The sequence below is a fragment of the Streptomyces sp. NPDC029296 genome (assembly GCF_055569255.1).
The window spans coordinates 1-56,592 of the sequence record NZ_JBVHXT010000022.1; the positions used below are offsets into that span (position 1 = coordinate 1).

Annotated in this window: 50 protein-coding genes (1 of these 50 only partly in view); 30 read left to right on the forward strand and 20 right to left on the reverse strand. The window is 75.1% G+C overall.

What is annotated here, in order from left to right; genetic code table 11:
* Nucleotides 1-104: 104 nt before the first annotated feature.
* The 4 genes from ACZ4W9_RS20205 to ACZ4W9_RS20220 all read right to left on the reverse strand — a co-directional run bounded on the left by ACZ4W9_RS20205 (nt 105) and on the right by ACZ4W9_RS20220 (nt 2,454).
* Nucleotides 105-278, reverse strand: a complete 174-nt coding sequence (locus tag ACZ4W9_RS20205) for a CsbD family protein (protein WP_467937591.1) — start codon at nt 276-278, stop codon at nt 105-107.
* Between the two features lie 130 nt (nt 279-408).
* Nucleotides 409-690: a DedA family protein gene (locus ACZ4W9_RS20210; RefSeq protein WP_467937593.1), complete on the reverse strand. Its 282-nt coding sequence runs from the start codon at nt 688-690 to the stop codon at nt 409-411.
* Nucleotides 691-718: 28 nt separating this feature from the next.
* On the reverse strand, nt 719-1,963 hold the full coding sequence (locus tag ACZ4W9_RS20215) for a cation:proton antiporter (RefSeq protein ID WP_467937595.1): 1,245 nt from the start codon (nt 1,961-1,963) through the stop codon (nt 719-721).
* A gap of 5 nt (nt 1,964-1,968) precedes the next feature.
* Entirely contained in the window at nt 1,969-2,454 is a 486-nt protein-coding gene (locus ACZ4W9_RS20220) for a cation:proton antiporter regulatory subunit (protein WP_467937597.1), read from the reverse strand.
* A 496-nt stretch (nt 2,455-2,950) separates the two neighbouring features.
* On the opposite strand from ACZ4W9_RS20220, the gene ACZ4W9_RS20225 reads away from it, so the two are divergent.
* Together ACZ4W9_RS20225 and pgm are read left to right on the forward strand one after the other, a co-directional pair.
* Nucleotides 2,951-4,519, forward strand: coding sequence for an MFS transporter (locus ACZ4W9_RS20225; protein WP_467937599.1), 1,569 nt, complete (start codon nt 2,951-2,953; stop codon nt 4,517-4,519).
* A gap of 241 nt (nt 4,520-4,760) precedes the next feature.
* The gene (pgm, locus tag ACZ4W9_RS20230) at nt 4,761-6,401 is read left to right on the forward strand and encodes a phosphoglucomutase (alpha-D-glucose-1,6-bisphosphate-dependent) (RefSeq protein WP_467937601.1); all 1,641 of its coding nucleotides are present in this window, start codon (nt 4,761-4,763) and stop codon (nt 6,399-6,401) included.
* A 40-nt stretch (nt 6,402-6,441) separates the two neighbouring features.
* On the opposite strand, the gene ACZ4W9_RS20235 is transcribed toward pgm, so the two are convergent.
* Both ACZ4W9_RS20235 and ACZ4W9_RS20240 read right to left on the reverse strand, forming a co-directional pair.
* Nucleotides 6,442-7,344 (reverse strand): SGNH/GDSL hydrolase family protein, encoded by a 903-nt coding sequence (locus ACZ4W9_RS20235; RefSeq protein ID WP_467937603.1) that lies wholly within the window; start codon nt 7,342-7,344, stop codon nt 6,442-6,444.
* A gap of 109 nt (nt 7,345-7,453) precedes the next feature.
* Nucleotides 7,454-7,690 (reverse strand): DUF5133 domain-containing protein, encoded by a 237-nt coding sequence (locus tag ACZ4W9_RS20240; protein WP_467937604.1) that lies wholly within the window; start codon nt 7,688-7,690, stop codon nt 7,454-7,456.
* A 387-nt stretch (nt 7,691-8,077) separates the two neighbouring features.
* Between ACZ4W9_RS20240 and ACZ4W9_RS20245 the strand changes: the two genes are divergently transcribed.
* From ACZ4W9_RS20245 to ACZ4W9_RS20290, 10 genes are all read left to right on the forward strand, one after another.
* On the forward strand, nt 8,078-8,602 hold the full coding sequence (locus ACZ4W9_RS20245) for a hypothetical protein (RefSeq protein WP_467937605.1): 525 nt from the start codon (nt 8,078-8,080) through the stop codon (nt 8,600-8,602).
* 397 nt (nt 8,603-8,999) lie between these two features.
* Nucleotides 9,000-11,129 carry a hypothetical protein gene (locus tag ACZ4W9_RS20250; RefSeq protein WP_467937607.1) on the forward strand — a complete coding sequence of 710 codons (2,130 nt, stop codon included), beginning with the start codon at nt 9,000-9,002 and terminating at the stop codon, nt 11,127-11,129.
* A gap of 124 nt (nt 11,130-11,253) precedes the next feature.
* Nucleotides 11,254-12,762 carry a GT4 family glycosyltransferase PelF gene (gene pelF, locus ACZ4W9_RS20255; protein WP_467937609.1) on the forward strand — a complete coding sequence of 503 codons (1,509 nt, stop codon included), beginning with the start codon at nt 11,254-11,256 and terminating at the stop codon, nt 12,760-12,762.
* Nucleotides 12,759-14,156: a hypothetical protein gene (locus tag ACZ4W9_RS20260; protein WP_467937612.1), complete on the forward strand. Its 1,398-nt coding sequence runs from the start codon at nt 12,759-12,761 to the stop codon at nt 14,154-14,156. The genes pelF and ACZ4W9_RS20260 overlap by 4 nt, the downstream gene beginning before the upstream one ends.
* A gap of 41 nt (nt 14,157-14,197) precedes the next feature.
* Nucleotides 14,198-15,199: a GDP-mannose 4,6-dehydratase gene (locus ACZ4W9_RS20265; protein ID WP_467937614.1), complete on the forward strand. Its 1,002-nt coding sequence runs from the start codon at nt 14,198-14,200 to the stop codon at nt 15,197-15,199.
* Nucleotides 15,200-15,238: 39 nt separating this feature from the next.
* Nucleotides 15,239-15,952 carry a nucleotidyltransferase family protein gene (locus ACZ4W9_RS20270; RefSeq protein ID WP_467937617.1) on the forward strand — a complete coding sequence of 238 codons (714 nt, stop codon included), beginning with the start codon at nt 15,239-15,241 and terminating at the stop codon, nt 15,950-15,952.
* A 7-nt stretch (nt 15,953-15,959) separates the two neighbouring features.
* On the forward strand, nt 15,960-16,859 hold the full coding sequence (locus ACZ4W9_RS20275; protein ID WP_467937619.1) for an NAD-dependent epimerase/dehydratase family protein: 900 nt from the start codon (nt 15,960-15,962) through the stop codon (nt 16,857-16,859).
* Nucleotides 16,856-17,527: a spherulation-specific family 4 protein gene (locus ACZ4W9_RS20280; protein WP_467937621.1), complete on the forward strand. Its 672-nt coding sequence runs from the start codon at nt 16,856-16,858 to the stop codon at nt 17,525-17,527. The genes ACZ4W9_RS20275 and ACZ4W9_RS20280 overlap by 4 nt, the downstream gene beginning before the upstream one ends.
* Before the next feature lie 37 nt (nt 17,528-17,564).
* Nucleotides 17,565-18,218: a maltokinase N-terminal cap-like domain-containing protein gene (locus tag ACZ4W9_RS20285; protein ID WP_467937766.1), complete on the forward strand. Its 654-nt coding sequence runs from the start codon at nt 17,565-17,567 to the stop codon at nt 18,216-18,218.
* 113 nt (nt 18,219-18,331) lie between these two features.
* Nucleotides 18,332-19,171, forward strand: coding sequence for a lysozyme (locus ACZ4W9_RS20290; protein ID WP_467937624.1), 840 nt, complete (start codon nt 18,332-18,334; stop codon nt 19,169-19,171).
* Nucleotides 19,172-19,183: 12 nt separating this feature from the next.
* On the opposite strand, the gene ACZ4W9_RS20295 is transcribed toward ACZ4W9_RS20290, so the two are convergent.
* Nucleotides 19,184-19,666 carry a MarR family winged helix-turn-helix transcriptional regulator gene (locus ACZ4W9_RS20295; protein WP_467937626.1) on the reverse strand — a complete coding sequence of 161 codons (483 nt, stop codon included), beginning with the start codon at nt 19,664-19,666 and terminating at the stop codon, nt 19,184-19,186.
* A gap of 57 nt (nt 19,667-19,723) precedes the next feature.
* Here ACZ4W9_RS20295 and ACZ4W9_RS20300 point away from each other — a divergent pair, with 57 nt between their 5' ends.
* The 3 genes from ACZ4W9_RS20300 to ACZ4W9_RS20310 all read left to right on the forward strand — a co-directional run bounded on the left by ACZ4W9_RS20300 (nt 19,724) and on the right by ACZ4W9_RS20310 (nt 22,446).
* A complete protein-coding gene (locus ACZ4W9_RS20300) occupies nt 19,724-20,551 on the forward strand; it encodes an alpha/beta fold hydrolase (protein WP_467937628.1) in 828 nt (275 codons plus the stop codon).
* Nucleotides 20,552-20,721: 170 nt separating this feature from the next.
* Nucleotides 20,722-21,924, forward strand: coding sequence for a PP2C family protein-serine/threonine phosphatase (locus ACZ4W9_RS20305; protein WP_467937630.1), 1,203 nt, complete (start codon nt 20,722-20,724; stop codon nt 21,922-21,924).
* Between the two features lie 9 nt (nt 21,925-21,933).
* Nucleotides 21,934-22,446 carry a molybdenum cofactor biosysynthesis protein gene (locus ACZ4W9_RS20310; protein WP_467937632.1) on the forward strand — a complete coding sequence of 171 codons (513 nt, stop codon included), beginning with the start codon at nt 21,934-21,936 and terminating at the stop codon, nt 22,444-22,446.
* On the opposite strand, the gene ACZ4W9_RS20315 is transcribed toward ACZ4W9_RS20310, so the two are convergent.
* The 4 genes from ACZ4W9_RS20315 to ACZ4W9_RS20330 all read right to left on the reverse strand — a co-directional run bounded on the left by ACZ4W9_RS20315 (nt 22,443) and on the right by ACZ4W9_RS20330 (nt 26,430).
* The gene (locus tag ACZ4W9_RS20315) at nt 22,443-23,585 is read right to left on the reverse strand and encodes an FUSC family protein (protein WP_467937634.1); all 1,143 of its coding nucleotides are present in this window, start codon (nt 23,583-23,585) and stop codon (nt 22,443-22,445) included. The two genes, ACZ4W9_RS20310 and ACZ4W9_RS20315, sit on opposite strands and share 4 nt — an antisense overlap.
* Nucleotides 23,586-23,933: 348 nt before the next feature.
* Nucleotides 23,934-25,109, reverse strand: a complete 1,176-nt coding sequence (locus ACZ4W9_RS20320; RefSeq protein WP_467937636.1) for an AI-2E family transporter — start codon at nt 25,107-25,109, stop codon at nt 23,934-23,936.
* 180 nt (nt 25,110-25,289) lie between these two features.
* On the reverse strand, nt 25,290-25,835 hold the full coding sequence (locus tag ACZ4W9_RS20325) for an ANTAR domain-containing protein (protein WP_467937638.1): 546 nt from the start codon (nt 25,833-25,835) through the stop codon (nt 25,290-25,292).
* Between the two features lie 160 nt (nt 25,836-25,995).
* Entirely contained in the window at nt 25,996-26,430 is a 435-nt protein-coding gene (locus ACZ4W9_RS20330; protein WP_467937640.1) for a DUF2267 domain-containing protein, read from the reverse strand.
* 194 nt (nt 26,431-26,624) lie between these two features.
* On the opposite strand from ACZ4W9_RS20330, the gene ACZ4W9_RS20335 reads away from it, so the two are divergent.
* Entirely contained in the window at nt 26,625-27,362 is a 738-nt protein-coding gene (locus ACZ4W9_RS20335) for an MgtC/SapB family protein (RefSeq protein ID WP_467937642.1), read from the forward strand.
* Nucleotides 27,363-27,425: 63 nt separating this feature from the next.
* Here ACZ4W9_RS20335 and ACZ4W9_RS20340 read toward each other — a convergent pair whose 3' ends face one another.
* Nucleotides 27,426-27,917: a DUF1360 domain-containing protein gene (locus ACZ4W9_RS20340; protein ID WP_467937644.1), complete on the reverse strand. Its 492-nt coding sequence runs from the start codon at nt 27,915-27,917 to the stop codon at nt 27,426-27,428.
* A 156-nt stretch (nt 27,918-28,073) separates the two neighbouring features.
* Between ACZ4W9_RS20340 and ACZ4W9_RS20345 the strand changes: the two genes are divergently transcribed.
* From ACZ4W9_RS20345 to ACZ4W9_RS20360, 4 genes are all read left to right on the forward strand, one after another.
* A complete protein-coding gene (locus tag ACZ4W9_RS20345) occupies nt 28,074-29,339 on the forward strand; it encodes an FAD-dependent oxidoreductase (protein ID WP_467937646.1) in 1,266 nt (421 codons plus the stop codon).
* 231 nt (nt 29,340-29,570) lie between these two features.
* Nucleotides 29,571-31,733, forward strand: coding sequence for a hypothetical protein (locus ACZ4W9_RS20350; RefSeq protein ID WP_467937648.1), 2,163 nt, complete (start codon nt 29,571-29,573; stop codon nt 31,731-31,733).
* A 5-nt stretch (nt 31,734-31,738) separates the two neighbouring features.
* Nucleotides 31,739-33,361: an amino acid ABC transporter substrate-binding protein gene (locus ACZ4W9_RS20355; protein WP_467937650.1), complete on the forward strand. Its 1,623-nt coding sequence runs from the start codon at nt 31,739-31,741 to the stop codon at nt 33,359-33,361.
* A 129-nt stretch (nt 33,362-33,490) separates the two neighbouring features.
* Nucleotides 33,491-34,018, forward strand: a complete 528-nt coding sequence (locus tag ACZ4W9_RS20360) for a hypothetical protein (RefSeq protein ID WP_467937653.1) — start codon at nt 33,491-33,493, stop codon at nt 34,016-34,018.
* A 105-nt stretch (nt 34,019-34,123) separates the two neighbouring features.
* Here the strand turns inward: ACZ4W9_RS20360 and ACZ4W9_RS20365 are convergent, their stop codons facing one another.
* Nucleotides 34,124-34,537 carry an SRPBCC family protein gene (locus ACZ4W9_RS20365; protein WP_467937655.1) on the reverse strand — a complete coding sequence of 138 codons (414 nt, stop codon included), beginning with the start codon at nt 34,535-34,537 and terminating at the stop codon, nt 34,124-34,126.
* A gap of 84 nt (nt 34,538-34,621) precedes the next feature.
* Nucleotides 34,622-35,434 carry a serine hydrolase gene (locus tag ACZ4W9_RS20370; RefSeq protein WP_467937657.1) on the reverse strand — a complete coding sequence of 271 codons (813 nt, stop codon included), beginning with the start codon at nt 35,432-35,434 and terminating at the stop codon, nt 34,622-34,624.
* A 194-nt stretch (nt 35,435-35,628) separates the two neighbouring features.
* Between ACZ4W9_RS20370 and ACZ4W9_RS20375 the strand changes: the two genes are divergently transcribed.
* The 4 genes from ACZ4W9_RS20375 (at nt 35,629) to ACZ4W9_RS20390 (ending at nt 39,680) form a co-directional block, all read left to right on the forward strand.
* Nucleotides 35,629-36,663, forward strand: coding sequence for a permease (locus tag ACZ4W9_RS20375; protein ID WP_467937768.1), 1,035 nt, complete (start codon nt 35,629-35,631; stop codon nt 36,661-36,663).
* Nucleotides 36,660-37,397: a TIGR03943 family putative permease subunit gene (locus ACZ4W9_RS20380; protein WP_467937660.1), complete on the forward strand. Its 738-nt coding sequence runs from the start codon at nt 36,660-36,662 to the stop codon at nt 37,395-37,397. Before ACZ4W9_RS20375 ends, ACZ4W9_RS20380 begins: the two co-directional genes overlap by 4 nt.
* Before the next feature lie 141 nt (nt 37,398-37,538).
* Nucleotides 37,539-38,141: an Rv1733c family protein gene (locus tag ACZ4W9_RS20385; protein ID WP_467937662.1), complete on the forward strand. Its 603-nt coding sequence runs from the start codon at nt 37,539-37,541 to the stop codon at nt 38,139-38,141.
* Nucleotides 38,142-38,483: 342 nt separating this feature from the next.
* Nucleotides 38,484-39,680, forward strand: a complete 1,197-nt coding sequence (locus ACZ4W9_RS20390; RefSeq protein WP_467937664.1) for a YihY/virulence factor BrkB family protein — start codon at nt 38,484-38,486, stop codon at nt 39,678-39,680.
* Between the two features lie 28 nt (nt 39,681-39,708).
* On the opposite strand, the gene ACZ4W9_RS20395 is transcribed toward ACZ4W9_RS20390, so the two are convergent.
* Nucleotides 39,709-40,458 carry a 3-oxoacyl-ACP reductase family protein gene (locus tag ACZ4W9_RS20395; protein WP_467937666.1) on the reverse strand — a complete coding sequence of 250 codons (750 nt, stop codon included), beginning with the start codon at nt 40,456-40,458 and terminating at the stop codon, nt 39,709-39,711.
* A gap of 303 nt (nt 40,459-40,761) precedes the next feature.
* Complete coding sequence (gene cpt / locus ACZ4W9_RS20400; RefSeq protein WP_467937770.1) at nt 40,762-41,283, reverse strand: chloramphenicol phosphotransferase CPT; 522 nt, start codon at nt 41,281-41,283, stop codon at nt 40,762-40,764.
* Between the two features lie 186 nt (nt 41,284-41,469).
* Here cpt and ACZ4W9_RS20405 point away from each other — a divergent pair, with 186 nt between their 5' ends.
* Entirely contained in the window at nt 41,470-42,366 is an 897-nt protein-coding gene (locus ACZ4W9_RS20405) for an NAD(P)-dependent oxidoreductase (protein ID WP_467937668.1), read from the forward strand.
* Between the two features lie 29 nt (nt 42,367-42,395).
* Here the strand turns inward: ACZ4W9_RS20405 and ACZ4W9_RS20410 are convergent, their stop codons facing one another.
* A complete protein-coding gene (locus ACZ4W9_RS20410) occupies nt 42,396-43,109 on the reverse strand; it encodes a hypothetical protein (protein WP_467937670.1) in 714 nt (237 codons plus the stop codon).
* Nucleotides 43,110-43,385: 276 nt separating this feature from the next.
* Here ACZ4W9_RS20410 and ACZ4W9_RS20415 point away from each other — a divergent pair, with 276 nt between their 5' ends.
* Entirely contained in the window at nt 43,386-44,129 is a 744-nt protein-coding gene (locus tag ACZ4W9_RS20415) for an FG-GAP repeat domain-containing protein (RefSeq protein ID WP_467937672.1), read from the forward strand.
* 19 nt (nt 44,130-44,148) lie between these two features.
* On the opposite strand, the gene ACZ4W9_RS20420 is transcribed toward ACZ4W9_RS20415, so the two are convergent.
* Both ACZ4W9_RS20420 and ACZ4W9_RS20425 read right to left on the reverse strand, forming a co-directional pair.
* The gene (locus ACZ4W9_RS20420) at nt 44,149-44,808 is read right to left on the reverse strand and encodes a maleylpyruvate isomerase N-terminal domain-containing protein (protein WP_467937674.1); all 660 of its coding nucleotides are present in this window, start codon (nt 44,806-44,808) and stop codon (nt 44,149-44,151) included.
* Between the two features lie 200 nt (nt 44,809-45,008).
* Nucleotides 45,009-45,965, reverse strand: a complete 957-nt coding sequence (locus ACZ4W9_RS20425; RefSeq protein ID WP_467937676.1) for a DMT family transporter — start codon at nt 45,963-45,965, stop codon at nt 45,009-45,011.
* A gap of 71 nt (nt 45,966-46,036) precedes the next feature.
* Between ACZ4W9_RS20425 and ACZ4W9_RS20430 the strand changes: the two genes are divergently transcribed.
* Entirely contained in the window at nt 46,037-46,972 is a 936-nt protein-coding gene (locus tag ACZ4W9_RS20430; RefSeq protein WP_467937678.1) for a LysR family transcriptional regulator, read from the forward strand.
* 62 nt (nt 46,973-47,034) lie between these two features.
* Here the strand turns inward: ACZ4W9_RS20430 and murJ are convergent, their stop codons facing one another.
* Nucleotides 47,035-48,603 carry a murein biosynthesis integral membrane protein MurJ gene (gene murJ, locus ACZ4W9_RS20435; RefSeq protein WP_467937771.1) on the reverse strand — a complete coding sequence of 523 codons (1,569 nt, stop codon included), beginning with the start codon at nt 48,601-48,603 and terminating at the stop codon, nt 47,035-47,037.
* Between the two features lie 264 nt (nt 48,604-48,867).
* Here murJ and ACZ4W9_RS20440 point away from each other — a divergent pair, with 264 nt between their 5' ends.
* The 3 genes from ACZ4W9_RS20440 to ACZ4W9_RS20450 all read left to right on the forward strand — a co-directional run.
* Nucleotides 48,868-49,236: a 5-carboxymethyl-2-hydroxymuconate Delta-isomerase gene (locus ACZ4W9_RS20440; RefSeq protein WP_467937680.1), complete on the forward strand. Its 369-nt coding sequence runs from the start codon at nt 48,868-48,870 to the stop codon at nt 49,234-49,236.
* Nucleotides 49,237-49,435: 199 nt separating this feature from the next.
* Nucleotides 49,436-54,847 (forward strand): type I polyketide synthase, encoded by a 5,412-nt coding sequence (locus ACZ4W9_RS20445; RefSeq protein WP_467937682.1) that lies wholly within the window; start codon nt 49,436-49,438, stop codon nt 54,845-54,847.
* Nucleotides 54,847-56,592 carry the beginning of a type I polyketide synthase gene (locus ACZ4W9_RS20450; RefSeq protein WP_467937684.1) on the forward strand. It continues 3,003 nt past the right edge of the window, so 1,746 of the gene's 4,749 nt are visible here — the first part of the coding sequence; its start codon is at nt 54,847-54,849; its stop codon lies beyond the right edge, outside the window. Before ACZ4W9_RS20445 ends, ACZ4W9_RS20450 begins: the two co-directional genes overlap by 1 nt.

Sequence of the window (56,592 nt, forward strand, 5' to 3'; positions counted from 1 at the left end):
AAGAACCCCCCCCCCTATCCCCCCCCCCCCCCCCCCCCCCCCCCCCCCCCCCCCCCCCCCCCCCCCCCCCCCCCCCCCCGCGGCCGGACGGCGCGCACCTCGGTTCAGTGCTTGAAGACGTCCTTCGCCTTCTCCTTGGCCTGCCGGGCGTCGCCCTTGGCACCCTGCGCGCGGCCCTCGGCCTCCATGCGCTCGTTGCCGACGGCGCGACCCGCGGCCTCCTTCACCTTGCCCTTGACCTGCTCGGTCTTGGCCTTGGCCTTCTTGTCGTCGGCCATCGCGTGTCACTTCCCAACGTCGTGCGCGGTCTGTGGTCCCCCTTCGGATTGCCGCTGCGCCGCCGTGCAAACCCGCCGGCGGGTCAGCGGGCGCGCCGCCGCACGAGGTGGCGTACGGCGAACCCCGCGATCACGAGGGCCCCGGCGAGGACGACGTACGGCTCGGCTGGTAGCGCCTGATCTCGTCGTAGACCGCGCCCCCGGCGACGGCCGCGGCGAACGCGATGAGCGCCACGGCCACCGCGTTCAGCCGTCCCGCACCCGCGTACACCCCCGCCGCGAGGAGGATCGTCTCGCCGGGCGCGGGGACCTTGAAGTCCTCCACGAGGACCACGGCCCCCACGGCCCAGTAGCCGTAGGGGACGAGCAGCGGTTCCAGCGGGGCCGGCGGTCCCGGCAGGGGCGACGACATGCCGTACTTCGGCGCCGCCGGGCGCCGGTCAGGAGCGGCCGACCGGGGCGTCCTGTCCCGGGGCGACGGCGTCCGGGCCGGTCCCGGCCTCGGTCTCCGGTGCCGTGCGCCGGGTCCGGCGGCCGGTCAGCCGGAGGGCGAGCGGCTCGGTGTACCGGGCGGTGAGCGGTCCGATCACCACCAGGATCAGCACATAGGCGGTGGCCAGCGGGCCGAGGTCGGAGTCGATGCCGGAGGTGACGGCGAGTCCCGCGATGACGATGGAGAACTCGCCGCGCGCCACCAGGGTGCCGCCGGCCCGCCAGCGGCCCCGGCCCGAGATGCCCGCGCGGCCGGCCGCCCACCAGCCGGTGGCGATCTTCGTGAGGGTGGTGACGGCGGCCAGGGCGAGGGCGGGCAGCAGCACCGGCGGGATGCTCGCCGGATCGGTGTGCAGGCCGAAGAAGACGAAGAACACCGCCGCGAACAGGTCCCGCAGCGGCGCCAGCAGATTGTGGGCGCCCTCGGCGACCTCCCCGGACAGGGCGATCCCCACCAGGAACGCGCCGACCGCCGCCGAGACCTGGAGCTGCTGGGCGACCCCGGCCACCACCAGGGTCAGACCGAGCACCACCAGCAGCAGCTTCTCCGGGTCGTCGGTGGAGACGAAGCGCGAGATGTGCCGGCCGTAGCGCACCGCCACCCCCAGCACCAGGCCCGCCACGCCGAGCGCGATGGCCAGCGTGACGCTGCCCGCGGCGATGCCGGTGCCGGCCAGCAGGGCGGTGACGACGGGCAGGTAGACCGCCATGGACAGGTCCTCCAGCACCAGGATGCTGAGGATGACCGGTGTCTCCCGGTTGCCGATCCGGCCCAGGTCGCCGAGGACCTTGGCGATGACTCCCGAGGAGGAGATCCAGGTGATGCCGGCCAGGACGACGGCGGCGATGGGGCCCCAGCCCAGCAGCAGGGCCATGGCGGCGCCGGGCAGGGCGTTGAGGGTGGCGTCCACGATCCCGGCCGGGTACTGCGTCTTCAGGTTGGAGACCAGATCGCCGGCCGTGTATTCGAGGCCCAGCATCAGCAGCAGCAGGACGACGCCGATCTCGGCGCCGACGGCCACGAACTCCTCGCTGGTGCCGAGCGGCAGCAGGCCGCCCTCGCCGAAGGCCAGCCCGGCCAGCAGATACAGCGGGATGGGGGAGAACCGCAGGCGGGCGGCGAGCCTGCCGAGCAGTCCGAGACTCAGGATGATCGCACCGAACTCGATCAGGAAGACCGCGGAGGAATGCATCCCGATCACTCCCGCCCGAGTATCGCGGCGGCGGCGTCCACGCCCTCGCGGGTGCCGATGACGATCAGTGTGTCCCCGCCGGCCAGCCGGAATCCGGGGCCGGGGGAGGGGATCGCCTCGGCGCGGCGCAAAACGGCCACGATCGACACGCCGGTCTCCGTGCGCATCCGGGTGTCGCCGAGCAGCCGCCCGTTCCAGTGGGAGGTCCCGGACAGCTCGATGCGTTCGGCCACCAGCCCCAGTTCCGTGGTGGACAGCAGGGTGGGGCTGTGATGGGTCGGCTTCAGGGCGTCCACCAGCGCCTCCGCCTCCTGCCCGGTGAGCCGGACCGACAGCGCGCAGGCGTCGGGGTCGTCGTGCCGGTAGGCGCTCACGGTGCGCGAGCCGTCCCGGTGGGCGACCACCGACAGATGGCGGTGTTCGCGGGTCGTCAGGTCGTACCGGACGCCGATGCCCGGCAACGGTGTCCTGCTGGTGCGTGCGGTGCTCATGGCAGCCCCCCTGCTCGGCTTTGAATGTTTCTTGGTGAAACCATTACCCAAAGCGTATCCGGAACGTGATCGTCCCGGGCGGGGCCGAGGTCGGGGGATACGGGGCGGCGCTAGGGACGGGCGGCGCCGCCCTCCTCCGCGTCGGGGCCCGGCTGGCAGGCGTGGCACAGCTCGTGGTCCCCGTCGGGGGTGACGACGGTGCCCCAGCCGAGGCACTGGTCGCAGTCGCGGGCGAGGGCCGGGTCGGGGCGGGGCGGGGCGGCAGGAGGGGGCTGCGGCGGGGTCCGTGCGCCATGCGGGAAACGGCTCCTTGGGGATCGGGGTCGCGCCAGAGGCGGGCTGACAACGCTGTCCGACGCACTCCATTATGTCCTATTTTTTCCTTACGTCTGTGGTCTGTGTCACAGTTCCCCGACGGGGCGGATGCATGGGTTCCGTTTCCGGTCCGGCCAAAGGGGCAGGCGGTGATCGAAACGGCGAGCGGAAGGAGGCGCTGATGAGCGGCGAGAGGTCTGACGCGGAGTCCGCGTCCGGCGGGGAACGGGGGGCCCGGAGCGGGGTGCGGGTGCCGAAGGCCGTGGCCCGGCTGCCGCACCAGGTCCGCGAGGAGCTGAGCCGCAGGCTGCACCGCAACCGGCGGGCCTTCGGCGCCGACGACGTCCAGGTCGTCGAGCCCCCGCTGCTGCGGCGCGCCGTCGGCGCCTCCGCGCTCGGCAACTGCATGGAGTGGTTCGACTTCGGCGTCTACAGCTACCTCGCCGCCACCATCGGCAAGGTCTTCTTCCCCGGCGCCTCCCCGGCCGCCCAGGTCATCTCCTCGTTCGCGACCTTCGCCGCCGCCTTCGTCGTACGGCCCCTCGGCGGCCTGGTCTTCGGGCCGCTCGGCGACCGGATCGGCCGGCAGAAGGTGCTCGCCACCACCATGATCATGATGGCGGCGGGCACCTTCGCCATCGGTGTCATCCCCGGCTACGCCACCATCGGCCTCGCCGCGCCGGTGCTGCTCCTGCTGGCCCGCATGGTCCAGGGATTCTCCACCGGCGGCGAGTACGGCGGAGCCACCACCTTCGTCGCCGAGTACTCCCCGGACCGCCGGCGCGGCTTCCTCTCCAGCTGGCTCGACTTCGGCACCTTCACCGGCTACGCCCTCGGCTCGGCGCTGGTCACGGCGCTGAACCTGGCCCTGACGGACGAGCAGATGCTGTCCTGGGGCTGGCGCGTGCCGTTCCTCATCGCCGGACCGCTCGGTGTCATCGGCCTCTACATGCGGATGAAGCTGGAGGAGTCCCCGGCCTTCCAGCAGCAGCTGGACGAACACGAGAAGGCCCTGGCGCAGGAATCGGCGGGCAGCGAGTTCAAGGACATCGTGCGCAACCACTGGCGGGCGCTGCTCGTCTGCATGGGCCTGGTGCTGCTCTACAACGTCACCAACTACATGGTCACCGGCTATCTGCCGACCTACCAGACCGAGACCCTGCACCGCTCCAGCGGCTCCGCCGACCTCCTGGTGCTCGTCGGCATGGTGTGGATCGTCATCCTGATCACCTTCCTCGGCCGGCTCAGCGACCGGGTGGGCCGGCGGCCGCTCTACGCCGTCGCCGCCGCCGCGATGATCGTGCTCGCCGTGCCGGCCTTCCTGCTGATCAAGGCGGGCGGCACCTGGCCGCCGATCGCGGGGGTGCTGCTCCTGTCCACCGTCCTGGCCGGCTTCGCCGCGCCCAGCGCGGCCACCCTGCCCGCGCTGTTCCCGACCGCCGTGCGCTACGCGGCCATGGGCATCGGCTTCAACATCGCGGTCGCCGCGTTCGGCGGCACCACCCCGCTGGTCACCGCCGCGCTGGTCGAGCTGACCGGCGACGACCTGATGCCCGCCTACTACCTGATGCTGGCCGGCGTCATCGGTCTGGTCACCGTCCGGTTCCTGCCGGAGAGCGCCCAGGTGCCGCTCAAGGGCTCGCAGCCGATGGTCGGTTCACGGGAGGAGCGGCGCGAACTCATCGCCACCTCCAAGGAGCTGTACGCCTTCGCGCGGGAACAGGAGCGGGAGCGGGCGCGGCGGCACTGAGCCGCGCCCCCGGGGCGGGGCTGTCCCCCCGGCGAACGCCACGGCCGCCGCGCCCGGCCCGGACGACCCCGTGAAGAAGGAGGTCGTCCCGAAACCGGTGCCGGGCGCGGAGGACTCCCCGCCCGGCCGCCACCCACCGGCGGTGCGTCCCCGCCGGTGGGGCGCACTCGCACCGCGCGCCCCCCACGGGGAAAGATGTGCGGTGAGCGAACGATCCCACCGACGTGGAGGAATGCTACTCATGCCGCATGAACGAGCCGGCCGGCCGGCCGGTCCCGAGGACCTCGTCGACGTGGCCCGGCTGGTCACGTCGTACTACACGCTGCACCCCGATCCGGCCGATCCGGCGCAGCGGGTGGCGTTCGGCACCTCGGGGCACCGGGGCTCGTCCCTGGCGAGCGCCTTCAACGAGGACCACATCGCCGCCACCAGCCAGGCCATCTGCGAGTACCGCGCCGCCCAGGGCACGGACGGCCCGCTGTTCCTGGGTGCCGACACCCACGCCCTGTCCGAGCCGGCGAAGGCGACCGCGCTGGAGGTGTTCGCCGCCAACGAGGTGACCGTGCTCGTCGACGGCGCCGACGGCTACACGCCGACCCCCGCCGTCTCGCACGCGATCCTGACCCACAACCGGGGCCGCACCTCGGGCCTCGCCGACGGCGTGGTGGTCACCCCGTCGCACAACCCGCCCGCCGACGGCGGCTTCAAGTACAACCCGCCGAGCGGCGGACCGGCCGCCTCCGACGCCACCTCCTGGATCCAGGACCGCGCCAACCAGATCATCGCGGGCGGCCTGAAGGACGTGCGCCGGCTGCCGTACGCCCGCGCGCTCGCCGCGGACACCACCGGACGGTACGACTTCCTCGGCACCTACGTCGCCGATCTGCCCGGCGTGCTGGACCTGGACGCCGTCCGCGCGGCCGGGGTGCGCATCGGCGCCGACCCGCTCGGCGGCGCCTCCGTCGCCTACTGGGGCCGGATCGCCGAACAGCACGGCATCGACCTGACGGTGGTCAACCCGCACACCGACCCCACCTGGCGGTTCATGACCCTGGACTGGGACGGCCAGATCCGCATGGACTGCTCCTCGCCGTACGCGATGGCCTCCCTGATCGAACGGCGCGACCGCTTCCGCATCGCGACCGGCAACGACGCCGACGCCGACCGGCACGGGATCGTCACCCCGGACGCCGGCCTGATGAACCCCAACCACTACCTCGCGGTCGCCATCTCCTACCTCTACCGGCACCGCGAGCAGTGGCCGGACGCCGCGGGCATCGGCAAGACCCTGGTCTCCTCCACCATGATCGACCGGGTCGCCGCCGACCTCGGCCGCCGGCTGGTCGAGGTGCCGGTCGGCTTCAAGTGGTTCGTGGACGGACTCGTCGGCGGCGACCTCGGCTTCGGCGGCGAGGAGTCGGCCGGCGCCTCCTTCCTGCGCCGCGACGGCTCGGTGTGGACCACCGACAAGGACGGCATCATCCTGGCGCTGCTCGCCGCCGAGATCACGGCCGTCACCGACAAGACGCCCTCGGAGCACTACGCCGAGCTGACCGGCCGCTTCGGCGCCCCCGCCTACGCCCGCATCGACGCGCCCGCCACCCGCGAACAGAAGGCGCTGCTCGGCAAGCTGTCACCGGCCCAGGTCACCGCGGACACACTGGCCGGGGAGCCGGTCACGGCCGTGCTCACCGAGGCGCCCGGCAACGGCGCCGCGATCGGCGGCATCAAGGTCACCACCGAGAACGCCTGGTTCGCCGCGCGTCCCTCGGGCACCGAGGACGTCTACAAGGTGTACGCCGAGTCCTTCCTCGGCCCCGACCACCTCGCCCGGGTGCAGGAGGAGGCCCGGGCCGTGGTGGGGAGCGCGCTCGGCGGCTGACGCATCGCACGGGGCGGCTCTCCGCGAGGGCCGCCCCGGTTCAGCCGCGCCCGCGCTCCAGCCGGTCCAGCACGGCCCGTGCCATGGCCGCCTCGCCCCGGGCGTTGGGGTGGGCGGGTGCCGCGGGCGCGGCCGGCCGGAGCGGCTCGATCCAGCGGTCCCCGGGTGCCTGGCACATGTCGTGGCCGGCCGTGGGGCCGTAGGTGTCCACGTACTCGGCCCGGTTCACGGCGGCGACCAGCCGCAGCATCCGGTTCAGCCGCTTCTCGGTGTCCCGCAGGTACGGAAAGTCCCCGCTCGCGAACGGGACCTGGGGAAAGCAGCCGCCGCCGTCGTCGGGCAGCAGGGCGGGGTAGCCGACGACGAGCACCCGGGCGTGCGGGGCGCGGGCGCGCACGGCGCGCAGCACCCGGTCGACCTCGGGGGCGGTACGCAGCACGGCGAGCGCGAGTTGGTCGTGGCCCGAGGCCCGGTACGCGCGTTCGCAGGGGTTGCCCGCCGGGTCCCGGGCGGCGAGGCGGGCACAGGTCTCGATGATCGGGCCGAACCCGATGTCGTTGCCGCCGATCTGCACGCTCACCAGGTCGGTGTGCCGGTCCAGCGCGTCGAGCTGGGGCGGGTGGGAGCCCTGTGCCCGCCACATCTCGGCGGTGGTGGCCCCGCCGCAGCTGACGTCCGTGAACGTCCTCGGGTGCCGCTCGGCGGCCACCAGCGAGGGGTAGTTGTGGTCCGAGCGGGCGCAGTCGGCGTCGACCTGCGCCGGGATGCCGGGACCGGAGGTGTAGGAGTCGCCGAGTGCCGCGTAGGCGACCGCGCGGCCGTGGCCGCCGGGGTGCGCGCCGGCCGGCGGTGCCGTGGCGGCCCCGGCCACGAGGCAGCCGCCCAGCGCCGCCGCCAGCGCGGCGGCCCGCCGCCGTGCCGCCGCACGCCTCTCCCGCGCCATGCGCCCTCCCCCTGTGCTCGCCCTCGGCTGTTCGACTGGGTCTGTATACCGTCCGGCGTGTCCCGGCGACCAGAAGCGGGAGGCAACGAGTTCGGGGGAGGGGCGTGGTTCAGGCCCCGGATGTCTGGAGCAGGGAGTCGTCCTCCGGGCGGGCACCGGAGAGACGGTGCCGGGCCGCGATGACGGCCATGTCGACGTCCCGGGTGCCGGTGGCCACGCACAGCGTGTACGAGATGTCGGCGAGCCGCTGCCGGGCCTCGGGGGTGCTCTCCTCGGCCCCGAGCAGGGACAGGGTCTCGTACTGGGCGATGAGGTCCTTCAGCACCGCGGGGTGTGCCATGAGCATGCTCTTTGCCTCCAGAGTGGTCCGCCGAACGAACGAATTCGCAGGCCGGATACCCCCGCGCCGCGCGTACATGCCCGGTCCGGCCCGACCCGCGACGGCCGGAAACCGCCGAGTGGCCGGGAATGACCCCCCTCACAAGCGGCGGTCCCCGTTCCGTCGCCGGCACGACGGCGCGTCCGCGCCAACGGTTCTCCGTGCGTCACCGGCCCGGAACGCCCCGCCACCCGCTCCCGCCCACCACTCCCGGCGTGCGGGGATACGAGAAGCGGTGCGCCATCACGCCGCCATCGCGGCTTCTTCACACGGCGATCACTTTCGGCCGAACCGGCTCCGGACGCGTGCACGGGTACAGACGCCGCGCCGGGCCGGTGCCTAGCCTCCCGGGCCATGCGATCACCTCTGCCGAGACGCCTCGGTCTCACCGCCGTCCTCGCCTTCCTCCTCGCCGTCTTCGGTCTCGCCCCCAGCGCGAGCGCCGACCCCGCGCCCACCACCCTGGCCTTCGCCACCGACACCGCCACCACCACCCCCGGCGGCACGGTGAAGCTGTCGATGACGCTCACCAACAACAAGTCCTACGACGTCTGGTTCGTGTACCAGACCATCGACCCGACCTGGCTGACCACCCAGCGCCCGGACCTGAAGTACAGCTTCACCGGCTGCAGCCTGGCCACCGCGGCCGGCTCCACCCCCTGCTCCGGCACCGGCCCGAGCAACCTCGGCGGCAACTACGGCTCCACCATCCCGCCCGGCCAGAGCCGGACCGTCACGCTGACGCTCCAGGTCGCCGCCGACTCCGGCTGCAACGGCAACATCGGCTTCTACTCGTACTACTACGCCGAGTTCAGCGACAGCAGCAACACCAACGGCGGACCCGTCTACACCCCCGAGACCCGGGTGCTCTGCGCCTGACGGACACGAGGCGGCCCGGCCCCGGTGACTTGAAACGGCCCCGGCCGACGGCTCGTCGCGGGGCGCACCACGACCCATCGCCCGGCGGACCGGCATGGTCCGCCGGTGCGTCGTCCAGTGGCCGGACCAGCCCGCCGGGCCCGCCCCGCGTCCTGTACCACTCGCACGGCGACGACGGGAAAAAGGCCCGCCCGGTTGCCTCAGGCGATGGGCAACACGCGCCAATTTCCGTCATCTTTCGTATCTCGACCACAAAAGCTCCACAGAGACATCACCATGTGACGCGACGGATTTGCCGACGACCGGCTTCTGAGGGGGACGCCGGCGTCGCGCGAGGGGGTGCGTCCGCTCCACGGGAGCCGTGCTCACCCCTGTCCGGGGAGGGGACTTCACCGCAATGAAGCGGACCATACGCACCACCGCCCTGACGGTGGGCGCGCTCATCGCCGCGCTCGGCCTGCCGGCCGGCCCGGCGCAGGCCGACACCACCGCACCACGCATCGACCTCAGAGTCCTGGTGGTGAGCGACGGCGGCCCGGCCACCGACGCCATAGCCGCCGAACTCGACACCGCCGGCACGCCGTACACCAAGGTCGACCTGACCCGCGCCGACCGGCCCACCATCGACGCGGCCTTCCTCGCCGACACCGTCGACGGCCGCCCGCGCGCCAAGTACCAGGCCGTCGTCCTGCCCAACGACAACCCGTTCGCGGCCGGCAGCGCCGAGATGAGCGCGCTCGCCGCCTACGAACAGACGTACGCCATCCCGCAGGTCGACGCCTACACCTACGCCCGGCCCCAGGTCGGCCTCCAGGTGCCCACCTCCGGCGGCTACTCGGGCAGCGTCGACGGGGTCCGCGCCCAGGTCACCGCCGCCGGGCAGGCCGGCCCCTTCGGCTACCTCGACGGCGCGGTCCCGTTCGAGGACAACTCGCCGACCGTGGGCGAGAGTTACGCCTACCTGTCGGCGCCCGCCGCCGGCGCCGACTTCACCCCGTACGTGCAGGCACCCGTCCCGGGCACCACGAAACAGGGCTCCCTGGTCGGCGAGTACCGGCACGACGGCCGGCGCGAACTGGTCGTCACCTTCGTCTACAACCGGTACCAGCAGCAGTTCCGGCTGCTGGCCCGGGGCATCGTGGAGTGGATGACCGGCGGGGTGCACCTCGGCGCCTCCCGCAACTACTTCGCCGTCCACGTGGACGACGTGTTCGCCGCCGACGACCGCTGGGACACCGAGCTGAACTGCACGCCCGGCGACGTCGACTGCGCGAACGGCACGGGCACCCCGAACCCGATCCGGATGACCCCGGCGGACGTCGACTACGCCACCACCTGGCAGAACAGCCACCGCTTCACCCTCGACCTGGTCTACAACGGCGCCGGCAGCGTCGACCAGCGCGAGGACAACGACGGCGTCGACCGGCTCGCCGACAAGCTGATCGCCGACCGGAACAAGTTCCGCTGGGTCAACCACACCTACACGCACGCCTTCCTCGGCTGCGAGCAGAACGTCACCGTCGTGCCCTGGACCTGCGCCACCGACTTCGTCGGCAACACCAAGTGGGTCGGCCTCGCCACGATCGACTACGAGATCGCCACCAACCGCGCCTGGGGACAGGCCGCCGGACTCCCGCTGGAGACCGACGAGCTGGTCACCGGCGAGCACTCCGGCCTGAGGATCCTGCCGCAGCAGCCGCAGGACAACCCCAACCTGGGCCTCGCGCTCACCGCCGAGGGCGTCAAGTGGATCGCCTCCGACAACTCCCGCGACCCCGACCAGCGCAAGGTCGGCCCCGCCACCACCGTCTCCCGCTACCCGATGAACGTCTTCTACAACGCGGGTCGGGCGGCCGAGCAGGTCGACGAGTACAACTGGCTCTACACCAGCCGCGCCCAGGGCGGCAGCGGCATCTGCGAGGACAACCCGGCCACCACCACCTGCCTGCCGGCCCCGCTGGACACCGCCACCGGCTACAGCGGCCACATCGTGCCGCTGGAGACCCGGATCGCCCTCGGCCACGTGCTGTCCAACGACCCCAAGCCGCACTTCATCCACCAGGCCAACCTCGCCGAGGACCGCATCGCCTACCCGGTGCTCGACGGCGTACTCGACGGCTACGACGCCCTGTTCGCCGACAACACCCCGGTGGTCAACCTGCGGATGAAGGACATCGGCGCCGAACTCCAGCGCCGCGCCGCATGGAAGAGCGCCGTACAGGCCGGCCGGGTCACCGCCTACCGCGTCGGCACCACCGTCACCGTGCAGGGCCCGGGTGGCACCGCCGTCCCCGTCACCCTGCCCACCGGCACCACCCTCGCCGGCACCGCCTACGGCACCGCGTACGCGGGCGCCGTCTCCGGCTGGACCGCCTCCACGGGCACCCCGCTCACCTTCACCCTGCCGGCCACCGCCGCCGCGCCCGCCGCACACCCGGACGGCGCCCCCGCCGCCACCGCCCCGGCCCCGCGCACCAAGGTCCCGGCGGCCGTCACCGAGCGGGCCGCGCACACCGCGGACAGCTGAACCGCGCACCGACCCCAGGGCCCGTCCGCACGTTCCCCGCCAGGGGCGGACGGGCTCCGGTCCCGCCCGCCCGCCGGCGGGCGGGACCGCGACCACCCCACACCTCGGCCGTGGAGCCCCATCGATGCACGTTCAGCACGGCGCGCGCCGCACCGGCGCGGCGCACGTCACCCTGCTCACCGAAGGCACCTATCCGCACAGCCACGGCGGCGTCAGCGTCTGGTGCGACCAGCTCGTCCAGGGCATGCCCGACCTCGACTTCGACGTCATCGCCGTCACCGGCACCGGACGCGAAGGCGTCGTCTGGGACCTGCCCGGCCACGTCCACAGCGTGCTGTCCGTGCCCATGTGGGGAGCGCCGCCCGAGGGCCGCCCGCCCCGGGGCCGGGCCCTCGCCCGGCTCGCCGACGCCTACGAACACTTCCTGACCGCACTCCTCGACCCGCGGGCCGAGGAGCGGTTCCCGGCCGCGCTGTACGCCCTCGCCCGGGCCGCCGCCGAGGGCGCCCTCAGCCCGTTCCTGCGCGGCGACCGGGCCGTCTCCCTGCTCGCCGGGGTGTGGACCCGCCCCGGACTCCCCGTCCGGGAGGCCCGGCCCACCCTGCACGACGCGCTCACCGCCACCACCCTGCTGGAACACGCTCTGCGCCCGCTCGCCGCGCCCCCGCCCCGGCACGGCGTGGCCCACGCGGTCAGCGGCGGCGTGGCCGTCCTGCCCGGCCTCGCCGGCCTGGAGCGGTACCAGGTCCCGCTGCTGCTCACCGAGCACGGCGTCTACCTGCGGGAACGTTACCTCGGCTATCGCACCGCCCCCTACCGCTGGCCGGTGAAGGCCGTCGTCCTCGGCTTCTTCCGGCTGCTGGCCGAGGAGAGCTACCGGCGGGCCGCCCTGATCACCCCCGGCAACCGCTACAACCGGCTGTGGGAGGAACAGGGCGGCGCCGACCCCCGCTCCATCCGCACCGTCTACAACGGCGTGGACCCGGCCGCCTTCCCGCCCGCCGGTCCCGAACCGGAGACGCCCACCCTCAGCTGGGCCGGCCGGGTCGACCCCATCAAGGACCTGGAGACCCTCATCCGCGCCTTCGCCCTGGTCCGCAAGGAGATACCCGAGGCGCGGCTGCGCCTGTTCGGCGGCACCCCCCGCGGCGGCGAGGCGTACCGGGAACGCTGCGAGGCGCTCGCCGCCGACCTCGGCCACGCCGACGCCGTCACCTTCGAGGGCCGGGTCGACGACATCAAGGACGCCTACGCGGCCGGGAACGTGGTGATGCTCTCCAGCATCAGCGAGGGCTTCCCGTTCACCCTCATCGAGGCCATGTCCTGCGGCCGGGCCACCGTCTCCACCGATGTCGGCGGCGTTCGCGAGGCCGTCGGCGACACCGGCCTCGTCGTCCCGCCCCGCGACCCGGACCGCATGGCGGCGGCGGCGCTCGAACTGCTCGCCGACGCCGGACGCCGCCGCGCGATGGGCGAGGCCGCCCGGCTGCGGGTGATCGAACAGTTCACGCTGCGCCAGACCATCGACACCTTCCGCTCCATCTACCTCGAACTTCCGCACCACGCGCGGCCGTTCACCGAACCGGCGGCGCGCGGGCAGCACCTCAGAGCCGCGGAAAGCCTCGCCGGATGAGCGGGCCCATGGCGCTCGAACCGGGCGGCGCCGAACAGGACACCCTCGCCCTGCGGCTCGCCGCCCCGCCCGTCCGCGGCGACGACCGCACCCTGGCCCTCAGGCTGCCCGGCCACGGCGGCGACCCGGAGGCGGTGAGCCGGCTCGCCGCCGACCTCGCCGACCGCGTCGGCCCCGCCGTCCACCCCTACGAGGTCGCCGCCCTGCTGGAGGCCGAGGGCCTGACCGCCGAACAGATCAGACAGCGCTACGGCCACCCGAACCTCTTCTCCCTCGCCACCGCCCTGTACGAACAGGTGCCCCGCAGCTACCCCGAGCCCGCGCCCGCCGCCGACCCCTGGCGCCCGGACACCCTGCGCTGCCTGCTGCGCGGGGTGCTGTTCGCCCTGCCGGGCCTCGCCTACCTGCTCACCGCGCCGCTGTGGCACCCCGGCCGGCACACCGCCGCACCCGTCGTCGCCGGCCTGGTCTCCTGGGCCTGGGGCCAGGCCCTCGGCCACCGCACCCATCTGCGGCTGGCCACCGGCCGCCGGGAGGCCGCCCGCACCCTGCTGGGCGGCGCCCCGCTCGGCGCCGCCCTCGCCACCGCCGCCGCGCTCCCCCTGGCCGGCCCCGGCCCCGTCCTGCTCGCGGCGGCGGCCCAGTCGCTGTATCTCGCGGCGGCCGGCGTGCTGCTTGTGCTGGCCCGCGAGCGGCTGCTGCTCGCCGCGCTGACCCCGCTGATCGCGGGTGCCGCCGCCCTGCCCTGGTGGGACCCCGGCCCGGTGGTGCGCGCCGGGCTGCCGCTGCTGGCCCTGCTGGCCACCCTCGCCGCCACCGGCCACGTCCTGCGCGAGGCCCTCGCCCTTCCGGCCGCCGCCGTCGACGGCCCCCGGCCCCGGCTGCGCTGGTCCCTGCCGTACGGGCTGTTCGGGCTCGCCGCCGGGATACTGGTGCTGCTGGAGGGACGGCACGAGCCGTACGCGGTCATCGTGCTGACGGTCAGCATGGGCCCCGCCGAATGGCTGCTGTACCGCTACCGGGGCCTGTCCGTGGCCGCGCTGCGCGCCACCGCCACCCCGGCCGGCTTCCTGCTGCGCTCCGCCGCCGTCCTGGCCGGCTGTCTGGGCGCCTATCTGCTGCCGCTGCTGCCCGCCGCCCGGCTGGCCGGAGCCGCCCCGGTCACCCTGCTGCTCCTCGCGGCCACCCTGTGGACCGCACTGCTCCTCCAGGCGTTCGGGACCGCCTGGCCGCCGGCCGTGATCTGCCTGACCGCCGCGGCGGTGGCCGGCCTGCTCCCACGGCCCGGGGCGCCCCCCGGACCCGCCCTCCTGCCGCTGTGCTGCGCCGCCGCCGTCCTCGGCCTGGTGACGTACGCGCTGCTGCTGCTCGGCCGCCCCGCCCGGCACGTCTGACCCCGTCCCCGCCCCGCCGACCCACCGGAAGGACACCCCAGTTGACCTCCCTACCGCTCGCCGCCGTCACCGGAGCCGAGGGCTTCATCGGCTCCCACCTCACCGAGGCCCTGGTCGCCTCCGGACACCGGGTCAGAGCCATGGCCCAGTACAACTCCTTCTCCTCCTACGGCTGGCTGGAGACCCTCGCCCCCGACGTGCTGGACCAGGTGGAGATCGTCCTCGGCGACGTCCGCGACCCCGGCTCGGTCCGCGCCCTGCTCGACGGCGCCGACGTCGCCTACCACCTGGCCGCCCTCATCGCGATCCCGTACTCCTACCAGGCGCCGCACAGTTACGTGGAGACCAACGTCACCGGCACCCTCAACGTGCTGGAGGCGGTCCGCGCCCTCGGCACGCCCCGGCTGGTGCACACCTCCACCAGCGAGACCTACGGCACCGCGCGGACCGTGCCCATCACCGAGGACCACCCCATCAACACCCAGTCCCCGTACGCCGCCTCGAAGGCCGGCGGGGACCGGCTCGCCGACAGCTACCACGCCAGCTTCGCCACCCCCGTCGTCACCCTGCGGCCGTTCAACACCTTCGGGCCCCGGCAGTCCATGCGCGCCGTCATCCCCACCGTCATCGGCCAGGTCGCGGCGGGGGAGCGCACCCTCACCCTCGGCGATCTGCGGCCCACCCGGGACTTCACCTTCGTCAAGGACACCGCGCGGGCCTTCCTCGCCGTCGGCACCGCCCCCGCCGGGCAGGTCGTCGGCCGCACCTTCAACGCCGGCACCGGCGGCGAGATCTCCGTCGGCGACCTGGTCGCGCTGATCGGCAAGGTGATGGACGCCGACCTCGACGTCCGCGCGGACCCCGCCCGCATCCGGCCCGCGAACTCCGAGGTGATGCGGCTGGTCTGCGACGCCACCCGGCTCACCCGGGCCACCGGCTGGCAGCCCGCCCACACCCTGGAGCAGGGCCTCGCCCACACCGTGGAGTTCTTCCGCGACCCGGCCAACCTGGCCCGCTACAAGACCGGCATCTACAACATCTGACCCCGTCCGCACGGCATCGCCCCACGAAGGAGGAGCCCCATGCACGCAGTGATCCTGGCCGGAGGCAAGGGCGTCCGGCTGCGGCCCTACACCACCGCGCTGCCCAAGCCGCTCGTCCCGATCGGCGACCAGCACGCCATCCTGGAGATCGTGCTGCGCCAGCTGTCGGCCGCGGGGTTCACCCGCTGCACCCTCGCGATCGGCCACCTCGGCGAGATAATCCGCGCCTACGTCGGCGACGGCTCCCAGTGGGGCATGACCGTCGACTACGCCACCGAGGAGAGCCCGCTCGGCACCATGGGCCCGCTGCTCGGCCTCCGGGACCGGCTGCCCGAGGACTTCCTGGTGATGAACGGCGACATCCTCACCGACCTCGACTACGCCGATGTGCTGCGCCGCCACCGGGACTCCGGCGCGCCGCTCACCATCGCCACCTACGCCCGCAAGGTGAACATCGACTTCGGCGTGCTCACCACCGACGCCAGCAGGGTCGTCGCGTTCACCGAGAAACCCAGCATGGACTACCGCGTCTCCATGGGCGTCTACGGCCTCAGCCGCGCCACCCTGGACGGCTACACGCCCGGTCTGCCGCTCGGCTTCGACGAACTCGTCCTGGACCTGCTGCGCGCCCAGAACCCGCCGCACGCCTACGATTTCGACGGATACTGGCTGGACATCGGCCGCCCCGACGACTACGACCGGGCCAACGCCGAGTTCACCAGCCGCAAGTCCCTGCTGCTCAAGGGAGCCTGAGTACCGCATGCGCATTCTCGTCCTCGGCGGCACCGGATACCTGGGCCGCCATGTGGCAAAGCGGCTGCGCGCCCTGCCGGGCGCGCGGGTCCTCGCCGCCGGCCGCTCGGCCGGCGCCGCTTTCGCCGCCGACCTCGCCCGGGACCGGCCGGAACGGCTCGCCGAGACCCTGGCGGCGGCGGCCCCCGACGCCGTGGTCAACTGCGCGGGCGTCACGGGCGGCGATCCCGTGACGCTGGCCGAGGTCAACGCCCGCGGCCCCGCCGTGCTCTGCGCGGCGCTGTGCGCGGCGGCCCCCACGGCCCGGCTGGTGCACCTGGGCTCGGCCGCCGAGTACGGGCCGGGCACCCCGGGCGGGAAGGCCGCCGAGTCGTCCCCCGCCCGCCCGGTCACCCCGTACGGCGCGACCAAGCTGGCGGGCACCCTCGCGGTGACCTCCGCCGCCCTGGACGCGGTGGTGCTGCGGATCGGCAACCCGGTCGGCCCGGGAGCGCCTCCCGCGAGCCTGCCCGGCCGGCTGGCCGCCCTGCTCCGCCCGGCCGGGCAGGACCCGGAGGCCGTACTGCGCCTCGGGGACCTCTCGGCCCACCGCGACTTCGTCGACGTACGCGACGTGGCCCGGGCGGTCGAGCGCGCCGTCACGGCCCCCGCCCCGCTGCCCCGGGTGCTCAACATCGGCGGCGGCAGGGCCGTACCGGTACGGGAGCTGGCGCACGGCCTGGCCCGGCACGCGGGGTTCCGGGGCCGGCTGGAGGAGGGCGCGGGCGGCTCGGCGCGCTCGGCGCGGGTGTCCTGGCAGTGCTCGGACATCACCGCCGCCGCCCGGGCCCTCGGCTGGCGGCCGGAGCACAGCCTGGACGACGCCCTCGCCGCGCTGTGGGCGGCCGCCTGGGAGCCGGTGCCGTGAGCCTGCTGGTGCCGCTGTACGTGCACCCGGCCGACGACCCGGGCGCCTGGCACCGGCTGATCGCGGCGGCGGACCGCGCCTACGCGGTCGTCCTCAACCCGGCGAGCGGCCCCGGCTCGGCCCCCGACCCCGCGTTCACGGCGGCCGCCCGGGCGCTGCGCGCGGCCGGGGCCCGCGTGCTGGGCTACGTCGACACCGACTACGGCGTCCGGGACCGGGCCGACCTCACCGAGGAGGCGCGCCGGCACCGGGAGTGGTACGCGGCCGACGGCTGCTTCCTGGACCGGGTGACCGCCGGCCCCGACGGCGTGCCCGCCTGCCGCCGGCTGGTGCGGGACCTGCGGCGGTCGGGCACCGGGACCGTCGTGCTCAACCCGGGCGTGCATCCGGCCCCCGGCTATGTCCGCCTCGCCGACCTCACCGTCACCTTCGAGGGGCACTGGAGCACCTATGTCTCGTCGTTCACCCGGCCGGCCTGGACCGCCCGGCACCCGCCGGAGCGGCTGTGCCACCTGGTCTACGGCGTCCCCGAGGCCCTCGTCCCGCTCGCGGTCCGCACCGCGCACGAGCGGGGCGCGGCGGTGTGCGGCCCGGTGACCGGCGAACCGCCCAACCCCTGGGCCGGGTTGACCCCGGCGCTGACCGGCGGGAACGGTGTGCAAGGCTGAGAAGATCAGCATCCGCGCACGGGAGGCAGCGACCGGCATGGCCGTCATCCACCACACCACCCTCAAGCCGACCAAGACCGAACTGCTCGCCGGCTGGCTGCCCGGGCGCCCGTGGTACCGGGGCGGCCCCGGCCCGGTGCTGGAGAAGTCGGGCGGTTTCCGCCTGGACGACCCGGAGGGCGAGGTCGGCATCGAGTTCATCGTGGCCACCGACACCGCGAGCCCCGGGCGGACGGCGTACCTGGCGCCGCTCACCTACCGGGGGGCGCCGCTGGAGGGCGCCGGGCACGCCCTCGTCGGCACCTTGGAGCACGGGGTGCTGGGCACGCGCTGGGTCTACGACGGCTGCCACGACCCGGTGCTGGTCGGCCAGGTGCTGGAGCTGATCGGGGGCCGGGCCCAGGCGATGGCCCAGAGCGTCACCGACACCCCCGACCACGAGGTCGGCCGCTCCTGCGCCGCCGCCCCGCCGAGCCTGGACGGGGCCACGCCCGAGCCGGCCGACGACGCCGACGGCACGCACCTGCCCCTGCCGGGCGGCACGGTCCTCCACGTCCACCGCGTCCTCGAACCCGTCACCGGTGAGCAGCCGCTGCCGCGGCCGGACGCCCTCGGCCACGTCGCCTCCGGCTGGCCGGGCCCGGACGACACCCGGCTGCGCGCCCTGTTCATGACGCTCCGCCCGGCCTGACCCCCGCGCCGGGGCGACGGCGGCCACCCGCACGGACTACGCACCGGCCGCGGACGGCTTCGTTGGGCCCATCCCGGGGTGCGGCGCACGCCGGCCCCGGGTCAGATGGACTCGTGCGAAGCCCCATATCCCGTCCTCGCGGGCGGTCCCGCCGGTGCCTCACCGGCGTCCTGACCGCCCTTGTCCTGCTCCTTTCCGCCTCCCCGGCCGCGTCGGCGGCGCCCGACCCGACCGGGCAGCCGCTCACCCGCGGCAACGCCTATATGGGCATCGGCGTCCTCGCCCACGACGGCGCCTCCGGTACCCCGCCCCCGGCCTCCCGCGCCACCCAGACCGAAGGCGTGGACGTCTCCAGCCACCAGGGCGACGTCGACTGGCGGTCGCTGTGGGACAGCGGCGTCCGGTGGGCGTACACCAAGGCCACCGAGGGGACGTACTACACCAACCCCTACTTCACGCAGCAGTACGACGGCTCCTTCGACGTCGGCATGGTCCGCGGCGCCTACCACTTCGCCACCCCGGACACGGCCGGCGGCGCCGCCCAGGCCGACTACTTCCTCGCGCACGGCGGCGGCTGGTCGGCCGACGGCAAGACCCTCCCGGGCGTCCTCGACATCGAGTGGAACCCGTACGGCGACGCCTGCTACGGCAAGTCGGCGAGCGCCATGGTCACCTGGATCCGCGACTTCCTGGACCGCTACAAGTCCCGCACCGGCCGGGCGGCGGTCGTCTACACCGCCACCAGCTGGTGGTCGGAGTGCACCGGCGGCTACGCCGGTTTCGGACCGGTCAACCCGCTGTGGATCGCGCGCTACGCCGCGACGGTGGGGACACTGCCGGCCGGCTGGTCGTCGTACACCATGTGGCAGTACACCTCGTCGGGCCCGGCGGTCGGCGACCACGACCGCTTCAACGGCTCCGAGGACAGGCTGCGGGAGTTCGCCACCGGCTGACCGCCCGGGCGCTCAGTCCACGTCCACGTCGTCGAACAGGGCGTGCACCGCGCCGAGCACCCGCAGGCAAGCGTCGACGTCGGCCATGGTCAGGTCGCCGTCGACGCGGCGCAGCAGCTCGTGCTCGCGGGCCCGTACCGCGCCGATCGCGTCCCGGCCCCGCTCGGTGAGCCGGATCAGCGACGACCGGCGGTGCGCGGGGTTGGGCACGCTCTCCACCAGGTCCTGCCGGGCCGCGTCGTTCACCATGCGCTGCACGAACTGCCGGCTGAGCGCCTGGGCCCGGCCCATCTGCGGCACCGTCATCGGGCCCCGGGCGCGCAGCAGATCGAGCACGGCGCGGACGCCGACCGGGAGGCCCTCGACCGGTGCCGCCTGCTCCACCTTGCGGTGCACCCGCCGGTAGAGCGGGCCGACCAGGTCGAAGACCTCGGTGAGGCGTTCGGCCAGGGCGTCCGGGGAGGGGCGGACGGGAGCGGTGCGGTGGTCGTTCATGCCTCCAGGATGACACCTTGGTTGCCAACTCGCGCGAGAAATGACACCTTGGTTGTCATGACTGTCGACCTGGCATCCCTTCCCGTCCGCTTTCTGCCGACCTCCGACGGCCGCCTCGCCTACCGCGAGGCCGGTTCCGGAACGCCCCTCGTCCTGCTGCACGGCGGCTTCACCGACCACCGCATGTGGGAGGCGCAGATCCGGGCCTTCGCGCCGACCCACCGCGTCATCGCCTGGGACGCCCGCGGCCACGGCGCCTCCGACAACGCCACCCGCCCGTTCCGCCAGGCCGACGACCTCGCCGCGCTGCTCCGGGGACTCGACGCCGCCCCCGCCGTCCTCGTCGGGCTGTCGATGGGCGGGGGCATCGCCACCGACTGCGCGCTGGAGCGCCCCGAGCTGGTCCGCGCGGTCGCCGTCAGCGGGGTGGGCACCAGCGAGCCCGTCTTCGAGCACCCGTGGGTGCTCGAGGTCATCGCAGGCCAGGAGGCGAGCCTGGCCGCGGGCGACCTGGAGGGCTGGGCCGACGCGTTCGCGCTGTGGGCGGCGGGCCCGGACCGGGACCTGTCCGAGGTCGACCCCGGCGTGGTGCGCCTGGTACGGGAGATGGGGCTGGCCACGCTGCGCAAGCACACGCCCGGCGAGCCCGACCACAGGGTTCCCGTCACCCGCACCTGGGAGCGCGTCCCGGAGATCGAGATGCCGGTGATCACCTTCAACGGCGCCCTGGACTCCCCGGACCACCGCGCCATGACCGCCCGGCTCGCGAGCCTCGTCCGGGACGGCCGCAGTGTCACCGTCCCGGGTGCCGCCCACTACCCGAACATGGAGAACCCGGACGCCTTCAACGCCGAACTGGCCGCCTTCCTGGAACGCCTGCCGTAACCCGGGCCGGCGGGGGAGCGGGCCGGGGGTCCGGGCGGGTGTGCCCGGCCTGCTTGGGGGGTACCCGGGGGCCGGGCGGCCTGACCCGGGCGGGCGTACCGGCACTGCGGGGAGCGTGTCCCGAGGCGAGACTGCTGGGAAGACGACCGGTGCGGGGTGGTGATGCAGAGGTGACCGCAGAACCGGGCGGGACCCCGCTGGAGGACTTCCTCGCCGACCCCGCCACCTGCACCCTGGACATGGCGAGCGCCGTCGCCCGCTGCGCCAAGGCGCTGGGCCTCAGGCACGCCGTGATCTATCTCGCCGACATCCAGCAGCGGCACCTCGTGCCGCTCACCGACGTCACCGCGACCCTGCCCATCGACGCCTCGCTCGCCGGCTGGTGCTACCGCACCCAGTCACTGCGCGTCGAGGAGTCCGAACGGGACGGGATCACGGCCTGGTTCCCGCTCCTCGACGGCGCCGAACGGCTCGGCGTCCTCGCCGTCCACACCCGGACGCTCACCGCGGCCATCCTGCGCCAGGGCCGGGCGATGGCCGCGCTGCTCGCGATGATGACCTCCTCGAAACGGGCGTACAAGGAGACCTTCGTACGGCGCACGCGCACCCGGGAGATGCACCTGCCCGCCGAGATGCTGCGGGCCTTCCTGCCGCCGCGCACCATCGGCAACCCCCACGTCGTCTCCACGGCCGTCCTCGAACCCGCCTACGACCTCGGCGGCGACGCCTTCGACCACGCCCTGACCACCGAAACCCTGCACGCCGTCGTCCTGGACGCCATGGGGCACGACCTGCTCTCCGGGCTGACCAGCGCGGTCGCCCTGGCCGCCTGCCGCAACGCCCGGCGCAACGACGCCGACCTGCGCGCCCTGGTGGACAGCGTGGACGAGGCGCTCACCCAGTGGCTGCCGGACCAGTTCTGCACCGGGATCCTCGCCCGGCTCGACTTCTGCACCGGCAGGCTGGAGTGGTTCAACTGCGGCCATCCCGCGCCGCTGCTGATCCGCGGCCAGCGGCTGATCGCCGACGCGCTGTCCCGCGAGGCCGACCCGCCCATGGGCCTGCGGTCCCTGCTGTCGGCGCGGGCCCGCCAGGTGCACACGGCCCAGCTCCAGCCCGGGGACCGCGTGCTGCTGTACACCGACGGCGTCACCGAGGCGCGGACGGCCGACGGCCGGCTCCTCGGCCTGGAGCGGTTCGCGGACTACGTGATCCGGGCCAGCGCCACCGGCGAGATCGCGCCCGAGACGCTCAGGCGCCTGATCCACTCGCTGCTGGACTCCCAGGACAGCCGGCTCCGGGACGACGCCACGATCGTGATGATGGAGTGGGAGCCGGGCTCGCCGCCGCCGGGTTCCGACCTCACCGGTTAGGCTCAAGGCGTGCCGCACGTCGAGATCCTCCAGCTGCTGGTCTCCCCGGTGCACCGGCTCGCCGGCCGGCCGGGCGACGGCCTGCCCGAGCTGCCGCCCGGGGAACGGGTGACCCGGGCCGAGGTGCGCGCCGGCCTCGGCATCGTCGGCGACCGGTACTTCAACCGGCCCGCCCACCGCGATGCCTCCCTCACCCTGATGGCCGCCGAGCGGCTGCCGTCGCACTACCCGGCCGACCTGCTCCTGACCCGGCGCAACGTGCTGCTCGGCGGGGTGGACATCGACGCCCTCGTCGGCGCGACGGTCGTCCTGGACTGCGGGCTCGGCCCGGTGGAACTGGAGGTCCGCCGCGCCGCCCGGCCGTGCGCCTGGATGGACACCACCCTCGGCCCCGGCGCCCAGCGCGCCCTGCGCGGCGGCGGGGGAGTGCGCTGCCGGCCGCTGACCGACGGCGTCCTCGCCGTGGGCCCCGCCGAGTTCGCGGTACGCCACCCCGCGCGCGGCGCCCGACGACAGATCTAGGTGCCCGAGGCGAGCAGCTGATCGGTCAGGCGGTGGGCCTGGGCGAGCAGGGCGCCGTAGGTGGCGACCTCGTCGGGGTCGTCCGTCGTGGCGCGGGCCAGGTCCCGGCGCAGCACGGTGAGCGTGCCGCGCAGGTCCGCCACGGCCTCGCGCAGCTCGTCCTCCCGGGCGTCGCCGAACCGGCTGTGGCCGTAGAGCCGCAGCGCGCGGGCGGTCCGGCACAGGAACTGCGCGTACCGTCGGGCGAGCGCGGGGTGCGGCCGGGGTGCCGAGCGGTCCTCGGCGGCGGCCTCCTGTACCGTGCGGGTCACCTCCGCGGTGTACACGGCCGCGTAGTCCAGGACCATCAGCGCGTCCTCGCACCCTTCGCCGGGCGCCGCGGCGCCGGTGCGGCGGCGCGGGTTCGCGCGCAGGCTCTCCCGGCTCCACTCCACCGCCGAGCGGGCCTGCTCCACCAGCCGCGGCAGCCGCAGGGCGCGGTCGTGCCAGGCGCCCGCCTCCGCCGCGTCCCAGCGGTCCGCGGCCAGTCCGTCCGCGACGTCGCGCAGGATGCCGTCCGTCTCCGCCACCGCCTCCCTGAGCGCCGCCTCGGTGTCGCGCAGATACAGCGGCGGCCGGACGAGCGCGTTGACCGCGATCCCGACCACCGCTCCGAACGTGGCCTCGGCGAGCCGCGCCGCGGAGGTGGTGACGGCGACCGGCCCGCCCGTCAGGACGAACAGGGCGCCGGTGGCCGCGCAGACGCCCTGGCTGCCCAGCCGCCGCCAGTGGCCCAGCAGCATCGCCAGGGGCAGCACCACCGCCATCGCGGCGACCGGGCTGGGCAGCAGCAGCCCGAGGGCCGTGGCCGCCACCGTGCCGACGGCGATCGCCGCGAGCTGTTGCAGCCCGTGCGCGATCGACCGGTACACGGTCGACTCCACCAGCAGCACCGCGACCCACGGCGCGACGAACGCCACGGGCGCCTTCAGCCACCAGCCCGCCACCGCCCAGGCCACCCAGGCGGCCAGCGCGGCCTTCACCGCCTGCACCGCCAGGTCCCGTTCCCGGCCGGGCCCCGCCCAGGCCCGCCGTGCCGCGCCCGCGGCGGCCGACACATCGCGCCGCAGGGCCTGCCAGATCACTCGTATCCCACGCACACGGGCCCGGGTGCCACCTTCGGGGCGGCTTCATGCGCCGGCGCGCACGTACGACGGCGGCGCCGCCTCCCCGGGACAGGGGAGACGGCGCCGCCCTCCTCACACGCCTCGCGGCGTCAGATCAGCCGCCCGAGGAAGTGGGCGAGCCCGGCGAGGATGTCGGTGAGAACGTTCATGTCGTGCTGCTCCTTGCGGTGTCTCCGCGTGGGACATGTGTGAACTCCGGTCCGCAGCCCGCCCGTTCACACACCACGAGTGTCGTCCCGGCCCATCCGTCCCGATGGTCGCACGAGCGACGATCACCTGTTCCAGGGAACAACTGATCCCTTGTCCGGGCCGGGCCACGGGTCACGGCGGTACCGCCCGCAGCGCGTTCAGCACCGCCCACACCACCGACACCAGCGGCACCGCCACCACCGCGCCGATCACCCCCGCCACGATGCTGCCCGCGATGACCGACACGGCCACGACCAGCGGATGCAGCCGCACCGCCCAGCTCATCACCAGCGGATGCAGCACGTGCCCCTCCAACTGGCCGATCACCACGATCAGCACCAGCACCCCGGCCGCCGTCAGCGGCCCCCGCCCGGCCAGCGCGACCACCGTCGCCACCCCGAGCGCCACCGGTGAGCCCACCAGCGGCACGAACGCGGCGAAGAACTCCAGCAGCGTCAGCGGCAGCGCCAGCGGCACGCGCAGCAGCACCAGCGCCACGCCCACCAGCAGGGCGTTGGTGGCGGCCACGATGATGATGCCGCGCGTGTACCCGGCGAAGCTCCGCCAGGCGGCCCGGCCCGCCCGGTCCCACCCCTCACGCGCACCGCTCGGCAGCAGCCGGTCCCGCGCCCAGGCCCACAGACGCTCCCCGGAGTGCAGGAAGAACACCGACGCGAACAGCGCCAGCGCGGCCCCGGTGACCAGTTCCACCACCCGGCCCAGCTCGCCCAACGCGCTGCTGAGCAGAGCCGACCGGTGCGTGGCCACATAGCCCGTGACCTGTTGCTGGAGCCGGGACAGGGCGCCGGGACCGAGCCGGAACGGCGGCCGTCGCAGCCACTCCTCGATGCGGTTCACCCCGCCGCGGAACTCGCCCGCCAGCCGGCCCGACTCCTCCGCCACCGCGCTGCCCACCAGCGCCAGCAGACCCAGCAGCAGCACCAGACTCCCCACCAGCGCCACGGCCACGCACAGCGGCCGGGGCAGGAACCGGGCGAGCAGATCGGTCGGCGGGCGCAGCAGGGACGTCACGACCAGCGCGACGAAGAACGCGACGGCGATCAGCTGGAAGCTGCCGAGGACGCTGAACACGCCGTAGACGGCGATCCCGACGAGAATCAGCCGCCAGGCGTAGGACGCGGCCACCCGCAGCCAGGGCACCGTGCGCTCCGCCGCCCGGCCCCGACCCGCCCAGGGCTCCGGGCGGGTCGGGGCGGGCGGCCGCACCGCGTACGCCGGCCGGCTGCCCAGCACCGCGCGCCGGGTCCGGCCGGGCCGCCCGCTCTCGTGCCGGTGCGCATCGCCCACCACCGCTGCCGCCTCCTCCCCGCCTGACGGCAGGTCACCTGGACAGCACGGTAAGCACAGCGGGCGCTCACGGCGCGCCGGGCGCGCGGGCACAGGACCTTCACAGCCGGCGCGGAGGGGCCGGACGGGGATCAAGGCACCCGGCGGGGGACGTCGGCAGGGAGGGAGAACCCCCGGTGATCACCGTGTCGGTTCTGCTGTTCCCCGTTCTGGGCCTGATGCTGTTCGGGCTGGACCGGGTCGAGGACCGGTGGGTGCTGCGGCCCCCGGTGGTGCGGCGCTCCCGGCACCACCGGGGGCCGCGGCGGCACGTCCCGCGTCCCCGCTCGCACCGCCCGCGGTGGCGTCGGCGGGCGCGGGCAGGCCGTCACCGGGCGGCGCGGGCCGCTCGCCACAGCGCCGGTAGCGGACGATCGCCTTCCCCAGTTCGATCCGCTCCGGTTCGGGGAGGGCTTCGCCCTGGACATAGCCGAGCACGTGCTCGGCGACCGTACGCAGCTTGACGTTCGTGCGCTGGGACACGTCGCGCAGCGCCCGCCAGGCCTCCTCCGGGGGGATCCGGCCGAGGACCACGACCGCGCCGATGGCCTGGTCGATCACCGCGTGGGAGGTCACGGCACGCCGCAGATGCCGGTTCTCCTCCAGCAGCCGGTCGTACTCCGATGCCAGGTCGGTCGCCGAGAGCAGGACCAGCGGCTGGTTCCGGGAGAGGGCGAAGAAGGCCATGGAGCACCTTTTCGAGTGGGGGGCGTCACGGCCTACGCCTGCCCCCGGCGGGCGCCTGCACACGAATTGAATCAGCCTCGCGGGCCGCCGTCACGCGGGGCGGCCTCCACGGGTGCGCCCGGGCGGGCCGGTGCCGGCCGGACCGCCCCCCGGCGCCGTGTCAGGCGAAGCGGCCCAGGTCCTGGGTCGCGCGGCCCACCGGCAGCAGTTCCCTGATGTCCGCCGGCAGGGCGTGCGCCATCCGCTCGGTCAGTTCCGGGGCGAGCGCGGCGTCCAGCACCTCCAGCACCGCGGCGGCGTCCCGCAACGCCCGGTCCTCGTCGGTGCCGGCCCGGACCGCGACCCGTCCGGTGAAGGTGGTCAGGCCGAACCGCTCGCCCGCGGTGCCGGAGTCCCGGCCGGCCGAGGCGTCGGCGGCCTCCCGCATCTCGGCCGCCAGGTCCGGCGGCAACTGGGCGGCCACGTGCCGGGCGAGCCCGGACGGCAGCCGTTCCGCCAGCGTGCTGACGACCGCGTGCGCGGCCCGCTCGGCCGTGCCCCGGTCCGGCAGCTGGGCCAGCGCCTGCACCTTGCCGATCATCTCGTCGTGCCGCATGAGACCGGTCCCTTCCGCCCGACGCGCTCGCCGTACGCCCGTCCCCGCGGGCGTGGCGCCAGGTGCCGGGTACCCCGCGCCGGCCCCGGATCACCGGTCGCGGGGGCCGCGGTCCCGGTTGCGCCGACCCCTTGTCGCGGGGTACGTGTCGGCAGCGGGACGACGGCGAAGCGGACGTGGACGAGGAGGTGCGCATGACAGGTGCGGGGCTGGTGGCACCGTTGTGGGACCTGCGCGCCGGACAGGGGCCGCGGCAACTGGCCGAGCTGGGGCTGGCGCTGCTGCTGTCGAGCCTGATCGGCTGGGAGCGCGAGGCCCAGCAGAAGAGCGCGGGGCTGCGCACCCACACCCTGGTCGGCATCGCCAGCGCCCTGATGATGGAGGTCTCCCAGCACGGCTTCACCGCGGTGCTCGGCCTGCAGAGCGTGTCCTTCGACCCCTCACGGGTCGCGGCCCAGGTGGTCTCCGGGATCGGCTTCATCGGCGGCGGGCTGATCTTCGTACGGCGGGACAGCGTACGGGGCCTGACCACGGCCGCCACCATCTGGCTGACCTGCGCGGTCGGCATGGCCTGCGGCGGCGGCCTGCCCGTGCTGGCGCTGGCGGTGACGGCCCTGCACTTCCTGGTCGTCCGGGGCTACCCGCTGCTGGCGTCCCGCCTGGTCCCCGGCACGGCCGCCGCCGCGTTCGAGGCGCGCCTGACCTACCGGACCGGCACGGCGCTGCTGCCCCGCCTGTTGCAGACCTGCACCCGGCGCGGCTTCCGCATCGCGCAGGTCAAGGTGGAGCGGCTGCCCGGCCGCGCCGACGACGCCGCGCGGGTGCTGCTGCGGCTGGAGGGCACGGGGGACCCCTCCGGGCTGGCGTCGGAGCTGTTCCTCGACGACGGTGTGCTGGACGTGGAGCTGTCCGCCGCGACGCAGGAGGAGTGACCGGGCGGGCGCGCCGCAACCCGCCCGGTCGGGCACCGGGGCGGCACGGTGGTGCGCGCCCCCTCAGCCGTCGACCGTGCGCTGGGTGGCCGTCCAGGCGTACTGGAGCCAGTCCGCCACGGTCAGCGCGGCGAAGCCGGAGCCGACCAGCCGGGTGAGCCGGGGCGAGGCGGCGTAGGCGCACACCAGGGCGCCGGTGGCCCAGGCCGCGGTGCAGAACGGGCAGGAGACCAGGTCGCCGACGGCCCGCCGCAGCCCGGTGCCCCGCGCCTCGTCCATGACCTCGCTGGCCTCGCCCTCGTCCGCGCGGCGGGTGAACGGCGCCCGGAGAAAGCTCGTGATCTTGTCCTTGGTCACCAGCCGCGACGCCTTGTACGCCGCCGTGCCCATCAGCAGTACGTCCCAGGGCGGCACGTTCTCCGGCAGCCGGACCCCCCGGCGCCGGGCCAGCAGGGCGAAGGCCGTGGTGCTGCCCACGAACACGGAGGCGAGGGCGGCGTATCCGCCCAGCGGCGAGTCGTCCTGGTCGTCGTAGCGTGCGGCGTCCGTCGTCATGTGGCCTCCCAGATCCCGCCGGTGTCGTGCGGCCCGTGCCGGGCGCGGAACGAGTGCCCGCCGGGCCGGGGGCGACACGTGGCCTTGTGACCGGGGCGGGACGGGTATATATTCATCACCTGATGAATAACTGCTCCTGAGAAGGGCAGGACGGCCATGGACTCCAAGACCACCTGCTGTGTCATCGGCGGCGGCCCCGCGGGCATGGTGCTCGGGCTGCTGCTGGCCCGCGCCGGCATCGCGGTGACGGTGCTGGAGAAACACGACGACTTCCTGCGCGACTTCCGTGGCGACACGGTCCACCCGTCGACCCTGGCGCTGCTGGACGACCTGGGCCTGGCCGAGCGCTTCGCCCGGCTGCCGCAGCGCCGGCTCCGCACCGTCCGGCTGCCGGCGGGGGCCGGCCGCCCGCCGGTCACGGTCGCCGACCTCTCGCTCCTGCGCGGGCCCTACGACTACGTGGCGATGGTGCCCCAGTGGGACCTGCTGGACCTGCTCGCCGAAGAGGCCCGGCGCGAACCGGCCTTCGAGCTGCGGATGAACACCGAGGCGACCGGCTTCCTCGTCGAGTCCGGACGGGTCACCGGGGTGCGCTACCGCACCGCCGACGGCCGCACCGGCACACTGCGCGCCACCCTCACCGTGGCCTGCGACGGCCGCGGATCCCTGGCCCGTTCCCGGCCCGAACTGCGGCTGCGCCGCTTCACCTGCCCGATGGACGCCTGGTGGTTCCGGCTGCCCCGGCGGGACGGCGACCCCTGCGGCCTCGTCGGCGGCGCCGGCGACGGCTTCCTGACCGCGATGATCGACCGCGGCGACTACTGGCAGTGCGCGGCGCTCATCCCCAAGGGCACCGACGCCGAGCGCCGCGCCGCCGGCCTGGACCGCTTCCGGGCCGACTGCACCGCCGCCGCGCCCTGGCTCGCCGACCGCACCCGGGCCCTCGGGTCCTGGGACGACGTCAAGCTGCTCGACGTCCACCTGGACCGCCTGCGCCGCTGGCACCGCCCCGGTCTGCTGTGCATCGGCGACGCGGCGCACGCCATGTCCCCGGTCTTCGGCATCGGCATCAACCTCGCCGTCCAGGACGCCGTCGCCGCCGCACGCCACCTGGCCGGGCCGCTGCGGCGGGGAAGGGTGCGGCTGCGCGACGTGCGCGCCGTGCAGCGCCGCCGCCGGCCCACCACGCTCGCCACCCAGGCGCTGCAACGCGCCGCCCACGCCCGCGTCATCGCACCGGTCCTGCGCGGACGCCCGCCGCTGGGCGGCGCCCGCCGCGCCGCGGCCCTGGTCACCGCCGCGCCCTGGCTGCGCCGCCTGCCCGCGTACTTCATCGCCTACGGCGCGCGGCGCGAACGCCCCCCGGCCGAGGCGGTCCGCCACCACCCGCCGGCCGCCCCGGTCACCGGCCGCCGCCCCTGAGACCCCGGCCGCCGGCCCCCCACCCGCCCCATCTCACCTTTCCCCCAGTTATCCTGACGCCTCGCCAGTCCTCATTGCCTCACCCTCTGCCGCCCGTCGGTCCGGCCCGGAACATCGCCGCTCTTCTTTCGCGTAAGCACCGTTGTCCGAACAGAAGGCCCCGTGTTCCACTAATCTCCTTCCGCCACAACGAGCACCCGCTCCCGGGCGGATGAGCATCCAGAGGGATCCGTGTGTGATGATCTGGGGTTCGAAAGACTCCTCGGCGAGGAAGGCTTCTTCGCGCGCCTGCTCGGGCGGTCGCCGTCGGGTGCCGGCCGTGAACCGCTCTACGGCGCCGATCTCCCGGTCGTGCTGCTCACCGGCGGCCCGGGCATGGGCAAGGGGCGGCTGCTGCGCGCGGTACGGGACCGTTTCGCCACCAAGGTGCCGGTGATCTATCTGGACTGCGGCTCACCGGTCCACGCGGACCGGGCCGAGCCCGAGCCGGGTGCCCGCTCGGCCGCCACCGAGGTCCTGGTCGAGGCCGCCCGGCGCCTGTCCACCTGGCAGGGCACGGGCGGCGCCTTCACCTTCCCCCGCCTCTTCGCGGGCCTCGCGATGATCGCCACCGGGGTCGAGGACGGCACCCCCGACGCGGTCGCGGCGGAGGTCGAACGGTACGCCGAGTTACCCCAGCGGCAGCGCTTCCGGGGCCTCGGCACCGGCGACTTCTGGCGCGGCGCCCTCCTCGGCGCCATCCGGAACCTGCTGACCACCCTGTCCGGGCAGGCGCTCGACCCGTACTCGGCCGCCGTGAGCACCGCGCTCGTGGACGCCCTCGTCTCCGGCCTCGCGCCCCGGGGCCGGGCGGAGATGGCCCGGATCTACGGCGCCTACCCCGGCGCCGCCGGCCAGCCCGAGCACGGACTGCGCGACCTCGCCGCCGATTTCAAGGCCGGCGGCGAGGGGCGGGAGGTGGCCGAGCGCTTCCTCTTCCAGGCCCTGCGCGAGGACCTGGAGGCCGCCCACACCGGCGCGGTGGGCTGGCTGCGCCGCGTCGGCCGCCCGGCGGTGCTGCTGGACCGCGCCGAGTCACCGCTCGGCGAACAACTGCTGCGGGCCGTGCTCACCGACCGCAGGGCCGGGCAGCGCGACCGGGTGGTGGTCGTCGGCACGGCCCGCCGGGCGGACGGCGGCGCCTTCCTGTACGAGGGCCTGCCCCCGCGGCAGTTGCCGCCCCCGGCGGAGTTCCGGCCGGCCGACGGCACCCCGCCCGAGTGGTCCCGGCGCACCGACGCGGCGGCGGGCCGGACCCCGCTGGCCGACGGCGTCCTGCTGCTGCGGATGCCCCCGCTCACCGGCGACCAGCTGCGCCGGGAGACCGAACGCAGACAGCGGCGCACCGAACCGGAGGGCGGCACCAACCGCCGCCGAATCGACGCCGCCGTGGCACGGCTCAGCGGCGGACGCCCGCACACGGTGATCCGGCTGGCCGAGGCCGCCGCCGCCTTCAGCATGGAACCGGACGCCAACGACCGGGCCATCCTCGACGCCCCGCTGAGCCTCGCCGGCGCCGCCGAGCGGCCCGTGGCCGAGGTGCTGCTGCGCGAACTGGTGCTGGACCAGCTCCCGGTGCGGCTGCCGGCCGAGCAGCACGACCAGTGGCTCGACCTGCTCACCCACCTGTCGGTGGCGCACGACACCGAGTGCGCGGACGTCCTGCTCCGCCACCACCAGCAAGGCCGCGTCCACCGGCTGACGGCCCATCATGTCGCCGAGCTGCTCACCGACACCGGCTGGCCCGCCTGCGAACGCCACTTCATCGGGGACTTCGGCCTGCGCCAGCTGCTCGTGCACCGGCTGTACGCACTGTCCCCCGACGGCGCCGCCTGGTACGCCGACCACCACCTGCTGCGCGACCACTACACCGGACGCGTGGCGGACGACACGGCGCCGAGCGGTGCCGCCTTCCACTCGGTCACGGCCCACCGGATGAACCACCACCTGGTCTCCGGCGGCGTCGACGACGTGGTCCGCCACCTCGCCGCCACCCTGCCCGGCCGCCCCCGTCAGTGGTGCGCGGAGCTGCTGGAGATCGCCCAGGCGCCGTACCCCGCGGGCGCGGACACCCGCCGGGACCGCGCCCAGGGCCTGGTCGCGGTGGACGGACCGGCGCTGCGCCGCACGGTCGACCAACTGCTGCACGCGGTGTGGCTGTGCGAGGAGCGGACCCGGCCCACCGGGCGGGAGACCGCCCGCACGCTGGCCAAACTGCTGGACCTCCTCTCGATCATGGAGTTCGACGGCGCCGGGCAGCTCGGCCGGACCGCCACCGAGTGGAGCGGCCTCGCGGAGAACGACCAGCCATTGCTGCGCTGCACCTGCACCGATCAGCTCGGGCGAAGGAGATAACGCGGATGCCCAGGTGGAAGAAGATCCTCTACGCCCTGCTGGTCACGGCGGCCCTCGTGGCGGGGAGCCTGTTCGGCTGGTCCCTCCTCCACCGGCCGGACACCTGCGCCGAGGGCGTCGAACGGATCGGCGGCGAGTGCGTCGGCGTCAACGGCGAGGGTTACGACTTCGGCACGGGCGAGATCGGCGGCCTCGCCCGGGCCATCGCGGGGGAGAACGACAAGATCGACAAGTACCCCCATGTGACGGTGGCGATGATGCTGCCGCTCCAGTCCGACAAGCCTGCCCTGCGCCGGCAGATACGCAGCGACATCCAAGGGGCGTACCTGGGGCAGCTGAAGGCCAACGAGGCGGAGGGCGAACCGCCGAAGATCCGGCTGGTGCTGGCCAACCCCGGCCGGGACTACCGGCACCAGGCCAGGGTCGTGGACACCCTGCTGCGCATGGCCGACTCGCCCGGGGACCGGCTGCGCGCCGTCACCGGCATCAACCTCAGCCTGGACGAGACCGAGGCGGCCGTCAGACGGCTGACGAGTCACCACGTGCCCGTGCTCGCCTCCCGCATCACCGGCGACCGCATCGCGAACAGGGACGGCCTGACGGAGACGGTGAAGCCCGAGTTCCCGGGCCTGGCACGGATCATCCCGATCAACCAGGACGTGGCCCAGGCGCTGGCCGGGGTCAACGGCGCGCGACGCCGGGACGACAGAAGGACGGTGCTGGTCTACGACACACGCGAGGACAGCTACAACCAGTCGCTGGCGAAGGCCTTCGACGGCATCAAGGAGAACCCCCCGGCCGGCCCCGCCGCGCTGCCCTTCACCTCCCCGGCGATCGACGAGGCGGGCAAGACCGGCATCGATTTCAACGACATCGCCCTCACCCTCTGCAACACCGAGGTCGACACCGTCTACTTCGCGGGGCGCACGCTGCACCTGCGGCTCTTCGCGCTCAAGCTCGCCGCGACGCCCTGCGCGAAGCGGCACTACACCATCATCAGCGGCTCGGACGCCGCCTCGCTGCGGCAGCACATGAGCGCGGGGGACTGGGAGAACCTGCGCGGCAAGGGCAGCCGGCCCAGGATCACGGTGCAGTACGCCGCCCCCGCCCACCCCGAGGCCTGGGAGACCGAGCTGACCGCCTGGAAGAAGGACTGGGCCGCCGCGCACCACGGCCGCGCGCCCGGTGCGAAGGACCTGCCCCAGTACCTCGTGGAACCGAAGGAGGCCCTGGACGAGCTGAAGGCTCTGATCGGCACCGTGTGGGACGAGGGGACGGACCTCGGCCCCCCGCCCGACCTGGAGGACTCCCGCACGATGCTCGTGTACGACGGCATGGTCACCATCGGCAGGGCACTGCACCAGGTGCAGAGCGGCTCCGCCGACAAGGTGCCCGGCCTGGAGGACCTCGGCCAGCGCTGGAGGCGGCTGAACTCCGTTCGCCGGGTGCCCGGCACCAGCGGCCTGATCTGCCTGACCGCCGCCGGCAACCCGTACGACAAGCCGATCGCGGTGGTCGAACTGGACCCGGGTGACAAGGGCGAGGGCACGATCAAGTTCGTCGACCTCGGCTGGTCCGCCGGCGGCCAGCCGCAGCCGAAGGACTGCGTCATCCCCAGGACCCCGTGAGCGGCACCCCCGTACGGGCGTGCGTCACGTCACATATGACCTGGTTCGCACACCCCTCCCTGGGGTGCCGGGCGCGGGGCTACCGTGGCGTGGAGCTTCGTACCCCCTCGCACCTCGGACGGCCCGGCTGTGCTCACTGACCTGTCCCCCCTGATCGCCGCCACGGCGCGCTGGCTGACGGTCGCCTACCCGCCCAGCGGCGGCGCGCTCGCCGCCGCGCTGTGCGAGGCCCAGGCCCGGCAGGCGGCGACGGTCGCCGCCCGGCTGCGCTATCCCACCGACCTCGACGCCGGACTGGTCGCCCTGGCCGGACCCGGAGGCGCCGCCCGGCTCGACTGGATCGCCGGCGCCGAACCGGCCGACGGCCACCCCGCCGAGGACCGGGCGTGGCGCACCTGGGTGGACGAGGTCGTCGCCAGCTGGGCCGCCGTGCTGCTCACCGACCCGGACCTGGCCGCCCTCGCCGTCGCGGCCCTCGACGACGGCCGGCCCGCCGGCCACGCCCCGGCGGAGTACCGCCGGCTGCTCGCGCCCGACGACGGCGACCGCCGCGCCGCCGCCCTGCTGCGCCACCCCGACCTGCTGGCCCCCGTGGCCGCGCTGCACCACGACCAGCTCCTCGACCGCCTCACCCCGGGCCGCCCCCTCGCCGCCTGACCCCGGGGTACGGCGGACACCGCCGCCCGGGAGCCCGCGGCGGCACGGGCGGCCGTTCCGGGGCCGCCCGTGCCGCGGCCCTGGGCACCGGGCCCGGGCGGAGCCTCAGCCTGCCGCGTTGTCGGCCCGCATCCGTACCTGTTCCTCCAGGCGCCGCAGGCTGCCGTCCAAGGCGTCGTACACCGCGCGTTCGCCCGGGTCGTGGCCCTCGTCGAAGAAGGACAGGTGGACGGTCACCTCGCTGGCGCCGCTGCCGATGCCCGCCACCTGGAGCCAGCCGGTGTAGGCGCCCTGCTCGCGGGTGCCCCACTCCAGGCGCATCTGGTCCGGCTCGGCCCGCAGCAGGGCGGACATGTCCTGGCCGGAGCGATCGTCGTGCACGGTCGCGGCGGGCGGGTCCTGGACGTGCACGTGCAGCGCGTCCGGGAGCCAGGCGTCGAGCTGGCCGGCGTTGGCCGCCTGGTCGAAGACGTGCTCGGGCTGGGCGGGCATCGTGCGGGAACGTTCGTACTCGGACATCGTGACAGCGTCCCTTCCGGTCGGAAGCCGTACCCCGACCGCGTGCCCCTTCCGCGGCCGCCGAAAAGTGGCGGAACCGAGGCCTCAGACCGCCGCCCGCGCCATGCGCTCCACCAGGGACACGCCGTCGCCCATGGACGCGTTCCCCTCGGACAGCACCGCCACGAGATACCGGTGTCCCCCGGCGGACACCTCGCCGACGCTGTTGACGTCCCAGCGGCCCGTGGCCGTCCGCCGGAGCCAGCCGTTCTTCAGCACCGGCCGGGCGTGCGCGCCCCCGGCCGCCGAGACGCCCCAGGCCTGCCCGGCTTCCACCCGGCTCATCAGCGTACGGACGTAGGCGCGGGATGCGGCGTCGAGCCCGCCGGAGCCCCGGCGCACCGTGCCGCCCGGACCGAACACGGCCCGCAGCAGCCGTACCTGGTCGCTCGCGGTGGTCCGGGTCAGCCCCCACGTGCCGCCGGGGCCGCCCGTGGTCGAGGTCAGTCCCAGCCGCTCGTTGGCCGCCGCCAGCCCGGGGGCGCGGCCGATGCGCCGCCACAGGGCGTCGGCCGCCGCGTTGTCGCTGCGGCGGATCATCGGCTCGGCGAGGTCGCGTTCGGCTTCGCCCAGGGGGCGGCCGGCGTCCTGCGCCCGGAGCAGCAGCGCCGCGAGGATGTCGACCTTGACGATGCTGGCCGTGTCGTAGGACCGGTCCTCGCCGCGCACGGCGGTGCGGCCGGTGCCGTCCAGGTCGAGCACGGCCGCCGTGGCGTGCGCCGCCGTCCTCGGCGCCTTCCCGGAGGGGGCGGTCGCGGCCGCCGCCGGATGCGGAAGGGCGGCGGCCAGCAGGACGGCCGTCGAGGCCGCGAGGGCGCCGGCCGTGGTCCGTGCGGTGGGGGAGAGGCGGGACGACATGGGTCACGAACGTAGACAACCCGCGCGCCCGGCGACATGGCCGCCGTCACGTTCGGGCCCGGTGCGCGCCGATTGTGAGAAGAGCCACCGATGGGGCGCAATGTGCCGCCCGGGCCGTGCCCCGGCGGCGTGTACGCGCGGCCGGGTCGGCCGCCTCGCCTATCGTCGGCCCGACACCGACATCCGGAGCGATGATGCAGAAAACGGATGATCCGGTGGGTGTGGCGGGCCCCGCGGCCCCCGCACCCGCCGCCTTGCCCGTGCGCCGGTTCCGGGCGTGGCCGCTCGGCGCCGCCCTCGTGTGCGCCGCCGGTGCCGCGGTGCTGCTGCCGGCCGGCGCCCGGTGGCCGGAGCATCCGGCCGTCCAGGCCTGGCGGACCGTGTCCCTGGCCATCACCGTGCAGGCGCTGCCGTTCCTGCTCCTCGGCACCGCCCTGTCCGGCGCCATCAACGCCTTCGTACCGGCCGGCCTGTTCACCCGGGTGCTGCCGAAACGGCCCGCCCTCGCCGTGCCGGTCGCCGGGGCCGCCGGCGCCGTCCTGCCCGGCTGCGAGTGCGCCTCCGTGCCCGTCGCCAGCAGCCTGATCCGCCGGGGTGTGCCACCGGCCGCCGCCTTCGCCTTCCTGCTCTCCGCACCCGCCGTCAACCCCGTGGTGCTCACGGCCACCGCCGTCGCCTTCCCCGGCGACCCCGCGATGGTCGCCGCCCGGCTGCTCGCCTCCCTCGCCACGGCCGCCGTGATGGGCTGGCTGTGGCTCTGGCTCGGCAAGGAGGAGTGGCTGCGTCCCCTGCTGCGCCACCGGCACACCGGGCACCGGCACGGCCACAGCCGCTGGAGCGAGTTCCGGCTCGGCTTCCGGCACGACTTCCTGCACGCCGGCGGCTTCCTGGTGCTCGGCGCGATGGCCGCCGCCGCCTTCGATGTCGCCGTGCCGGGCGCCGTCCTGGACGCCTTCGCCGGTTCGCCGTGGCTGTCCGTGCCGTTCCTGGCGGGCCTCGCCGTGCTGCTGGCCGTCTGCTCGGAGGCGGACGCGTTCGTCGCGGCCTCCCTCACCGGGTTCTCGCCGACCGCGCGGCTCGCGTTCCTGGTGGTCGGCCCGATGGTCGACCTGAAACTCATCGCGTTGCAGGCCGGCACCTTCGGCCGCGCCTTCGCCTGGCGCTTCTCCACGGCGACCACCGTCGTCGCGGTCGCCGCGAGCGTCCTGATCGGAGGCGCCCTGTTGTGAGACGGCTAGTCCAGAACCTGCTCCTGGTCCTGACCGGGACCGGCCTGCTGCACGCGGCCCTCTTCACCGACCTCTACCTGCGCTACGTCAAGGCCGGACTGCGCATGCCGCTGATCGCGTCCGGTGCCGTCCTGCTGCTGCTCGGCCTGGCGGCGGCCGTCACCCGCGACCACCGTCACCGCGACGACGGCCACCGTGACGACGGCCACGGGCACGACCACAGCGGCACCCCCCGCGTCGCCTGGCTGCTGTTCCTCCCCGCGGTGAGCCTGCTGTGCTACGCCCCGCCCGCGCTCGGCGCGTACACCGCGGCCCGCGCGGGCGACGAACCGGTCGCCGCGCAGCGGGGATTCGAACCGCTGCCCGCGACCTCGCCCCTGCCGCTGACCCTCACGGACTTCACCAGGCGGGTCCAGCAGGACCGCAGCCTGGCCATCGAGGGCCGCACCGTCCGCCTGACCGGCTTCGTCACCCCGGCCGGGCACGGCGGCGGCTGGTACCTGACCCGGATCGTCTTCTCCTGCTGCGCCGCGGACTCCCGGACGGTCCGGGTGCGCGTGTACGGCCGGCCGGCCCCGCCCGCCGACAGCTGGCTGGCGGTGACCGGGACCTGGCACCCGCGCGGCACCCTGGGCACGCGCACCGCCCAGGCGGCGCTCGACGTCGGGGACGTCCGCCCGATCGCCCCGCCGGTGAACGCCTACACCGACGACCTTCCGCTGACCCCTTCCTGAACCGGGTTCCGGAGCGGGGCGTACGACCGGCCGGGACGGGTGCAGGATGGTGTCGTGACGCTCGCTCCGAGACGGGGTCCGGTCGCCGCGCAGGGGCCGCCCCGGTCGCGGGCCGCCGGTGCGCGGAAGGAGGCGGTGACGATGACACGGACACCTCCCACGGCGGTCACCCGGGTGGGGCTGTGGCGCTGGCGGCGCAACCCGCTCAAGCGGCACAGCGATGTCGTCGAGGCCTGGATCGTGCTCGCCGGCTGCCTGCTCGCCCTGGCCGTCGGGATCGTCGCGGGCCTGGCGGCGGCCCACGCCTCGGAGTCGGCGTTCGCCGCGCGGCTGGCCCGCTCGCACCCCGTGTCCGCCGTGCTCACCGACGGCACGGCGGGGACGGCGGCAGCGGACGGCGGCTACGGCGACGGGCGGGTGTGGGCGACCGTGCGCTGGACGGACGCGGACGGGTCGGTGCACACCGACCGGGCCAAGGCCGTTCCCGGTGCCCCCGCCGGCAGCCGAATCATGGTGTGGACGGACCGGACCGGCCGGATCCTGCCCGCGCCCGTCACCGGAACGGCGGCCGACCTCCAGGCGGCCCTCACCGGCGTCCTCGTCGCCCCGGGGGCCGGCGCGCTGGTCTGGGGCGGGGTCCGGCTGGTCCGGGGCCGGCTCATCCGGCGGCGCCTGGCCGAGTGGGACGAGGAGTGGAGGCAGATAGGACCCCGCTGGGGGAACCTCAGCGGCGGCGTCGGCTGACCGGAGCGCGAAACCGGGCCGGGAGGGCGGTGTCCGGCCGCCGGTACGGGCGGGCGCGGCCCCGGCCGGCCCGGTGAGGCGGCGGGCGCGTCCCCCGGCCCCCGCCGCTACGGTCCGCACCGGCCCGGTGCGGGGACGGCCCCTCCACCGGGCCGCCTCAGCCGGCTTCGTCACCGCCCGCGCCCCGGCCGGCACGGCCCTGCCGGCAGCCGTACTCCCACGCCCCGGCAAGGCGGACGGCCGGGACCCGTGGGCGGAGGGCGACCCGGCCGGGCCCCGCCCGACCGGCGGGCGAACCCGACCCGCGCGCGTGAGGGCGCGTCGGCTGGTTACCCGGCTCCCATGACCAAGCTGCACGTTCCACGGCGGCGTCACCGGCACGCCGCCGACGAGAGCCCGCAGTCCCGGACGCCGTCCCGGGAGGAAACCGGGCCCGCGCCGGAGACGGAGCGACCGGTGGCGGACCGCGACGACAGCCGGACGGTGGCGGACCGCGACAGCCGGGCGGTGGCGGACCGCGACGAGAGCGCGGAGCCGCGGACGCCCGCGCCGGAGGAGGCCGGGCCCGCCCCGGAGACGGAGCGGGCGGCGCCCGACAGCCCGGTCCGGCTGCCCCGGCGGGCCTGGGGCGCGGTGTTCCGGGGCGCGCTGCGCGAGTTCCGGGACGACCAGCTGACCGACCGGGCCGCGGCGCTCACCTACTACGCCGTGCTGTCCCTGTTCCCCGCCCTGCTGGTGCTGGTGTCCCTGCTGTCCGTCATCGGCCGGTCGGCCACGGACCGGGTGCTGGCCAACGTCCGGAACCTCGCCCCCGGACCGGCCCGGGACATCATCGTCCGGGCCGTGGGACAACTGCAGGACAAGGCCGGTATCGGCTCGGTGATGGCCCTGGTCGGCATCGTGCTGGCGGTGTGGTCGGCGTCCGGCTACGTGGCCGCCTTCATCCGCGCCGCCAACGCCGTCTACGACATGCCCGAGGGCCGGCCGGTGTGGAAGATCCTCCCGGTGCGCGTGGGCGTCACGGTCGTCCTGATGGTGCTGTCCGTGGCCGGCGCGCTCATCGTCGTCTTCACCGGCGGCCTGGCCAAGCGCGCCGGGCAGGCGCTCGGCGTCGGCGACACGGCGCTGACGGCGTGGTCGATCGCGAAGTGGCCGGTGCTCGTCGTGCTCGTCACCCTGATGATCGCGATCCTGTACTGGGCGACCCCCAACGCCAAGGTGCGGGGCTTCAGGTGGATCACCCCGGGCAGCGTCCTCGCCCTGCTGATCTGGCTGGTGGCCTCCGCCGGCTTCGCGTTCTACGTCGCCGGCTTCGCCTCGTACAACAAGACCTACGGCGCCATGGCCGGCGTCATCGTCTTCCTGGTCTGGCTGTGGATCACCAACCTGGCCATCCTGCTGGGCCTGGAGTTCGACGCGGAGACCCTGCGGCAGCGGGCCATCGCCGGCGGCCATCCGCCCCACGCCGAACCCTATGTGCGGCCCCGCGACACCCGGAAGTGGGACGAGGAGGACGTACGCCGCCTGGACCGGCCCTGACGCGTACCCCCGCCCGGTCCCGCCCGGCTCAGGCCGCGTAGCCGCCGTCCACCGAGAACTCCGCGCCCGTCACATAGGCCGCTTCCGGCCCGGCGAGGAACGCCACCATGGACGCCACCTCCTCGGCCGTGCCGAAGCGGCCCAGCGCGGTCATGTCCGCCTGACCGGACGCGTAGGGGCCGTTGGCGGGATTCATGTCGGTGTCGGTCGGGCCCGGGTGCACGACGTTCGCCGTGATGCCGCGCCCGGCCAGCTCCCGCGCCAGCGCCTTCGTCAGCCCGGTCACGGCCGACTTGCTCATCGCGTACAGCGTGGCCCCGGGGCCCGGCACCCGCGTGGTGACACAGCTGCCGACGGTGACGATCCGCCCGCCGGTGCCCATCAGGGCGGCGGCGGACCGGGCCGCCAGGAACAGCCCGCGCACATTGACGGCGAGGACCCGGTCGACGTCGGCGAGGGCCAGGTCCTCGAGCGGTGCCAAGACGCCGACGGCCGCGTTGCCCACCAGCACGTCCAGCCCGCCCAGTTCCCCCGCGGCCCGCCGTACCGCGTCCGCCGCCTCCCCGGCGTCCGCCGAGTCGGCGCGCAGCGCCACCGCGCGCCGCCCCAGCGCCTCGATGTCCCGCACGACCGAGTCGGCCGCGTCCTTGTCGTGTACATAGGTCAGGGCCACGTCCGCGCCCTCCCGGGCCAGCCGCCGTGCCGTCGCCGCGCCGATGCCCCGGCTGCCGCCGGTGACCAGGGCCGTCTTGCCGTTCAGGTTCTCTCGTGAGGTCATGCGCCCATCCCACCGCCCGGGCGCGGGGAGTACCGGCGGCGAACGGACATCGACCTCCCGGAGGCGGCCGGGCCGGTGTGAGTCCGCAGGCCGGTCCGGGGGTGTGTTCCTGGTGGCCGGGCGGGGCTGGTGTCTCCGGCGGGCCCCGCCTTGGCGGGCACGCCTGTCAGCCCAGTGACGCGGCGCGAGCCGGACGGCACGGGTGAGGGTGGTCCCGGCACCGTGTGAACCGCGCCCCATGACACACGTACCCCGGGTCACCCGGGCAGGCCCCTCACCCTGGTACGCGCCCCTGTCCGTCCGTCAGGTCACGTGCGCGGTGATGGTGCGTGCGCATTCCAGGGACTCGGTGCGGGTCGTGTCCACCTCGACGTCGTAGGACACCCCCTCGTGCACCGCCCGGGCCTGGGCCAGGGCCATGCCCGGGACCCGGTCGCCGCGGGCGATCTCCCGGCCCGCGGCGACCCGCGGGTCGCAGTGGACGCCGACCCACAGCACGTCGAGTCCGTCCAGGGCCTTCCGCCACCGCCGCTGGGAGTCCGCTCCGCCGAGGAAGACATCGTCGACGACGATCCTGGCGCCCGCGCGGGCCGTCGCCGCGACGCCCTCCCGCCACGCCTCCTCCAGTGCCCGGAAGTCCGCCCCGACCACCACCTCGCCGTCCGCCGCGAACTCGATCCCGCCGTCCGCGTCCCGCAGCCTCGGCGGCAGCGCGTCCACGAACGCGTCGATCCCGAACGCCAGCCAGGCATCCGGCAGTACGGCCTGGAGACAACGCACGATCCCCGACTTCCCCGCGCTGGAGCCACCGTTGAGAACGATCACCTGAGTCACCGGACCACCGTACGCGCCCCACCGGCGGGGCGGCCCAGGAGCCGGCACCCGGACCCGGGTGGCGTGCGGGAACGCGGGCCCGGCTGGTGGAAGATCTGTCCGGGGGCCGGAGTCGTCCCCGTACCCAAAGGCGTGCCGCCGGCCGCCGATCCCCCGACCATCCAGGGAGTTGACGACATGAGCGACAAGCTCACCGTGACCGTACTGGGCACCGGCATCATGGGGGCCGCGATGGCCCGCAACCTCGCGCGTGCCGGACACACCGTGCGCGTCTGGAACCGTACCCGCGCCAAGGCCGAACCGCTCGCCGCCGACGGCGCGCGGGTCACCGGCACGCCCGCCGAGGCCGTCGAGGGCGCCGACGTCGTCCTGACCATGCTCCACGACGCCCCGGCCGCCCTCGACGTGCTGCGCGAGGCCGCCCCCGCGCTGCGCTCCGGCACCGCCTGGGTGCAGTCGAGCACCGCCGGCACCGAAGCCCCCGGCGACCTGGCGGCCTTCGCCCGCGCACACGGCCTGGTGTTCTTCGACGCGCCCGTCCTCGGCACCCGGCAGCCCGCCGAGGCCGGGCAGCTCCTCGTCCTCGCCGCCGGGCCGGCCGGACACCGGGCCGCCGTCGCCCCGGTGTTCGACGCGATCGGCAGCCGCACCGTGTGGACCGGCGAGGACGGCGCCGCCGGCACCGCGACCCGGCTGAAGCTGGTCGCCAACAGCTGGGTCGTCGCCGTCACCGCCGCCACCGGCGAGACGCTGGCCCTGGCCAAGGCGCTCGGCGTGGACCCGGGGGACTTCTTCGACGCCATCGACGGCGGTCCGCTCGACATGGGCTACCTGCGCGCCAAGTCCCGGCTCATCCTCGACGACCGGCTGACACCCGCCCAGTTCGCCGTGGCCACCGCCGCCAAGGACGCGCGGCTCATCGTCCGGGCGGGCGAGGAACACGGCGTGTGCCTGGACGTGGCCGCCGCGAGTGCCGAGCGCCTGGAGCGCGCCGCCGCGCAGGGCCACGCCGACGAGGACATGGCCGCCGCCTACTTCGCCAGCTTCGGCGAAACCGAGGGGCCGTCCGCCTGAGCGAGGGCCCCGCCGGGAGGCGTCCGGGCTCACTGGGCGGGTTCGGTGCCCTCCGCGTGCCCGGGCGTCTCCCGGGCCGGTTCGGTGACCACGGTGTAGAAGACGGACGAGCCCTGCTTGGTGCGGTGCGCGCCGTTGCGGGCCACGAGGTTCTCCAGGGTGGTGCGTACGACCTTCGTCTGCACCGCCCGCTCGGGGTACGCCCGGCCCAGTGCCTCCGCGACCTCGGCGGCGGAACGCGGCTCGTTCTGCTCGGCCAGGTACCGGCGGACCAGTTCGACGAGCGTCGGCTGCGCGGGCTCCGCGGGCGCCTTCGCGTCCGCCGGCTTCCCGGCCGCCGCCTTCGGGGCGGCGGTCCCGGCGGTGGCCGTCTTGCCACTCGCCGTCTTGCCACTCGCCGTCTTGGCAGTCGCCGTCTTGACGGTGGCCGTCTTCGCGGTCGCCGGCTTCTTGGCGGACGGCTTCGCGGCCGTCGGCTTCTTCGCGTCCGGGCGCCGCGCGGCGCCGCTCTTCCGGCGCGGAGCGGGTACGACCGCGCCGCCGGCCGACGCGGCGATGCCCAGCGCCTGCTGCATGTTCAGCAGGATGGCGTGGTCGTGCTGGAGAGCGGCCAACCGCTCCTGCAGTGCGGCGATCTCGGCGGTGACGCGCTCCTGTTCGTGGACGTTGTGCTCCAGGTCCTGGGTCACCTGGCTGACGTACTGAGAGGCCAATTCGGTGACGGGCCCCGCGGTTTCCGGCATACCTACCTCCGCTTGTGATGCGACACCTGGATGATACGGGTGAGTTAACCCGTTCTCACCCTTCGTGACGACAGACACGACGGTAGAGTCATGTGTCCGCCTTGTTCGGGTCTCGCCGAAGCGGCGTCACACAGCGAACTCCGGTGTCATGCGCGGGACTTGCGTGGTCCCCGGCCGGCAGACGTCGCGGCGCCGGTGGCGGACCCGGGCGAGGGGCGCCGGGGGAGACACCCCAACCCCCGTACCCGCGAGGCGCGATGACTACGATGCGTCCTCATGGCGGCGGAGCGTGGACACACCGGGACACCCGGGCGGGGGCGTGCCGTCCGCGCGGCCCTGGCCGTGGCCGTCCTGCTGCTCGGCGCCGGATGCGAGGACTCCCTGGGAAAGCCCCCGCCGCGCCCCGCCGGACCTTCCGCCGTCACCGCGTGTCTCACCGGTTCCGGGGACCTGATCGCCGACGTGGACAACGACGGCCGCCCGGACCGGATCACCGACCCCTCCCACCGCGGTGCCCGTCTGGCCATCGCCTTCGGCGCCGGCTCGCCCCGCGAACGGACCGTCCCGGCGCGGGGGCTGGCCGACCGCCCGGGAGGGCGGCAGCAGTATGTGCGCGCCGTCGTCGCGGACTTCGACCGGGACGGCTGGAGCGACCTGGTCGTGGTCGCGGGGCGGACCCAGGGCGGCGACGACCCGGTCCCGCCCCGCGTCGCCGAACTGCGGCTCGGGCCCTTCTCCGGCACCGGTCGCAGCCGGCGTGTCGTACGGCTGGACCTCGGCGCCGCACAGGACATCGCCGTGGCCGACTACAACCACGACCGGTACCCCGACCTGGCGGCCTACACCTACGCCGGCGACGGGGTGTATGTGTTCCAGGCCCGGCTGGGCGATCCGCGCACCGGGCTCGGGACCGACGCCCGCGCGTACACCACGGACGCCGACGCCACCGGCTACCACCCGCCGGCCCGTCTCCCGCATGCCGGGCCGGCGCCCTTCTACCCGGTGTGCGGAGCCGGGTGACGGGGGCCGCGGGAGCGGCTCAGCCGAGCACCAGGGGGAGCCTTCCGGCCAGTGGGCCGCCCAGTTCGGCGCGCTGGCCGCCGGTCGGGGCCCGGCGGCCGGTGCCGATCAGCAGCGCGTCCTCGTCGGGCCAGGACGCGGGGAAGGGCGCCCCGGCGATCTCCTCCAGCATCGCGCGCGTCCGGGCGAGGCCCTCGGCGGGCGGCCGGGCCGCGCCGGGCAGGTGCGCGATCAGGTCCAGGTGGTGCAGGGTCCACTCCAGGACGTACGCCGAGAGGTAGTCGCCGGCGGTGAGGACCATGTCCTGCGTGCTCACCCGCAGCCCGGCGTCGGCCAGCCCCGCCGCGCGTCCGGCGGCCGAACCGACGTCGTCCAGATGGAACTTCAGCAGCCCCGGCTCCTCGTACGCGGCGGCCAGCCGGACCGTCAGCGCGTCCAGCGGGTCGTCGCCGGCCGGCGGGGTGTCCGTGACGTGCCAGTAGCCCACCGCGTCGTGCGTCGGTTCTCCCGGGGCGGGCGTCACCAGGGTGATCAGCACGTCCTGGGCGTCGATCACCAGATGGCACACCAGGTCCCGGACGAGCCAGCCGGCACAGCCGGACGGCCGCGCGAAGTCCTCGTCGGCGAGCCCGGCGACGGCCGCACGCAAGGCGGCCCACGAGCGCTGGAAGAGATCCACGCCCCGCAACCTAACAGCGCGCTGCGGGGCCTTTCGACCACTACCGGCCTTGTTCATGTGGATGAACATGGCTCACGTGGGCGTACAGGGGAAGGGCCGGTGTGCCAAGCTCGGCCGACTTCTCTCGACGACGGTGGAGTGGAGGCGAGCATGAGTGTTTCCCGGCGCCCTCCTGACGACCGCACGCGTTCCGGGGCGGCTCAGCGGCGTATGGGCGCCTCGTCGGCGCGCTCGCCCGTGCTCTCCTCGCGGCCGGCGCGCCCGGCGACGGCCCGCGGCCGCGCCGTCGCGGCGGGACGGCGGCGGTTGATCAGGACGACACCGGCCACGACGACGGCGCCGCCGAGCAGTTCGACCGGGTGCGGGACCTCCCCGAGCCAGACGAAGGACACCAGCAGGGCGACGGGCGGCACCAGGTACAGCGCGGCGGTGGACACGGCCAGCGGGAGGCGGGCGACGGCGTAGCCCCAGATGACGAAGCCCAGGGCGGACGGCAGCAGCCCGAGGAAGAGCACCGCCAGCAGCGCGTCCATGGGGGCGTGGGCCACGGACCGGACCGTCGCGGGCACCAGCGGTAGCGCGAACACCGTGCCGGCGATCATGGCGTACGTGGCCACCTCGAGGCCGGTGTAGCGGCCCAGCAGCGGTTTGGTGGCGAAGTGGTAGACGCCCTGGACGACGGCCGCGGCCAGCACCACCAGGGAGGCGGCGGTGAACCCGGACACCCCCTCGCTCAGGGTGACGATGGCGGTGCCCGCGAGGGCGATGACGCTGCCGACGGCGACGTTGCGGCTGATGTGTTCGGAGAGGAAGACGCTGCCGAGCAGGACGCTGAAGACGGGAGCGACGGCGATCAGCAGGCTCGCGGTGCCCGCCTCGACGTGGATCTCGCCCCAGTTCAGCAGGATCTGGTACGCGGTCATGCCGGTGAGCCCGCACAGGGCGATCTGCGGCAGGTCCCTCCGCCTGGGCACCCGGACCCCGGCGAACGGCGCGAGGGCGGCCAGCACGACGGCGGCGATGGCCAGCCGCAGCAGCGACAGCGCCGCCAGGCCCAGCCCGGCGACCCCCACCCGGATCGCCGGGAACGCGGACGCCCAGAGCACCACCGTGCCGGCCAGGGCGAGAAAGCTGGGGGAGGCGAACCGTGTGCGCATTCCTCTACGATGCCGAGAGCGAAACAAGAAGGTCCAGTTAGCTTTCGTTATGTGAAGCGTAAGCTGTGGTGATGCTTGATGTTCGCCGGCTCAGGATCCTGCACCACCTGGCCATCCACGGCACCGTCGCGGCGGCGGCCGAGGCCCTGCACCTGACCGCGCCGGCCGTCTCCCAGCAACTGGCCGTCCTCGAACGCGAGGCCGGTCTGCCCGTCGTGGAGAAGCACGGTCGCACCCTCAGGCTGACCAGCGCCGGGGAGCTGCTGGTCGCGCACGCGGAGGTGGTCCTCGGCGACCTCGCCGCCGCCGAGTCCGACCTCGCGGCGCTGCGCGGGGGCCGGCGCGGACAGGTCCGGGTGGCCGCGTTCTCCTCCGCCGCCCGCACCCTGTTCCCCGCCGTGTACCGGGCGCTCGCCGAGGAGGACGAGGCGTGGTCGCGCCGGCTCGTCCTCCAGCTCACCGTCCTGGAGCCGGGGGACGCGCTCACGGCCCTGCACAAGCGGGAGACCGACGTGGCCGTCGTCCACGGCTACACGGTGCTGCCGCGCGACTTCCCCTCGGGCAGCGAGCAGGAGGCCCTGATGGAGGACCCGGTGGTGGCCGTGCTGCGCTCCGGCCACGCGGACCGGCTGGGGCTGGCTCCCGGGCAGCCGGCGGACCTCGCCGCCCTCGCCCGGGTGCCCTGGCTGACGCCCGCGCCGGACACCTCCTGCTACGAGATGATCCAGCGCACCTGCGGCGCCGCCGGGTTCGTGCCCGACATCCGGGTGCGCAGCAGCGACTTCGCCGTCCTGACCTCGCTGGTCGCGGCCGGCGCGGGCGTCGCGCTGGCCCCCCGGCTCGCCGTCCCGGACGACATCGCCGGCGTCAGCCTGCACCCGCTGACCAGGCCGGTCAGCCGGACCGTCTTCACCGTGAGCCGCTCGGGCACCACCCGCCGGCCCGACATACACCTGCTGAACTCCCTGCTGAAGCGGGCGGCGGCCGGCCACACCGGCGGCTCCTGAGCGACGCGCCGCCGGCGCGGTGCCGGGCGGCCCCGCCCCTGCCGGCCGCCCCGCCGGCCGCGTCAGCGCAGGCCGGGCAGGCGCCGCAGCTCCGCGACCCGCATCAGGCGGGCCGCCGCGAGATAGACCACGGCCAGCGTCACCGTGCCCGCGGCCAGCGCGAACACCGCGGGCCAGGTGCCGGTGCCGAGGCGGCCGGCGCAGACGTGCGCGACCGCCCGGCCCAGGGCCGCGGCGAGCCCCGCGGCGACCAGCAGCTTGGCGTAGGTGCGGCGCAGGGCCCCGTCGTCGAGGCGGCCGCCGAGCCGCCCGCGCAGCAGCCGCGCGGTCACCAGGAGCCCGACCGCGTACGACAGCGTGTACGCCCCGGCCATCGCCGTCACCGCCCAGCGCGCGGGCAGCAGCACATGGCACGCGGTGGCGAGGGCGATGTTGACCACGGCGACCCACGCGGCCATGAAGAAGGGCGTGCGGGTGTCCTCGAAGGCGTAGAAGCCGCGCAGCAGCAGGTACTGGGCGGAGAACGGGATCAGCCCGGGGCCGAACGCCTGGAGCATGTGCCCGAGCGGCCGGGCCGAGTCCGCGTCGGCGGCGCCGTGGGCGAACAGCAGCACCGCCAGCAGCGGGCCGAGGGCGAGGAAGAAGAAGGCGGCGGGCACGATGACGGCGCCGCTGACCCGCAGGGAGCGCGACAGGTCCGCCCGCAGGTCGGCGACCCGTCCCTCGGCGGCGGCCCGGCTCATGCGCGGCAGCAGCGCGGTCACCAGCGACACGGTGACGATGGACTGCGGCAGCATCCAGATGGTCTGCGCGTAGGTGTACGCCGAGTAGCCCGCGCCCGCGTCCGGCAGCTTCTGGTCGGCGGCGTTGGCGTAGTTGGTGACCACGGCCAGGGCCACCTGGTTCGCCAGGACGTACAGCAGGGTCCACTTGGCCGCGTGGACGCTGGAGCCCAGGCCCGTGCCGCGCCAGTCGAAGCGCGGCCGGAAGCGGAATCCCGCCGCCCGGGCGAACGGGATCAGGGCGAGGGCCTGCACGGCGATGCCCGCGGTGGTGCCGATGCCCAGCAGCCGGACCTGGCCGGCCGTGATGTCCTCGACCCGGCCGGGGGCCGTCATCAGGCCCAGGTAGGCGCCGAACATGGCGACCAGGACGACGTTGTTCAGCACCGGCGTCCACATCGCCGCCCCGAACTTTTCGCGGGCGTTGAGGACTTGGCCGTAGATGCCGGTCAGGCCGTAGAAGAAGATCTGCGGCAGCAGATAGCGGGCGAAGGTCACCGTCAGCCGGTAGGCCTCGTGGTTGCCGGGGGTGTCCCGCATGTAGACGCCGACGATCTGCGGCGCCACCCACACCGCCAGCGCCGTCCCGGCGCCGAGGACGCACACCACGAGGGTCACCAGCCGCTGCTCGTAGGCCCGGCCCTGGTCGGGGTGGGTGGCGCGGGCGCGCACCAGCTGCGGGACGAGGACGGCGTTGAGGGCGCCGCCGATCAGGAGCGTGTACAGACTGGTCGGCACGGTGTTGGCCGTGTTGTAGGTGCTCGCCAGCAGGCTCGTGCCGAGCGCGGCGGCCTGGAGCACCGTGCGTATGAGCCCCGTGGCCCGGGAGACCACGGTGCCCGCGGCCATCAGCAGCGAGGCGCGGGCCGGCCCGCCCTGTGCCGGTCTCTTCCTGCGCCGGCCCTTGCGGCGGTCCGCCCGGCCTCCGGGGGCGGCGTGCCGGCCCCGGGCCCGGTGCTGCGCCGGCACCGCCCGTGGCCTCGTCTTCGCGTCCTCGATCATGCGCACAACCTATGTGAGCGGGCAGCGGGGCCGGGGCGGGCGTCGGGGGCCGGCCACCGTGGGGGAAAATAGTTGCCTTGAGAAACTAGGAAGTGTGATGAAAGGTCCCGCATGCCGCACCTCACCATCGACTACTCCTCCCACCTGGCCGGGGTCCTCGACGCGAGCGTCCTCGTGAAGGAGCTGCATCCGCTGGTCCTGGAGGAATCCGGCTCGGCGGGCGTGTGCAAGACGCTGGTCCGGCCCGTGGAGACCCACGTCGGGGACCTGTCGAGCGGGGAGACCGGCTTCGTGCACGTCGAGGTGGGCCTCCTGGCCGGCCGCCCCGAGCACCAGCGGGCCCGCCTGTCCGAGAGCGTGCTCGCCCTGCTCGACGGACACCTGCGGACGGCCGGCGTGCGCGCGGCGGTGGTCTCCGTGGAGGTCAGGGAACTGGCCGGCAGCTACCGGCTCGCGTCCGTCGCCCCGGCCGGCGGGTGACCCCGTCCCGGCCCCGCGGTGCCGACGCCGCAGGGGGACCCCTTAGCCGCCGAGGGGGCCCCTGGGGGCCGTAGGGGTGTCTTGCGTCACCGCCCCCTGCCTAGCCTCCCACCAGCGGAGGGGAAGCGGACCGGCGACCGTCCGGAGGCGATCCGCACGGCCCAGGCCCTCACTTCGATCCCGATCGGATGGCGCGCTGGTGAACAACGAAGAGCAACTGCTCGACTATCTCAGGCGGACGACGGCGGACCTGCGGGAGGCGCGGCGGCGGTTGCGCGAGAACGAGCGACGCGCCCACGGCCCGGTCGCCGTCATCGGCATCGGCTGCCGCTACCCGGGCGGCGTCACCACCCCCGAGGACCTGTGGGACCTCGTCGCGACCGGCACCGACGCGGTGACGGACTTCCCCGCCGACCGCGGCTGGGACGTGGACGCCCTGTACGACCCCGACCCGGCACGGCCCGGCAAGACCTACGCCCGCACCGGCGGCTTCCTGCACGACGCCGCCGACTTCGACCCCGGCTTCTTCGGCATCAGCCCCCGCGAGGCCCTCGCCATGGACCCGCAGCAGCGGCTGCTGCTGGAGACCTCCCACGAGGCCTTCGAGCGGGCCGGCATCGTCCCCGCCGCCCTGCGCGGCAGCCGCACCGGCGTGTTCGCCGGCGTCATGTACAACGACTACGCCACCCGCCTCGGCTCCGTGCCCGACGACCTCGGCGGCTACCTGGCCAACGGCAGCGCCGCCAGCATCGCCTCCGGCCGCGTCGCCTACACCTTCGGGCTCGAAGGGCCCGTCGTCACCGTCGACACCGCCTGCTCCTCCTCCCTGGTCGCCCTGCACTGGGCGGTACGGGCGCTGCAGTCCGACGAGTGCTCGCTGGCACTGGCCGGCGGGGTCACCGTGATGTCCACCCCGGAGACCTTCGTCGACTTCAGCCGGCAGCGCGGGCTCGCCCCGGACGGCCGCTGCAAGGCGTTCGCCGCCGCGGCCGACGGCACCGGCTGGGGCGAGGGCGCGGGCATGCTGCTGCTGGAGCGGCTCGCCGACGCCCGCCGCAACGGCCACCCGGTGCTCGCCGTGATCCGGGGCAGCGCGGTCAACTCCGACGGCGCCAGCAGCCGGCTGACCGCGCCCAACGGCCCCTCCCAGCAGCGGGTCATCCGGCAGGCCCTGGCCGGTGCCGGGCTCGCCCCCGCCGACGTCGACGTGGTCGAGGCACACGGCACCGGCACCTCCCTCGGCGACCCCATCGAGGCGCAGGCGCTGCTCGCCGCCTACGGCCAGGACCGGGCCGAGCCGCTGCTGCTGGGCTCGGTCAAGTCCAACCTCGGACACACCCAGGCCGCCGCGGGCGTCGCGGGCGTCATCAAGATGGTGCTGGCCATGCGGCACGGCGAGGTCCCGCCCACCCTCCACGTCGACGCGCCCACCGACCAGGTCGACTGGAGCGCGGGAGCCGTCGAACTGGCCCTGGAACGGCGCCCGTGGCCCGACACCGGACGGCCCCGCCGCGCCGCCGTCTCCTCCTTCGGCATCAGCGGCACCAACGCCCACGTCGTCCTGGAACAGGCGCCCGCCGACCCCGGACCGGACGAGGACACACCCGGCTCGCCCGCCCGGGAGGACGGCTGCGTCCCCTGGATCGTCTCCGCCCGCACCCCCGGAGCCCTCACCGCGCAGATCACCCGGCTGCGCGAGCACCTCGACACCCACCCCGGCGCCCGACCGGCCGACCTCGCGCTGTCGCTCGCCACCACCCGCGCCCGCCACGAGCACCAGGCCGTCGCCGTCGGACGGGACACCGCGGAACTGCTCGCCGCGCTCGGCACCGCCACCCCGCTCACCCGGACCGGCGGCAGGACCGCGTTCCTGTTCACCGGGCAGGGAGCCCAGCGCACCGGCATGGGCCGCGCCCTGCACCGGGCCTTCCCGGTGTACGCCGACGCCTTCGACGCGGTGTGCGCCCTCGCCGACCCGGACCTGGAACGGCCGCTCGCCGAGGTGATCGACGGCGACGCCGCCCTGCTCACCCGCACCGACTACGCGCAGCTCGCCCTCTTCACCACCGAGGTGGCCCTCTACCGGCTCCTGGAGTCCTGGGGCGTCACCCCCGACTACGTGGCCGGCCACTCCGTCGGCGAGATCGCCGCCGCCCACGCCGCCGGGGTGCTGTCCCTGCCCGACGCCGTGAAGCTCGTCCTGGCCCGCGGCACCCTGATGGCGGCCCTGCCCGAGGGCGGCGCCATGGCCGCGCTGCGCGCCACCGAGGAGGAGATCACCCCCCACCTGGACGCACGGGTCGGCCTCGCCGCCGTCAACGGCCCGCGCTCGGTGGTGATCTCCGGCGCCGAGGACGCCGTCGCCGCCCTCGCCGCCCGCTTCGGCACCGGAAAGCGGCTCACCGTCTCGCACGCCTTCCACTCGCCGCTGATGGAACCGATGCTCGCCGGCTTCGCCGAGGCCGCCGCCGCGTGCGCCTACGCCGCGCCCCGCATCCCCCTCGTGTCCACGCTCACCGGCGCCCTCGCCGACCCCGCGCACCTGACCACCCCCGGCTACTGGGTGGACCACGTCCGGCACACCGTCCGCTTCGCCCCGGCCGTGACCACCCTGCGCGAACTGGGTGTCCGGGCGTTCCTCGAAGTCGGCCCGGACGCCGCCCTGACCGCGCTCGCCGCCGACTGCGTGCCCGCGGACAGCGTGACCGTCGCCGCACTGCGCCGGGCCGGCGACGAGGAACGCGACCTGGTCACGGCCGTGGCCCGGCTGCACGCGGCCGGCACCGACGTCGACTGGGCGGCCTTCTTCGCCCCGCACCACGCCCGGCCCGCCGCCCTGCCCACCTACGCCTTCCAGCGCGAACGCCTCTGGCTGGACGCCGGCACCGGCGGCGGCGGCGACGCCGGCGGCCTGGGCCAGCGCGCCACCGGCCACCCCCTGCTCAGCGCCGCGACCGACCTGCCCGACACCCAGGGAGCGGTCCTCACCGGCCGGCTCTCCCGCGCCACCCACCCGTGGCTCGCCGACCACGCCGTGCACGGCACCGTACTGCTGCCCGGCACCGCCTTTGTGGAAATGGCCCTCCAGGCCGCGCGGCACACCGGCTGCGACAGCGTCGGCGAACTCACCCTGCACGCCCCGCTGATCCTGCCCGAGCACGGCGCCCTCGCCGTCCAGGCCGCCGTCGGCGCCGACCGGGACGGACAGCGCGAGCTGACCATCTGGTCGCGCCGCGCCGACACCCCCGACGCGCCCTGGACCCGGCACGCCGCGGGCGTCCTCACCCAGCCGGCCGCCCAGGGCACGGACCCGGCCGGGCTGACCGACTGGCCGCCGCGGGACGCCGAACCCGTCGGCCTGGACGGCCTCTACCCCGCGCTCGCCCGCACCGGCTACGGCTACGGCGAGGTCTTCCAGGGCCTGCGCGCCATGTGGCGGCGCGGCGACGAACTGTTCGCCGAGGCGGCCCTGCCCGACGGTGCCCGCGCCACCGCCGCCGCGTACGGCGTGCACCCGGCGCTGCTGGACGCCGCCCTGCACGTCAACCTGCTGGACCTGCCCGGCGGCCAGGCGGTCCTGCCGTTCGCCTGGGACGGCGTCACCCTGCACGCGGCGGGCACCGACACCCTGCGCCTGCGCCTCGCGCCGTCCGGCCCCGACACCGTTGCCCTCACCCTGGCCGACGCCACCGGCACGCCCGTCGCCACCGTCCGCGGCCTGGTGGCCCGCCCCGTCTCGGCCGAGCAGCTCGCCGCGGACGGCGACGACCCGCTGTACCGGGTGGACCTCGTCCCGGCGCCCGCCGCGGCGGCCGGGGCCCCGCCCGCGCCGGCCGTGTGCGGCCTCGGCGGCAGCGGCCCCGAGGACACCGGCCTCGACGCCCCCCACCACCCGGACCTCGACGCCCTCACCGCCGCAGGCCCCGTGCCCGACCTGGTCGTCCTGGCCGTACCGCCCGTCCCCGACGCCGTATCCGACCTGCCCGCCCTGGTGCGCGCACGGGTGCACGCGGTCCTGGACGTGCTGCGCGCCTGGCCCGCCGACGAGCGGTACGCCGGGCGGCGGCTCGCCGTGCTGCTGCGCGCCGGCGACCTCGCCCACGCGGCCCTGTCCGGACTGGTCCGCGCGGCCCAGGCCGAGCACCCCGGGCGGTTCCTGCTGGTCGACAGCGACGGCAGCGCCGGCCCCCAAGCGGCCCTCGCCACCGCGCTCGCCGCCGGGGAACCGGAGGTCGCGGTGCGGGACGGCGAGGTACGGCTGCCCCGGCTGGCCCGCGCCAAGCCCGGCGGCCCGCCCGTCTGGGACCCGGACGGCACCGTCCTGATCACCGGCGGCACCGGCGGCCTCGGCGCCCTGATCGCCCGCCACCTGGTCACCGCGCACGGCGTACGGCACCTGCTGCTGGCCGGCCGGCGCGGCCCGGACGCCCCCGGGGCCACCGCACTCGCCGACGCCCTGCGCGAGTCGGGCGCCGAGGTGACCGTCGCCCGGTGCGACGCCGCCGACCGGGACCAGCTCGCCGCGCTGCTGGCCGGACACGACGTACGGGCCGTGGTGCACGCCGCCGGCGTCGTCGACAACGGCGTACTGGCCGGCCTGGACGCGGACCGGGTGGACCGGGTGCTGCGGCCCAAGGTGGACGCCGCCTGGAACCTGCACGAACTGACCCGCGGCAGGGACCTGTCGGCGTTCGTGCTGCTGTCCTCCACCGCCGGTCTGCTGGTCGGCGGCGGCCAGGCCAACTACGCCGCCGCCAACACCTTCCTCGACGGCCTCGCCGCCCACCGCCGCTCGCTCGGCCTGCCCGCCGTCTCCCTCGCCTACGGCCTGTGGTCCGGCACCGACGGCATGGGCTCCGGCATCGACGCCGCCGATCTGGAACGGCTGCGCCGGCTCGGCCTGCCGCCGCTGACCCCCGCACAGGGGCTGCGCGCCCTGGACGCGGGCCCCGGCGGCGAGGACGCCGTCCTGGTGCCCGTCCGCCTGGACACCGCCGCGGTGCGCGCCCGGACCGACGGCGTACCCGCGCTGCTGCGCGGCCTGGTCCGGCCCGCCAGGCGCCCCGGCGCCGAACCCGGCACGCCGGCCGGCGGCTGGCGCGAGCGGCTGGCACCGCTGGCCGACGCCGACCGCGACCGCGCCCTGCTGGAGCTGGTCCGCACCCATGTCGCCGCCGTGCTCGGGCACCCCTCGCCCGAGGCGGTGGAGGCGGAGCGCGCCTTCCAGGAGATGGGCTTCGACTCGCTCGCCGCCGTGGAACTGCGCAACCTCCTCGCGGGCGCCACCGGCCTGACCCTGCCCGCCACCCTCGTCTTCGACCAGCCCACCCCGACCACCCTCGCCGCCCACCTCAAGACCGCGCTGGTGCCCGGACCCGCCGACCGGGCCCGGTCGGCGCTGGCCGAGCTGGACCGCCTCGAGGCCGCGCTGCACGCCCTGCCCGACGAGGACGGCAGCCACGCCCGCGTCACCGCCCGCCTCGAAGCGCTGCTGCGCGACTGGCAGGACACCCACGGACGGCACCCCGCGCCCGCGGCGCCCGAGGACTTCGGCGACGCCAGCGACGACGAACTCTTCGCCAGGATCGACAACGAACTGGGAGCCCTGTGATGGAAGACTCGGCCACGGCCGGCAAGCTCCGCGACTACCTCAAGCGGGCCACGACCGAGCTGGAGCGCAGCCGCCGCCGCGTGCGGGAGCTGGAGGACCGCGAGCGCGAGCCCGTCGCCATCATCGGCATGGGCTGCCGCTACCCGGGCGGTGTGCGCACCCCCGAGGATCTGTGGCGGATCGTCGACGAGGGCATCGACGTCGTCACCGAGTTCCCCGCCGACCGCGGCTGGGACACCGAGGCGATCTACGACCCCGAGCCCGGCGCCCCCGGCAAGACCTACGTCCGCCACGGCGGCTTCCTGCACGACGCCGCCGAGTGCGACCCCGCCTTCTTCGGCATCAGCCCCAAGGACGCCCCCGGCACCGACCCGCAGCAGCGGCTGCTGCTGGAGGTCACCTGGGAGGCCTTCGAACGGGCCGGCATCGACCCCACCACCGTCAAGGGCACCCCGACCGGTGTCTTCGTCGGCCTGATGCACCACGACTACATCGGCGGCACCATCTCCGGCAGCATCGTCTCCGGCCGCATCGCCTACACCCTCGGCCTGGAGGGTCCCGCGGTCACCATGGACACCGCCTGCTCCTCCTCCCTGGTGGCCCTGCACCAGGCGATCCAGTCGCTGCGCAAGGGCGAGTGCTCCCTGGCGCTGGCGGGCGGCGCCGCCGTCATGGCCAGCCCCGAGATGTTCATCGAGTTCAGCGAGCGCCGCGCGCTGTCCCCCGACGGCCGCTGCCACTCCTTCTCCGACGACGCCGCCGGCGCCGCCTGGGCCGAGGGCGCCGGCATGCTGCTGGTGGAGCGGCTGTCCGACGCGCTGCGCAACGGCCACGAGGTGCTGGCCGTCGTGCGCGGCTCGGCCGTCAACCAGGACGGCGCCTCCAACGGCCTGACCGCGCCCAGCGGCCCGGCCCAGATCCGCGTCATCCGGCAGGCCCTCGCCGACGCCCGGCTCGCCCCGCACCACATCGACGCGGTCGAGGCGCACGGCACCGGCACCACCCTCGGCGACCCCATCGAGGCCCAGGCCGTCATCGCCGCCTACGGCCAGGACCGGCCGGAGAACCGGCCGGTGTGGCTCGGCTCCCTCAAGTCCAACATGGGCCATCCGCAGGCCGCGGCCGGGGTCGGCGCCATCATCAAGATGGTCATGGCGATGCGCCACGGCACCCTGCCCCGCACCCTGCACGTCGAGCGGCCCTCCACCGCCGTCGACTGGAGTGCCGGAGACGTCCGGCTGCTCACCGAGCCCCGCCGCTGGGACACCCCCGACGGCCGCCCGCGCCGCGCCGGCGTGTCCTCCTTCGGGATCTCCGGCACCAACGCCCACACCATCCTGGAGGAGGCGCCCCCCGCCGCGACGGACCAGGCCGCCCCCGAGCGGGCCGCGCTGCCCGTCATCCCCTGGGTGCTGTCCGGCAAGGGCCCCGACGCCGTCCGCCGGCAGGCCGAGCGGCTGCTCGCCGCGGCCGGCGGCCTCGACCCCTACGACGTCGGGTACTCGCTGGCCACCACCCGGACCGTGTTCCCCCACCGGGCCGCCGTGACCGGCCGGGACCGGGACGAACTGCTGGCCGGCCTGCGCGCCGTCGCCGACGGCGGCCGGCCCGCCGAGGCGGCCCCCGAGCCCGGGCGCCTCGCCGTGCTGTTCTCCGGGCAGGGCTCCCAGCGGCCCGGCATGGGCCGCGCCCTGTACGCCGCGTTCCCGGTGTTCGCCGCCGCCCTCGACGAGCTCTGCGCCGCG

Coding starts and splice junctions, on each gene's coding strand:
- ACZ4W9_RS20205 (WP_467937591.1), bottom strand. CDS start 278: ATGGCCGACGACAAGAAGGCCAAGGCCAAGACCGAGCAGGTCAAGGGC.
- ACZ4W9_RS20210 (WP_467937593.1), bottom strand. CDS start 690: ATGTCGTCGCCCCTGCCGGGACCGCCGGCCCCGCTGGAACCGCTGCTC.
- ACZ4W9_RS20215 (WP_467937595.1), bottom strand. CDS start 1,963: ATGCATTCCTCCGCGGTCTTCCTGATCGAGTTCGGTGCGATCATCCTG.
- ACZ4W9_RS20220 (WP_467937597.1), bottom strand. CDS start 2,454: ATGAGCACCGCACGCACCAGCAGGACACCGTTGCCGGGCATCGGCGTC.
- ACZ4W9_RS20225 (WP_467937599.1), top strand. CDS start 2,951: ATGAGCGGCGAGAGGTCTGACGCGGAGTCCGCGTCCGGCGGGGAACGG.
- pgm (WP_467937601.1), top strand. CDS start 4,761: ATGCCGCATGAACGAGCCGGCCGGCCGGCCGGTCCCGAGGACCTCGTC.
- ACZ4W9_RS20235 (WP_467937603.1), bottom strand. CDS start 7,344: ATGGCGCGGGAGAGGCGTGCGGCGGCACGGCGGCGGGCCGCCGCGCTG.
- ACZ4W9_RS20240 (WP_467937604.1), bottom strand. CDS start 7,690: ATGCTCATGGCACACCCCGCGGTGCTGAAGGACCTCATCGCCCAGTAC.
- ACZ4W9_RS20245 (WP_467937605.1), top strand. CDS start 8,078: ATGCGATCACCTCTGCCGAGACGCCTCGGTCTCACCGCCGTCCTCGCC.
- ACZ4W9_RS20250 (WP_467937607.1), top strand. CDS start 9,000: ATGAAGCGGACCATACGCACCACCGCCCTGACGGTGGGCGCGCTCATC.
- pelF (WP_467937609.1), top strand. CDS start 11,254: ATGCACGTTCAGCACGGCGCGCGCCGCACCGGCGCGGCGCACGTCACC.
- ACZ4W9_RS20260 (WP_467937612.1), top strand. CDS start 12,759: ATGAGCGGGCCCATGGCGCTCGAACCGGGCGGCGCCGAACAGGACACC.
- ACZ4W9_RS20270 (WP_467937617.1), top strand. CDS start 15,239: ATGCACGCAGTGATCCTGGCCGGAGGCAAGGGCGTCCGGCTGCGGCCC.
- ACZ4W9_RS20275 (WP_467937619.1), top strand. CDS start 15,960: ATGCGCATTCTCGTCCTCGGCGGCACCGGATACCTGGGCCGCCATGTG.
- ACZ4W9_RS20285 (WP_467937766.1), top strand. CDS start 17,565: ATGGCCGTCATCCACCACACCACCCTCAAGCCGACCAAGACCGAACTG.
- ACZ4W9_RS20295 (WP_467937626.1), bottom strand. CDS start 19,666: ATGAACGACCACCGCACCGCTCCCGTCCGCCCCTCCCCGGACGCCCTG.
- ACZ4W9_RS20300 (WP_467937628.1), top strand. CDS start 19,724: ATGACTGTCGACCTGGCATCCCTTCCCGTCCGCTTTCTGCCGACCTCC.
- ACZ4W9_RS20325 (WP_467937638.1), bottom strand. CDS start 25,835: ATGGCCTTCTTCGCCCTCTCCCGGAACCAGCCGCTGGTCCTGCTCTCG.
- ACZ4W9_RS20330 (WP_467937640.1), bottom strand. CDS start 26,430: ATGCGGCACGACGAGATGATCGGCAAGGTGCAGGCGCTGGCCCAGCTG.
- ACZ4W9_RS20335 (WP_467937642.1), top strand. CDS start 26,625: ATGACAGGTGCGGGGCTGGTGGCACCGTTGTGGGACCTGCGCGCCGGA.
- ACZ4W9_RS20340 (WP_467937644.1), bottom strand. CDS start 27,917: ATGACGACGGACGCCGCACGCTACGACGACCAGGACGACTCGCCGCTG.
- ACZ4W9_RS20345 (WP_467937646.1), top strand. CDS start 28,074: ATGGACTCCAAGACCACCTGCTGTGTCATCGGCGGCGGCCCCGCGGGC.
- ACZ4W9_RS20355 (WP_467937650.1), top strand. CDS start 31,739: ATGCCCAGGTGGAAGAAGATCCTCTACGCCCTGCTGGTCACGGCGGCC.
- ACZ4W9_RS20365 (WP_467937655.1), bottom strand. CDS start 34,537: ATGTCCGAGTACGAACGTTCCCGCACGATGCCCGCCCAGCCCGAGCAC.
- ACZ4W9_RS20370 (WP_467937657.1), bottom strand. CDS start 35,434: ATGTCGTCCCGCCTCTCCCCCACCGCACGGACCACGGCCGGCGCCCTC.
- ACZ4W9_RS20375 (WP_467937768.1), top strand. CDS start 35,629: ATGCAGAAAACGGATGATCCGGTGGGTGTGGCGGGCCCCGCGGCCCCC.
- ACZ4W9_RS20385 (WP_467937662.1), top strand. CDS start 37,539: ATGACACGGACACCTCCCACGGCGGTCACCCGGGTGGGGCTGTGGCGC.
- ACZ4W9_RS20390 (WP_467937664.1), top strand. CDS start 38,484: ATGACCAAGCTGCACGTTCCACGGCGGCGTCACCGGCACGCCGCCGAC.
- ACZ4W9_RS20395 (WP_467937666.1), bottom strand. CDS start 40,458: ATGACCTCACGAGAGAACCTGAACGGCAAGACGGCCCTGGTCACCGGC.
- ACZ4W9_RS20405 (WP_467937668.1), top strand. CDS start 41,470: ATGAGCGACAAGCTCACCGTGACCGTACTGGGCACCGGCATCATGGGG.
- ACZ4W9_RS20410 (WP_467937670.1), bottom strand. CDS start 43,109: ATGCCGGAAACCGCGGGGCCCGTCACCGAATTGGCCTCTCAGTACGTC.
- ACZ4W9_RS20415 (WP_467937672.1), top strand. CDS start 43,386: ATGGCGGCGGAGCGTGGACACACCGGGACACCCGGGCGGGGGCGTGCC.
- ACZ4W9_RS20425 (WP_467937676.1), bottom strand. CDS start 45,965: ATGCGCACACGGTTCGCCTCCCCCAGCTTTCTCGCCCTGGCCGGCACG.
- ACZ4W9_RS20430 (WP_467937678.1), top strand. CDS start 46,037: ATGCTTGATGTTCGCCGGCTCAGGATCCTGCACCACCTGGCCATCCAC.
- murJ (WP_467937771.1), bottom strand. CDS start 48,603: ATGGCCGCGGGCACCGTGGTCTCCCGGGCCACGGGGCTCATACGCACG.
- ACZ4W9_RS20440 (WP_467937680.1), top strand. CDS start 48,868: ATGCCGCACCTCACCATCGACTACTCCTCCCACCTGGCCGGGGTCCTC.